The organism is Intrasporangium calvum, assembly GCF_028446585.1.
GTDB lineage: Bacteria > Actinomycetota > Actinomycetes > Actinomycetales > Dermatophilaceae > Intrasporangium > Intrasporangium calvum_A.
Genome location: NZ_JAPFQL010000057.1, coordinates 1 through 57,671, shown reverse-complemented (window position 1 = coordinate 57,671; position 57,671 = coordinate 1). Strand labels below are relative to the sequence as shown.

Genomic DNA, 57,671 nt, shown 5'->3' with positions numbered 1-57,671 from the left:
CGCCTGGAACGTGTCGTGGCCCGGGAGGGTGATGTGGACCGGCGCGGTGCCGTGGCCGTACATGACGGCGGGGATGTTGCCGGCGCGGCGGATCTTGCGGGCGGCGCCCTTGCCGAAGTCGGTGCGCTTCTCGGCGGCGAGCTTGGTGGCGTCAGACACGGGTACTCCTGAAGTCTCGGTGGTGAGCTGCGGTGTGGGCCTCGACGCGGGACGGTGCGCGGGTGGCTGGCGGTCAGCACGCAGGGGGCAGACCGGACCGGGGTCCAGCTTCCACCGCGTCGATCACGGACCCACGGCCGGGCAGCCGTGCAGCGTCCCTCGCCGAGGCAACCAGTCGATCTTACCGATGCCCGGCGGAGGCACGAAATCGGCGGTGCCGTATGCCGCTGAGCCGGCTCCCGCTGTCCGTTTCCTCCCGTTCTCGCGGCCTTGGGTGGGGACGGATGACGCGGCTCAGTGCTGGGCGAGGCGGGACGCGGGCTCAGGCGGGGGGTCGTGACGCCCGGTAGGTGCGTCATCCGTCCCGCGGCAGGCTCGGACCGCTGCGGCCCGTCAGGGCGTCGGTTCGCGGAGGGGATCGGGGGTGAGTGCGCCGGTCGGGAGCAGCTCGGCCGCATACGCCTCGTCCGCTGCGCTCCCGGCCGGGCCGGGGGCGATCTCGCGTGCCTCGTCCCAGCGGACCGCCACGAGGCCGGCCACGATGAGCACCCCGCCGACGAGCTGGACGGGTGTCGGCAGCTCCGCGAGCACGAGCCAGGCGACGACGACCGCGAAGAGCACCTCGGTGAGGGCCACGAAGGAGGCGACCTTGGCCCCGAGCAGACGCACCGCGGCCACCCCCGCCACATAGGCGAAGGCCGCCGCCACGATGGCGATGACGAGGACCGGCACCCACCACGGCACGGTCGAGCCGCCGAGGACCACGCTCGCGTCGCCCCTGGTGACGTCGAGCACCCCGACGAGGGCTCCGATCCACAGCACCACCGCGCCCACGATGAGTCCCGAGCCGGCGAGCGCGATGGGCGGCAGGTCCTCGTCGATGCCGGCCGTGATGAGGAAGTAGATGACGAGCATGACCGCAGCGGCAAGGCCCCACGCGACGCCCGCGACGCTGAGGCGCATCCCGCCGAGCACGTCGAGGACGAGGGCGAGTCCGGCGACGGCGAGGACCACGCCGATGACGGTGAGCCGGCGGGGCTCCTGGCGGTGGCGCAGCCAGAGCCAACCGACGATCAGGACCGGGGCGAGGTACTCGAGGAGCAGGGCGACGCCGACCGACAGGTGGCTCACGGCATAGAAGTAGGCGAGCTGGCAGCCCGCCACACCGGTCAGGCCGTAGCCGACGACGAGCCTGGCGTTGCGGCGGAGCACTCCCCATCGGCGGCGGAGCACCCAGATCGTGGGCAGCAGGAGGACTGCCGCAGCGATGCTGATGCGGAGTGTGACGACCGCACCGGGCGCCCAGCCGCCGATGAGGAGAGACTTGGCGAATGCCCCTGACGTCGCGAAGGCCGCGGACGACGCGAGTGCCGCGCCCAGCCCGAGCAGCGGGTGTCGGTCAGCCACGACAGCCTCCTGTCAGGAGCAAAACGGATTACACTAGTGACCATTGCACGAGGCCTGTCAGGAGTCAATACCGTGTTCACCCATGACGCCGAGGAGGCCCTCACCTGGGGCGCCGAGCTGGTCAACACCATGCCCGGCACCCTCCCGGGCGACGGCTCCCCCGACACCCTGACGTCGGTCGAGGACCTGGCCGCGTTCTTCGCCGGACGGCCGTGGACCGGGCGGTTCGACCGCGATGAGGCCGAGCTCGCGGCCGTGCGGGAGCTCCGCCCGCAGCTGCGGCGCTACTGGGAGTCGGACGAGTCGGAGGTGGTGGCCCTGGTCAACGCGATGCTGGCCGAAGCCGGCGCCGTTCCCCGGCTGGTGGACCACGACGGCATCGGCTGGCACATCCACGCCACGCCCCTCGAAGCGCCGCTGGCCGAGCGCATGGCCGTCGAGTTCGCCTTCGCCATGGTCGACGTCGTCCGCGCGGACGGGCTCGACCGGCTCCGGGTCTGCGAGGGGGAGGACTGCGACGACGTCATCGTCGACCTGTCCAAGAACCGGTCGCGCCGCTACTGCGACGGCGGGTGCGCGGCTCGGGCCCACACAGCCGCCTACCGGGCCCGCAAGGCCGCCCGGGCCTGAAGAACCCAGGCGGGTGCGCCCGGCGCCGAACGACCGTTGGTCTCACTCATCCGGCCCCGGGACCGTGCCGCCCGCACGACTGGGCGCGGAGCAGAGAGCCCCGAGCGACCAACGGTCGTCCGGGGCTCCCAGCGTGGCCGGCTGCGGTGTCAGGCCTTGCCGTCGAAGAGCTTGGTGACCGACCCGTCCTCGAAGACCTCACGGATCGCCTGGGAGACGAGCGGCGCGATGGACAGCACGGTGAGCTTGTCGAACCGCCGGTCGTCGGGGATCGGCAACGTGTTGGTCAGGACGACCTCGTCGACCTTGCACGCCTTGAGCCGGTCGACCGCCGGACCCGACAGGATCGCGTGGGTCGCGGCGATGATGACCGCCGTGGCGCCTTCCTCCATGAGGGCGTCGGCCGCCTTGGTGATGGTGCCGGCGGTGTCGATCATGTCGTCGACGAGCACGCAGACCCGGCCCTTGATCTCGCCGACGACGCGGTTGGCGACGACCTCGTTGGGACGGCTGATGTCGCGCGTCTTGTGGATGAACGCCAGGGGGCAGCCGCCCAGGCGCTCGGACCAGTCCTCGGCGACCTTGATCCGTCCGGCGTCGGGCGAGACGACGGCGAGGTCGAGGTGGCCGTACTTGTCCTTGACGTAGCGGGTCAGGATCGGCAGGGCCATGAGGTGGTCGACCGGGCCGTCGAAGAAGCCCTGGATCTGGGCGGTGTGCAGGTCGACCGCCATCAGCCGGTCCGCGCCGGCGACCTTGAACAGGTCGGCCATGAGCCGGGCCGAGATGGGCTCGCGCCCACGGTGCTTCTTGTCCTGCCGGGCGTAGCCGTAGAACGGCAGCACCACGGTGATCCGCTTGGCCGAGGCCCGCTTCAGCGCGTCGATCATGATGAGCTGCTCCATGATCCACTCGTTGATCGGCGACGTGTGGCTCTGGATGACGAAGGCGTCGCAGCCCCGCACCGACTCCTCGTAGCGGACGTAGATCTCGCCGTTGGCGAAGTCGTAGGCGCTGGTGGGCACGAGCTCGGTGCCGAGCTCCTTCGCCACCTCCTGGGCGAGCTGGGGGTGGGCTCGCCCGGAGAACACCATGAGGTGCTTCTCGGTCGTCTTGTTGATGGTGCTCATCGGGTGCCACCCTTCGTCTCGGTGGCCGCGCGCGCAGCCTCGTCGGTCTTCGTGCCGGCCCGGCGTCTCGCGACCCAGCCGTCGATGTTGCGCTGCTGGGCCCGGGTCACTGCGAGCTGCCCCGGCTCGACATCGCTGACCACGGCGGATCCCGCGGCCACGTAGGCGCCGTCCGCGATGGTGCGCGGCGCGACGATGACGGAGTTGCTGCCGACGAAGCTCCACGCACCGACGTTGGTGTGGCCCTTGGTGACACCGTCGTAGTTGGCGAAGATCGTGCCGGCCCCGATGTTGGCGCCCTCGCCGATCGTCGCGTCGCCGCAGTAGGTCAGGTGCGGCACCTTGGCGCCGGCGCCGATCGTGGCGTTCTTCGTCTCGACGAAGCCGCCGATCTTCCCCTTGGCGCCGAGGTTCGTCCCGGGCCGCAGGTAGGAGAAGGGGCCGACGGTCGCGTCCGGGCCGATCACGGCGAGCTCGGCCTGGGTCCGCACGACGCTGGCGCGGTCACCGACCTCGACGTCCTTGAGCGTGGTGTCGGGCCCGATGACGCACTCTGAGCCGATCGTCGTCGCGCCGTGGATCTGGGTGCCCGGGTGGATCACCGAGTCGGGCCCGATCGTCACGTCGGCGTCGACCCACGTGGTGGCCGGGTCGATGACGATCGCCCCGTCGCGCATCGCCTGCTCGACGGTCCGACGGTTGAGCTCGGCGCCGAGCCGGGCGAGCTGGACCTTGTCGTTGACACCCTCGGTCTGCCAGATGTCCTCGATGACGTGGGCGTGGACCGTGAGTCCGCGACGCCGTGCGACGGAGACGACGTCGGTGAGGTACTTCTCCCCCTGCGCGTTGTCGGTGCCGATCTCGGCGAGCGCCTCGCGGAGCAGGGCGGCGTCGAAGGCGTAGAGGCCGCTGTTGATCTCGCGGATCTCGCGCTGCTCGTCCGTGGCGTCCTTCTGCTCGACGATCGCCTCGACGGCGCCGTCGGCACCCCGCAGCACGCGGCCGTAGCCGGTCGGGTCGTCGAGCATCGCGGTGAGCACCGTGACGGCGTCGGAGGCTGCGTCGTGCACGGCGCAGAGCTGCTCGAGCGTCTCGGAGGTCAGCAGCGGCACGTCGCCGTAGGTGACGACGACGGTGCCGGTGAGGTCGGCCGGGAGGGCCTCGAGCGCGCACTCGACGGCGCGGCCGGTCCCCTTGACCTCGTCCTGGTCGACGATGATCGCTTCCTCGTCGTGCTCGACGATGTGGGCCGCGACGCGGTCGCGCTCGTGCCGGACGACGACCGCGAGGTGCAGCGGGTCGACGCCCCTGGCCGCCCGCATCGCGTGGCCGACGAGGGAACGCCCACCGATCGTGTGGAGGACCTTCGGGGTGGTGGACTTCATGCGCGTGCCCTCGCCGGCGGCGAGGACGATCACGGCGGTCGGCCGGCGATCGCTCACGGGTGGCAGCTCCTCCTGGTGGGGGTGGCGTCCTCCCCGGGTGTGCCGCCGGGGCGCCGCAGCCATGCTACTAGCGCAGCGGCCTCCTTCTCGCTGGCCCATCGGCGCCGGGGTGGCGCGCATCACAGTGCCGTATGCCGCTGGGCCCGCTCCGGCGGCTCGGTGCCCTCAGCGGGTGGCTGGGTGAGGCACCGGTCTGCACTACCCTGTGGTGGTCCCGGCCCAGCGGCCGGGGCGTTCCCCGGTTGGTCTGTCGGCAGGGCCCGCCTGACTTTGAATCAGGACAAGCGACGCAGGTTCGACTCCTGCCCGGGGAGCCCCGTGCGTCTGCGGTGAGCCGCCTCGGCGCCGCTCGCCGTCCATGGACCAGACTGGACCGGTGACCGCTGATCCCGCCGAAGCACCGAGGTCCGCTCGGACCCGCAACCGCATGACCGGCCCCGAGCGCCGGGAGCAGCTGATCGACGTGGGTCGCCGGGTCTTCGCGGACAAGGGTTTCGAGGCGGCCACGGTCGAGGAGATCGCCTCGCGGGCCAAGGTGTCCAAGCCGGTCGTCTACGAGCACTTCGGCGGCAAGGAGGGGCTCTACGCCGTCGTCGTCGACCGTGAGATCCAGCGCCTGCTCGGCGGCATCACCGCGGCGCTGGAGGGCGGCGCGGGTGCGCGCCACCTGCTCGAGCGGGCCACGCTGGCGCTGCTCGACTACATCGACAGCGACACGGAGGGCTTCCGGATCCTGGTCCGCGACTCCCCACCGGGGCAGTCGACGGGCTCGTTCGCCAGCGTCCTCGGCGACGTCGCGACGCGGGTCGAGCACCTGCTCGCCGTGGAGTTCAAGCAGCGGGGTCTCGATCCCAAGTCGGCGCCGATCCACGCCCAGATGCTCGTCGGGATGGTGGCCCTGACGGGGCAGTGGTGGCTCGACCGCCGCAAGTTCAAGAAGCAGGAGGTCGCCGCGCACCTCGTCAACCTCGCGTGGAACGGGCTCGCGGGCCTCGACCGCTCCCCGACCCTGGTGACGGACCGCCGCCGCTGACCCTGGGGGCTCACCCGCGGCGTCGCGACCGGTCAGCCCAGAGAGAGCGTCTGCGTCCGGGTCGCGCCGGTCGAGTCGGTGATGACCACGCGGATCGGTGCCGGCCCGTCGAGGCCGGACTGCTCGAGCATGGCCTGCCCGTCCTGACCAGTGCACCGGATCGAGGCCGGGCCGGGTGAGGTGCACGCCCACGAGCTGTTCTTCAGGGTGAGCTCTCCCCCGGCCGGCGTGGTGACGGAGATCGAGACCGGGCCCTCGACACCCCTGACGCGGAGCAGGAACCGCGTCGACTCGCGCTGCTGGACGACGTGGACGGACGCCTTCGACGGCGAGAGGCCGGGCGCCGGTTTGCTCGTGGGACGCGGGGCCGGTGGCGCGGGCGGTCGCGAGGTCGGTGCCGGTCTGGGCGCAGGCGCCGGACGCGGGGCGACGGTGCGGGCCGGCGCCTTCGGGGCGGTCGTCTCGACCGGGCTGGTCGTCGGGGTCGGGCTGGGCGCCGGAGGCGGCGGGGTCGGCGGCGGGGTCGGCGTCACGGTCGGAGTCACGGTCGGAGCCGGCATCGAGACGGCGGGTGCCGGGACGGCGACGACCGGCTCCACGGGTGCAGGAGTCGCGCTGGCGAGACCCACGCCGATCGCGACGCCGGCGACCAGTGCGCTGGCCCGGCCGGCCAGCTGGCCGAGGGAGTCGCCGATGCCGGAGGTCGGCGGGGCGCTCGGCGCCGCGGGCACCGCTCCCGCTGCGCTGCCGGCAGCGGCGGCGGTGCTCCCCGCCGACGCGGCCGCGGCACCGACGAACGCGGTGGCATTGACGAAGCCCGCGGTGCTGACGCCCGCGAGGAAGACGAACGGCACGATCAGGGCGGGGAACTCGGCGTGGATGGCCCGCAGGTCCGCCGCGACGGTCGCGGCGTGCTGGCACGTGCGCAGGTGCTCCTCGACGCGGGCGTTCTGCCGCTTGGGGAGGCGACCGCGGACGTGGGCGCCGAGGTGTGCGATCGCCCAGCGGCACTCGTCGCTGTCGGCGTCGGGCAGGCTCCGCTGTGCGCAGGCATCGAGATAGTTGGCGCGGAGGGCCTCGCGGGCCCGCATCGCCCGGGCGCTCACCGCATTGGCGGACATGCCGAGGGCCGGGGCCAGCGTGCGCGGCGCCTCCCCCTCGACCGTCGTGTGCCAGAGCACTCGCTGGTCGCGCTCGGACAGCGACCGGAAGGCGGTGCGGATCAGCTCGGCGTCGAACTCCTGCTCGAGACCGTCGACGGAGTCGATGACGGGAGCGCCGAGGTCCTCGAGGGTCTCGTCCTCGGCGGGCACCACCTTGAGCTCACGTCGCCCGTGGTCGACCGCGACGGACCGGACCGCCGAGAGGAAGTAGGCCCGGAAGTGCTCGTCGGGGCCCTTGCCGTCCTGGATCAGGGCGAAGACGCGGGCCGACGCCTCGGCGACGATGTCCTCGGCCGCTGTCCTGCCGCGGTGCCGGTTGGCGACGGCGTAGGCCGCGGGAAGGTGCCGGCGCCACAGCTCACCGAAGGCCTCTGCCGAGCCTTCGCGGCTGCGCGCGAGTAGGTACATGTCGGCCGCCGAGGACCACGCCTCGCTCGACCACATCGACATGTCAGCCGCCACGCACAGAACCTTCCGACGTCCCCCGTGTCAGACCAGTCTGCCAAGCATGCCCGGCTCCGTCGAGGCGAACGGCTCAGATCAGCGGGAGGGTGATTGTTGTGGCCTCGCCCTGTCGAGGAGTCCCCTCCACGAAACCCCTCGGCGGGGCGAGGCCTGACGGCGGCCGGCTTCCCGTCAGGGGCACTCCCTCCCCTGACGAACGGGAGTCCCGGAAACCGTCGTCTTGCTGTAGACGAGTCACGACTCGTTTCATGACGGGCTTTTTGCACGAATCGTCAGGCGGACTTCCGGGCGACCACGAAGAGCCGGGTGAACGGGAAGAGCACTCCGAACCCGCGGCGGGGGTAGGCCACCTCGAGCTCCCGCTCGTAGTCCGCGAGGAACGCCGCCCGCTCCGCCTCGTCGGTGAGCACGCCGAGGACGGGACGCAGGCCGGTGCCGCGGACCCATTCGAGCACTGGATGGGGCGCGCCCTCCTCGGCGGCAAGCACCTGCAGATACGTGGTCTGCCACGCGTCGACGTCCGCCCCGAGGTCGAGCAGCAGCGCCGCATACGTCTCGGGGAGGGCGACCGACCGGGTCCGGTCGAGCGGCTCCTCCAGGTCGTCTGCACGAGGATGCCGCGCTGCGACCTCCCGCATGAGCCGGTGCGACGGGGCGTCGAAGTTGGCGGGCACCTGCATCGCGAAGGTCCCACCGGCCGCCAGCGCCTCGAACCAGGCGGGACTGAGCCGCAGGTGAGTGGGCACCCACTGGAGCGTCGCGTTGCTGATGAGGACGTCGAAGGCCGCGTCGCCGGTGACGACGGGGTCCCAGTCCTCGGCCCGCGACCCCACCCACTCGACGCGACCCTCGGTGTCGCGGGCGCGCGCCTCGGCGAGCATCTCCGGTGAGCTGTCGACTCCCACGACCCTGGCCTCGGGCCAGCGCTCCGCGAGGCCGAGGGTCAGCTCGCCGGGCCCGCAGCCGAGGTCGACGACGCGTCGCGGGGACGGCGTCGGGATGCGGGCCACCAGCTCGTGGAAGGGACGGCTGCGATGGTCCGCGAAACGGCCGTACTGCTTCGGGTCCCAGGCCACGTCCCGCACCCCGGCCGCGAACGCTCCCTGCTCCTGCCCTGCCATGTGCGCGCTCCCCACTTTCGCTTGATGTCAAGAGTCTTGACGGTGCTTCTAGAGTTGGCCCATGAGCCCCGATCGCCAGCCCGTCGATGACGTCGACGTCATCGTCTCTGCATGGCGCCGTGAGCGTCCAGACCTCGACGTCACCCCGCTAGAGGTCCTCTCCCGCGTCTCCCGGCTCGCCCGCCGGCTCGACCTGGCTCGCGGTTCGGCGTTCTCCGTGCACCACCTCGATGGTTGGGCCTTCGATGTCCTGTCGGCCCTGCGGCGTGCCGGCGAGCCCTACGAGCTCTCGCCCGGGCAGCTGGTCCAGCAGACCCTCGTCACCTCCGGCACCATGACCAACCGGGTCGACCGGCTCGAGCGCACCGGCCTCGTCGAGCGCCGCCCCGACCCGAGCGACCGCCGCGGCGTGCTCGTCCACCTCACCCCGAGCGGCCGGGACGTCGTCGATGCGGCGATGGCGGACCTCATCGAGCAGGAGAAGTCGCTGCTGTCGGAGCTGTCCCCCACCGACCAGGCCACCCTCGCCGACCTGCTGCGCCGCATGCTCGCCCCCCTCGAGTCGCACGAGGCCTGAGCACCCGTAGCCCCGGGGCCCTGTCCCTCGTTGCTCTGCCATCGGGCCGACCCGGCCCGCTCCAGCTGGAGCTGCAAAGGAGCAACCTGTGGGCATCACCCCCAAGCACGTCCTCGCGGTGGGACTGTGCGCCATCACTGCCGCGGCGGGCGTCCCCCTCGCCGCCGCCGCGCCCCCGACGAGCGTCACCCCCGCGACGTCGAACACCCTGTCCGACGTCGCCGACGACCTCCTGAAGACGCTCGACACCCGAGCCGTCACCACGGCGGTCGCTCCGACGCAGGCAACCCGCACCGCCGTCACCGAGCTCGTCGCCGCGTCGGGCTCTGGCGCACGGGCCACGTGGGACCCCCGATTCGGCACGCTGCGGACCCTGCGCGCCGACGGCCACCTCACCGGTCCCGCTTCGGGCTCAGCCGTCGACATCGCCCGCTCGTGGCTGGCAGCGAGCCCAGCGGCATACGGCCTGACCTCCCGGCAGGTGAGCGCGCTGACCGTCGCGAGGGACCACACGCTCCCCGGCACGGGGACGCACGTCGTGACGTTCGTCCAGACGGTCGCCGGGGCGCCCGCCGCGCGTGGTGGACGCGCCACCGTCGCTGTCACCAAGGACGGGCGAATCCTCTCGTATGCCGCTGAGCTGGCTCCCGGAGAGACGCTGAGGTCGGGCTGGGTGCTGGGTGAGGCAGGGGCGCTGCTCAAGGTGGCGACGACGCTCGCCCCGGGAGCTGCGTTCGCGCCCAAGGCAACCGGGACGCAGGCGGGCTTCACGACGTTCGACCCCGGGCCGTTCGCAGGACCCGGCTACGCGCGCAAGGTCGTCTTCCCGACGAAGAGCGGGCCGGTCGCCGCCTACAAGGTCTTCTTCATCAAGGAGCAGACGCAGGCCTGGGAGGTCATCGTCGACGGGACGAGCGGGGCCGTCCTGCACCGGGCGAGCGTCGTCCAGTTCGAGGATGCGCACGGCACGGTCTACGACAACTACCCCGGCGCGGAGCACGGCGGTGAGCCGCGGGAGGCCCCGTTCGGCGTCACCGAGGAGTCGCCGAAGGGCTGGGTCGACCTGACCGGCGCGACCGGCACCGGCGTGACCACGATCGGCAACAACGCCGACTCCTACGCCAACTGGTCCAACTTCATCGGCCCGGTCGACAACGCGCCCCGGCCGGTCGCTGTCGACGGGCACTTCGACTACGACTACACGAACCAGTGGGCGGCGACGAAGGGCCAGACCGTGCCGCCGTCCTACGCCGAGGACCTCAACCCCGCGGCGACCAACCTCTTCTTCCACCACAACCGGATTCACGACCGCCTCTACGGTCTGGGATTCACGGAGAGCGGCGGCAACTTCCAGACCGACAACGGCGGCAACGGCGGCCTCGGCGGCGACGCGATCCGCGGCCTCGTCCAGGCCGGGGCCGCCTCCGGTGGGGCACCGACCTACACCGGGCGCGACAACGCCTACATGCTGACGCTCGACGACGGGATCCCGCCGTGGAGCGGGATGTTCCTCTGGGAGCCGATCGAGGATGCCTTCGAGGGTCCGCACCGCGACGGCTCGTTCGACATGTCGGTCATCGAGCACGAGTACAGCCACGGCCTGTCGAACCGCTACGTCGCCGGGGGCGGCGCCCTCGGGTCGCACCAGTCGGGATCGATGGGTGAGGGCTGGGGCGACTGGTACGCCCTCAACCACGCCCATGCGGCGGGGCTCGAGCCCTCGCGAGCCGTGGTCGGCGCCTATGCGACCGGCAACGAGACTCGCGGCATCCGCAACTACGAGTTCACCAAGAACCCGAACACCTTCGGCGACGTCGGCTACGACGTGACCGGGCCCGAGGTGCACGCCGACGGCGAGATCTGGACGGCGATCCTCTGGGACCTGCACCGGGCGCTCGTGGCCAGGTACGGCAAGGCTGCCGGTGCTGAGCGGGCCGCCCGGCTCGTGACGGACGCGATGCCGATCAGCGCACCCAACCCCTCCTTCCTCGACCAGCGCGACGCCATCCTCACGGCCGACCTCGACCGCTACCACGGGGACGACACCGACCTGATCTGGTCGGTCTTCGCCCGGCGTGGCGCCGGGGCGTCGGCCGTCTCGGCGACCGGTGACGAGACGGACCCGCAGCCCGGGTTCGACCACCCGGCCTCCGGGCGCAACGGGACGGTCGCGCTGACCTTCGTCAACGCGACGACCGGTGAGCCGATCAGCGGGGCCAAGGTCATCCTCGGCGTCTTCGAGGCCCGGGTCAGCCCGCTCACGCGGACCGGCTCCACCGGAGGCGCGACGGTGCGCGCCGTGGCCGGGACCTATCCGTTGACCGTGCAGGCCCCCGGTTTCGGCGCGCAGACGATCGAGGACTTCACGGTGACGGCCGGCAAGAACCGGGCCCGGACGATCCGCCTCGCCCCCAACCTGGTGTCCAGCGCGGCCGGCGCGTCCATCGTGTCGGTGTCGAACGAGGACGACGGGCAGCCCGCGAAGTTCGCCTTCGACGACACCGCGGCCTCGGTCTGGTCGACGCGCAAGGACGCGAGCGGCGCCTACAACGCCGGGCCCGACGAGCGGGTCACGGTCAAGCTCGCCGACACGGCCACCGTGTTCTCGGTGCGAGTCAGCGCCTTCAAGGCGACGAACGCCTCGCGGTTCTCGGCGTTGAAGGACTTCACGGTGCAGACCTCGCTCGACGGGGTGACGTGGCAGACGGTGCGGACCGGGGCCTTTGGCTACCAGGCGCCACGCCCGACCGCCGCGGACCTCAACTACACGACCTTCGCCCTCGAGAAGCCGACGAAGGCCGCCTACCTGCGGTTCTTCATCGACTCCGTGCAGGGCGACACGACGAAGTACGCGCAGGTCGCCGAGATCCAGGCGTTCGGCTCGGGCGCCGTCGTCGAGAACGGCACGGTGACGCCCGACCCGGACTACTCGGATGCGGGCACGATCTCGCTGCCCAACCCGGCCGCGGGTGACGTCACCGGCCTGCAGAACGTCTTCGGCGTGACCGGCACCGAGATGAACACCGCCTGCGTCTTCCCGCCGTCGTCCCAGGGCGTCGACGGCTGGGTGACCAAGCTGCCGGCCGGGTTCTCCGACGGTCTGCACTCGGTCGCGGTGACGGGCACGAGCGCGGCCGACTCGAGCGCCGGCCACGACCTCGACCTGTACTTCCTCGACAGCTCGTGCGGGCTCACCGGTTCGGTCGCGACCTCGGCTGCCGACGAGTCCGCGGTCATCCCGCCGGGGTCGGTCTACGTGCTCACGCACCTCTGGACCGGTGCCGACGTGGCGATCGAGGTCAAGGCGGTCGACAACCGCTGACCGCGGCCCCCTCCCCCCCCCGCTTTGATCGAAAGAGCAGTTCGCGACGGGTGTCGCGAACTGCTCTTTCGATTGAGAAGGGGGCTGCGGGCGCCCCGCCCGCGTGGTTACTCGACGAGCTCGGCCGCCTCCAGCCACTCGAGCTCGAGCGTCTCCTTCTCGGCGACGACCTCCTGCAGCCTCGCGTTGAGGTCCGCCAGGGCGGTCGGATCCGTCGCCGCCGTGACCATCTCGCCATGGAGCCGTTCCTCCCGGTCGGTCAACCGCGAGAGCTGCTTCTCGATCCGGGACATCGTCTTGCGCGCCTCCCGCACCTCCGCCGCGCTGGGGCCGGCACCCGCGGAGGGCGCCGACCCGGCCCCGCTCGAATCTGCACGTATGCCGCTGGGCTGGCTCAGCGGCATACGGCTGGGTCGGCGGGGGGTTGCGGCGCGGAGGCGGAGGTACTCGTCGACACCGCCGGGCAGGCCGCGCACCTTCCCGTCGCCGAGGAGGGCGAGCTGGTGGTCGCAGGCGCGCTCGAGGAGGTAGCGGTCGTGGCTGACGACGATGAGCGTCCCGGCCCACCCGTCGAGGACGTCCTCGAGGCTGGTCAGGGTCTCGATGTCGAGGTCGTTGGTCGGCTCGTCGAGGATCAGGACGTTGGGCTCGCCGAGGAGCAGCCGGGTCAGCTGGAGGCGGCGGCGCTCGCCACCGGAGAGGTCTCCGACCCGTGCCTGCTGGCGGCCGCCGGGGAAGCCGAGCCGGGTCGCGAGCTGGGAGGCGCTGATCTCCTTGCCGCCGAGCGTGGTGTACTGGCGGACGTCCTCGATGGCCTCGATGACCCGCCACGTCGCGAAGCGGTCGAGCTCGCGGACCTCCTGCGTCAGGTGCGCGATCGCCACGGTCTTGCCGATCTTGCGCCGGCCGCCCGTCAGCGGCTGCTCCCCGGTCAGGGCACGCAGCAGCGTCGACTTGCCGGCCCCGTTGACGCCGACGAGGCCCACGCGCTCGCCGGGCGCGAGACGCCAGGTGACCCTGTCGAGGATGGTCCGTTCGTGCGGCGGCCGGCCGAGGACGACGGTGGCGTCCTCGAGGTCGAGCACGTCCTTGCCGAGCCGCTTCGTCGCGAACGACGTCAGCTCGACCGCGTTGCGCGGCGGCGGCTCGTCGGCGATGAGGGCGTTGGCGGCGTCGATCCGGAACTTCGGCTTGCTGGTGCGGGCCGGGGCACCGCGCCGCAACCAGGCGAGCTCCTTGCGCATCAGGTTGGAGCGGCGGTCGGCGACGACGCCGGCGAGGCGGTCCCGCTCGGCCTTGGCCAGGACGTAGGCCGCGTAGCCGCCCTCGAACGAGCTGACGCCGCCGCCCTCGACCTCCCACGTCAGGGTCGCGTAGGCGTCGAGGAACCAGCGGTCGTGCGTGATGGCCACGGTCGCGTTGCCGGGCCGCGGTCGCTGGGTGGCGAGGTGCTCGGCGAGCCAGGCGACCCCCTCGACGTCGAGGTGGTTGGTCGGCTCGTCGAGCAGGAGCAGCTCGGGGTCGTCGACGAGCAGCTGGGCGAGGGCGAGGCGGCGCCGCTCGCCGCCCGACATCGGCCCGACGATCGCGTCGAGACCCCCGACGTTGGGGGCGTCGATGCCGCCGAGCAGGCCGGTGAGGACGTCGCGGATCCGGGCGTCGCCGGCCCACACGTGCTCGGGGCGGTCGCGCAGGACGGCCTCGCGCACCGTGTGGCCGGGGTCGAGCGTGTCGTCCTGCGAGAGCATCCCCACCCGGAGGCCGGCGGCGCCACCCTGGCGGGACACGCGGCCCTGATCCGGCTCCTGGCTGCCGGCGATGACCCGCAGCAGCGTCGACTTGCCGCCACCGTTGCGTCCGACGATGCCGATGCGGTCACCCGAGAGGACCCCGATGGACACGTCGTCGAGGACGTGGGTGGTCCCGAAGACGAGGGACACCCGCTCGAGGTTGATCAGGTTGGCGGCGGCAGGTGGCATGGCGTTCCCGACCCTACGGCCTGCTGCGCCCACCACCCAATCCGTCCCCTCCCCCGAACTCGAGTGGCCCCGGTATCCACACCCCCAAACTCGAGTGGCCCCGGTGTGCACACCCCCAAACTCGAGTGGCCCCGGTATGCAGAGGCTGAGCCGTGGATATCGGGGCCACTCGAGTGAGATGGGGCTGGGAGCGCGCCCAGCGGCATCCGGGAGCGTCAGTCCGCGCGTGGGCCGGTCACGACCTGGGCGCCGTGGACGGGTCCCTTGGCCCGGCGGATGTCGCGGCAGAGATCGGAGGCCGCGAGCGACACCGACAGGTCGAGCGAGGCCTCGTGGCTCTCGGTGAGGAAGGCGACCGTCGGGCCCGACCCGCTGACGATGCCACCGAGGGCGCCGAACTCGACGCCGGCGTCGCGCAGCACCCGCAGCTCCGGCCGCAGCGAGAAGGCGGCCTCGTCGAGGTCGTTGTGCAGGGCGGCCCCCAGCGCCCTGGCGTCGCCGCTGCGCAGGGCCGCCATGAGCTCCGCACTCACCTCCGCGGTGTGCGAGGGGTCGCCCGGATCGGAGCCGGCCGCCGCGCGCAGCCGGTCGAGCTCGCGGTAGACCTCGGGCGTCGAGAGGCCGGTGTCGCTGATGGCGAAGACCCAGTGGAACGTGCCGCGGGCCAGCACGGGCGCGAGCTGCTCCCCGCGACCGGATCCCATGGCGTTGCCGCCGGCCAGCGGGAACGGCACGTCGCTGCCGAGCACCGACGCAAGCTCGGCCAGCTCGTCCCGCTCGAGACCCAGGCCCCAGAGGTGGTCGCACGCCAGCAGGGCCGCGGCCGCATCAGCGGAGCCGCCAGCCATTCCCCCTGCGACGGGGATGTCCTTGTCGATGCGGATCGAGAGGACGTCGTCGATGTCCCACTGCTCCGCGACGAGCTTCGCCGCCCGGACCGCGAGGTTGCCGCCGTCCGTCGGGATCCGGTCGGCGTAGGCCCCTCCCGGGACCACCTGCCACTCGTTCCAACGGGCGACCGACACCTCGTCGTAGAGGGAGACGGCCTGGAAGACCGTGGCGAGATCGTGGTAACCGTCGGGCCGGAGGGCGCCGACCCGCAGCTCGAGGTTCACCTTGGCCGGGGCACGCACAGTCACGGACTGCGGAGGTGTCGGGGCGACGGTCATGCGGTCACCCTATGGTGCCCGGGTCGTCCGGCCGCTCCAGGTCCGCGTTCTTGTGCTCCGCGATGCGGGCAAAGGCAGCGATGTCGAGCTGCTCGCCGCGCGCCTTCGGGTCGACCCCCGCAGCGACGAGAGCCGCCTCGGCGCGGGCCGGCGACCCGGCCCAGGAGGCGAGCGCCCCACGCAGGGCCTTGCGCCGCTGGAGGAAGGCGGCGTCGATGCACCGGAAGACCTCCTCGCGCGTGGCCGTCGTGGCTGGCGGTTCGCGGCGGACGAGGGAGACCAGGCCCGAGTCGACGTTGGGGGCCGGCCAGAAGACGTTGCGACCGACGCGCCCGGCGAGCTCGACGTCGGCGTACCAGGCCGCCTTGAGGCTCGGGACGCCGTAGATCTTGCCGCCCGGGCTTGCCGCGAGGCGCTCGGCCACCTCGAGCTGGACCATGACGAGCACCCGCTGGATGGACGGGAACTGCTCGAGGAAGGACAGGACGACCGGCACCGAGATGTTGTAGGGCAGGTTCGCGACGAGTGCAGTCGGCTTGGGACCGGGCAGGCTCGTCACCGTGAGGGCGTCGGCAGGGACGAGGCGAAGCTTGTGAGCGTTGCCCGGCTGGAGGGAGCGGACCGTGTCCTCGAGGGCGCCGGCGAGCCGGGGGTCGACCTCGATGGCCGTGACCTGCCGGACGACGGGGAGCAGCGCCAGCGTGAGCGATCCGAGCCCTGGGCCGACCTCCACGACGACGTCCTCGGGGCCCACCCCCGCGACGCGGACGATCTTGCGGACCGTGTTGGCGTCGACGACGAAGTTCTGTCCCCACTGCTTGGTGGGACGCACCTCGAGGCGCTCGGCGAGCTCGCGGATCTGGGCCGGCCCGAGCAGGGCCGCGTCGACGGCGGGCCCAGGGTCCGCTGCCGCTGCCTTGGCCCGGGCGTCCTTGGTCATGAGCACACCCTAGGGGTACCCCGCCCAGCGACCCGCCACCACGCATCGGACCACGCAGGATCGGTGGTGGTGCCGCGGGCGGCAACGCGCAGGGCCCCCGACCGGACGTACCGGTCGAGGGCCCTGAGGCGGGGTGCAGGCAGTCAGGCGTCAGCCCTTGCAGCTCCACTGGGCCAGGCCGTTGTCGGCGTAGACCCGGTTGGCCACGGTGATCTGCTCCGCACGGGAAGCGAGGTCCGCGCGCTGCGCGAAGTCGTCGCCACCGTAGGCGAGCCACGTGGTGTAGGAGAACTGGAGACCGCCGTAGTAGCCGTTGCCGGTGTTGATGGACCAGTTGCCACCGGACTCACACTCGGCGACGCGGTCCCACATGTCGGCGCGGGCCAGGTTGATGCCGGTGCCCGAGGTGCTGCCGGAGCTCGTGCCCGTCGACGTGGTCGGTCGCGACTTGGTGCCGACGAGGACGACCTCGGCGATCGGCGCCTTGGTGACCATGGACGACACGCGCTCGGTCTTGGTGACCTTGCCGTCGACGATCGTGGTCCGGAGCGTGACCCGGCGCAGGCCGTCGACGCCCTCGGTCGCGACCTTCGTCGTGCCCTCGTAGAGGTCGGCGCTCTCCTTGCGGACCGTCTTGTGGGCGACGGTCTCGGTGCGGGTCGACTTCTTGGACCGGACGTCCTTGACGACGACCTTCATGCCGGCCTCGAGCGCGGTCGCACGCGCCGGGGAGACCTTGTCGTCCGAGTCGAAGTCGACCCCCAGCTGCGTGAGGGCCTCCTCGACGGTGGCGGCCGCGACCGTCTTCTTCGTCGTCTTGCCGTCGGCGACGATGGTCACGGCCTTGGGCGTGATCACCGTGAGGTCGAGGCCCTCACGACCGATGGACTGCGAGCGGGAGACCGAGATCCGGGCGCCGTCGGTGCGCAGGCCGAGCGCGAGGAGCGCGGCGTCGACCGTGGTCTCGGTGGTGCGGATCTGCTTCGTCTCACCGTCGACGGTGAGGTTGAGCATCCGGGCGTAGCGAACGGTGACGGTGTCGCCATCCGAGAGGGGAGCATCCACGGCCGGGTAGACGACGTCGCCGTCCTTGACCGAGATGCCTTCGCTCTCGAGGAGGTCACCGACCGTGCTGCCGAAGACGCGGGTCGCGGTGGACGTGCCGTCTACGGACAGGTTCACCGCCTTGTCGAGCTGGGCTGCCCCGACGCCACCGGCGGTGAGCAGCAAGGCGGCGCCGGCACCGGCGATGACCTTGAGATTGCGTGAAATCAAAATTCTCCGAACGTCGTACTCCCCGGCTGTCACGCGCTCTCGACACACCTCGGAGGACACCCTCCGGTTCATTCGGGAAGGGCCTCGATGAGGGTCCGATGCGGGGCGGCATCCGGCCAACAGCTACCCAGCGTGAACGAGCAAGACCCGTTAGGTCAAATTTCGGTAACAGTCTGTGGACAGCTGACCGTCCAGCCCCGGGGGTGGGGACAGCGCGCCACCTGGCCCCGGGACGGCCGGCGAGGAGCGCTCAGGACCAGGGGCCGTAGATGCGCTCGGAGTTGTCCGACACGGCCGTGCACAACGTGGGGACGTCGACGTTGAGAGCCGTCGCCATCGCCCGAATCGTATGCGGCACAAGGAAGGACGCGTTGGTGGCACCGCGGTGGGGGGACGGCGTCAGATAGGGGGCATCGGTCTCGACGAGGACCTGCGACAACGGCGTCACGGACAGGGCGTCACGCAGCGCCCGGGCGTTCTTGAAGGTCACGGTGCCGGCGAAGGACAGGTAGTAGCCGCGCTCGACACATTCGCGCGCCATCGGCAGGTCTCCGGAGAAGCAGTGGAGCACCGTGCGGTCCGGCGCACCCTCCTCCTCGAGGACCCGCAGGACGTCGTCGTGGGCGTCCCGGTCGTGGATCTGCAGAGCCTTGCCGAGCCGCTTCGCCAGGTCGATGTGCCAGCGGAAGGCCTCCTGCTGGACCGCCACGCCGTCCGGCCCGGTGCGGAAGTAGTCGAGCCCCGTCTCGCCGACCGCCCGCACCCGCTCGTGGCCGGCCGCCCGCTCCACGACGTCGTATGCCGCTGACAACGTCCCAGCGGACGCGAGCCTGGGCACCTCGTTGGGGTGGAGGGCGACCGCCCCCAGCACCTCGGGGAACCGGTCGACGGCCTCGACGGTGAACTCGATGGCGTCGAGGTCGCAGCCCACCTGCACGAGGCGGGTCACCCCCACGGCCCGGGCCCGGCGGATCGCCTCGCCGACAGCGAGGGGCTCAGCCCCGTCCCGGCCGATGTCGAGGTGGACGTGGTTGTCCACGACGTCGATCGGCAGCGGGTCGGGGGCCACCTCGGGCAGCCCCTGCCGGGACGAGGAGTGGGGGCTCATTCGCCAGCGCCCGCCTGGGGTGCGTCGTCGCCCGGAGCGGGCGCATCGTCCTCGCGCCGCATCCGCTCGATCTCCTCATCGACGACGGAGGGGTCGAACTTCGTGAAGACCGGCGTCGGCTTGGCGATCGAGGTCCCGACGACGACCGGCGCGTACTCCCACCGCGGCGTCGCGGAGTACTCGCCCGTGATGACGGGATAGGGACGCCCGTCGTCGAGGTCGGTGACCTCCTCGAGCACCGGCATCGGCACGAAGTCGCCCTGGCCGCCCATGACCCGGTGCACCCGGTTGGACCCGTGCGGCAGGAACGGCGCCATCAGCGTGTTGATGGAGACGACGGCCTGGGCGAGCACGTGGAGCACCGTGCCGAGCCGCTCGCGCTCGTCGTCGCCCTTGAGCTTGAACGGCTCCGTCTCTGCCACATAGCGGTTGGCCTCGCCGACGACCCGCATGACCTCGCCGATGCCCTGCTTGAACCGCTGCCGCCCGATCAGGCCTCCGACGACGTCGAAGGCTCCGCGCACCGTGTCGAGCAGCGCCTCGTCGACGGGCTCGAGCGGCCCGGCCGCCGGGATCTCACCGAAGCTCTTGGCGATCATCGAGGCGGTCCGGTTGACGAGGTTGCCCCAGCCGGCGACGAGCTCGCTGTTGTTGCGCTGGATGAACTCGGCCCAGGTGAAGTCGCTGTCCTGGTTCTCCGGCCCTGCGGCGCAGATGAAGTAGCGCAGCGGGTCGGGGCCGTAGCGTTCCAGCACGTCGCGGACGTAGATGACGTGGCCCCGCGAGGTGGAGAACTGCTTGCCCTCCATCGTCATGAACTCGGACGCGACGACCTCGGTGGGCAGGTTCAACGTCCCGTAGGACCCTGCGGACCCACCCTGCGCCCCGAGCCCGGCGTACCCGAGCAGCTCGGCGGGCCAGATCTGGGCGTGGAAGGTGATGTTGTCCTTGCCCTGGAAGTAGTAGGAGACGGCCTCGGGGTCGTTCCACCACTCGCGCCAGCGCTCGGGGTCGCCGATCCGCCGGGCCCACTCGATCGACGCGGACAGGTAGCCGACGACGGCGTCGAACCAGACGTAGAGCCGCTTGTGGGAGTTCTCCTCCCACCCCTCCAGGGGAATCGGGATGCCCCAGTCGATGTCGCGGGTCATGGCGCGGGGACGGACGTCGTCGAGCAGGTTGCGGGCGAACTTGATGACGTTGGGCCGCCAGGTCCCGGACGCCTCGCGGCCGTCGAGCCACTCGCCGAGCGCGGCGGCGAGCGCCGGCAGGTCGAGGAAGAAGTGCTGCGTCTCGATGAACTCGGGCGTCTCGCCGTTGATCTTGGACCGCGGGTTGATCAGCTCGTCGGCGTCGAGCTGGTTGCCGCAGTTGTCGCACTGGTCGCCGCGGGCCTCGCCGTAGCCGCAGATCGGGCAGGTGCCCTCGATGTAGCGGTCGGGCAGCGTGCGCCCGGTCGAGGGGCTGATGGCGCCCTTGGTCGTCTGCTCGATCATGTAGCCGTTGCGCCAGTTGCCGGTGAACAGCTCCTGGGACACGGCGTAGTGGTTGGCCGTGGTCGTCCGCGTGAAGAGGTCGTAGGACAGGCCGAGGTCGGTCAGGTCGGTCGCGATGACGCGGTTGTACTTGTCGGTGACCTCCTGCGGCGTCAGGCCTTCCTTCTCGGCGAGGACGAGGATCGGGGTGCCGTGCTCGTCGGTGCCGGAGACCATGAGCACGTCGTGTCCGGCCATCCGCATGTACCGACTGAAGACGTCGGAGGGCACGCCGAACCCGGCCACGTGGCCGATGTGGCGCGGGCCGTTGGTGTACGGCCAGGCGACAGCAGACAGGACTTTGCTCATGGGCTCGATCCTAGGGTGGCGCGGTCCGTGGTCGTGCTCGCGTTTCGCTGCGGCTGCGCCGACGATGCCGTATGCCGCTGGGCTCGCTCCCGCTCATCCGCGGCCCGGCTGCCCGGCCTCCTTGCCAGACCTGCGGCTTCGCGAAAAGGTGAGGAGGGAAGCACCACCTCGCGATTGAAGGAGTGTTCATGTCAGCCACGCGCACCGCCACGGCCCACTGGGAGGGCGACCTCTTCTCCGGCAGCGGCCAGGTCACGCTCGAGTCGTCGGGCAACGGGACGTTCGACGTCTCCTGGCCGGCCCGCACCGAGGAGCCGGGCGGCAAGACGAGCCCGGAGGAGCTCATCGCCGCGGCCCACTCGGCCTGCTACAACATGGCGTTCTCCAACATCCTCAACAAGGCGGGCACCCCGCCCACGACGCTGGACACGACGGCGGCCGTGACGTTCGTCCCCGGCACCGGGATCACGGAGATCAAGCTGAGCACGGTCGGGTCGGTCCCGGGCATCTCGGCCGAGGACTTCCAGGCCCGCGCCGAGGAGGCCAAGAACGGCTGCCCGGTCAGCCAGGCGCTCAAGGCGGTCCCGTCGATCACGATCGAGGCCCGCCTCGCCAACTGAGCGACCCCCTGACCAATCGAAAGAGCAGTTCGCGACACCCTCACGATCGAAAGAGCAGTTTGCGACGTGTCGCGAACTGCTCTTTCGATTTGGCGACGTGTCGCGAACTGCTCTTTCGATTGGTTTGAGGGGGGGTCGGGGAGGATGGGGGTGTGAACAGCGCACCCGCAGCCGGCACCCTCGTCCTCGCCGCCACCCCGATCGGCGACCCCCGGGACGCCGCACCGCGGCTGGCGCACGAGCTCGCGACCGCCGACGTCATCGCGGCCGAGGACACCCGCCGGCTGAAGCGGCTCCTCGCGGACCTGGCCGTCACCCCGACCGGCCAGGTCCTCAGCTACCACGACCACAACGAGGCGGCCCGCACACCGGAGCTCGTCGAGCGGCTCCTCGCCGGGGACCGGGTCCTCGTCGTCACCGACGCCGGCATGCCGTCGGTGTCGGATCCCGGCTACCGGCTCGTCGCCGCCGCCGTGGAGCGCGACGTGCCCGTGACCGCGGTCCCCGGGCCCAGCGCCGTCCTCATGGCCCTCGCCGTGTCCGGCCTGCCCGTGGACCGGTTCTGCTTCGAGGGCTTCCTCCCCCGCAAGGGCGGCGAGCGCGCCCGGGTCCTCGCCGACCTGGCCGAGGAGCGCCGCACCATGGTCTTCTTCGAGGCCCCGCACCGGCTGGCCGACACGCTGGCCGCGATGGCCGAGGCCTTCGGCCCATCGCGCCGAGCGGCTGTCTGTCGCGAGCTGACGAAGACCTACGAAGAGGTTCGCCGAGACACCCTCGATGACCTCGCCGCCTGGGCCGAGGCCGGCGTCAAGGGCGAGATCACCGTTGTCGTGAACGGCGCCGAGCGCAAGGTCAGCTCCGTCGAGAGCGAGCTCAGCGGCATACGGGATCGGGTTGAGCGTGGGGAGCGCCTCAAGGACGTCTGCGCCGACGTCTCGGCGCGAACGGGCCTGTCCAAGAAGGCGCTCTACGACGCCGCGGTCATGGCCGGCTGACTCTCGACGGGCGGCTGTGCGCTCGACCCGCTCTGCGCTCCGTGCTCGAAGACGACCATTTTGCATCTCTTTCGATCAACATCTTGCACACCCATCTCTCAGTCCCTAGCATTCGTGAATCGTTTAAGTGACCTCCACGCAACGACTCACGAAGGAGTGAGGCATGCCTGTGACGACCCGTCCGCCCTCCGGGCTCGCGGCGCCACCCGACGGCGCCCCGACCGTGCGCCCGGCTCAGGACGGGACATCCCGGCCCCCGGTCCCCTGGCGGACCCGGCTGCGCAACGACCGGCAGATGCTGCTGATGATGGTCCCGGGCGTGGCGTTCCTGCTGCTCTTCTTCTACGTCCCGATCCTGGGGAACGTCATCGCCTTCCAGGACTACCAGCCCTACCTCGGCATCCGGGAGTCCGAATGGGTCGGCCTCGACAACTTCATCGGGCTCTTCGACGACCCGGACTTCCTCAACGCCTTCAGCAACACGCTCTACCTGGCGGCGTGGCAGCTGGTCTTCTTCTTCCCCATCCCGCTGCTCCTCGCGGTGGCCGTCGACTCCTTGGTGAGTGGCCGCATGCGGCGCTGGTTCCAGAGCGTCGTCTACCTGCCGCACTTCCTCTCGTGGGTGCTCGTCATCGCGCTCTTCCAGCAGCTGCTCGGCGGTGCCGGACTGGTCAACAACGCGCTGCGGCACCTCGGAGCCGACGCCATCCCCTTCATGACCAACCCCGACACGTTCCCGCTCCTCGTGGTCGCCCAGCTCGTCTGGAAGGACGCCGGGTGGGCGATGATCATCTTCCTCGCCGCGCTCGCGAGCATCGACACCTCGCTCTACGAGGCTGCCGCCGCTGACGGCGCCGGGCGCTGGAGGCGGCTCTGGCACATCACCCTGCCGGCCCTGCGTCCCGTCATCGTGCTGCTCCTCATCCTCCGGATCGGCGACATCCTCTCGGTGGGGTTCGAGCAGTTCATCCTCCAGCGCGACGCCGTCGGAGCCCAGGCCGCCGAGGTGCTCGACACCTTCACCTACTACTCAGGCGTCGTCGGAGGCGGCTGGAGCGTCGGCACCGCAGCCGGCCTCTTCAAGGGCCTCATCGGCCTCGTCCTCATCCTCGGCGCCAACAAGCTCGCCCACACCTTCGGCGAGGCCGGCATCTACCAGAAGCGCGCCTCGTAGGCCCGGCCCAGGAGACCCCCATGACCGTCCCCTCCCCCACCCTCGAGCGCGCACTCCGGCGCCGGCGCTCCCGGCCCGCGTGGAAGGAACAGCCCTCGCTCGGGCTCTCCCTCGCCAAGCTGCTCCTCCTCGGTGGCTTCGCCGTCGCGATCGCCGTGCCGATCCTCGTCGTCGTCTCCACGTCACTGGCCGACAACGAGCAGCTGATCCGGTCCGGCGGCTACGTCCTCTGGCCGGAGCGACCCACCCTCGACGCCTACCGGGCCCTGCTCACCGGGCCGCTCATGTTCCGGGCCCTCGGCGTCAGCGTCTTCATCACCGTCGTCGGCACGCTCCTCGCGCTCTTCGTGACGATCACCATGGCCTACGCGACGAGCCGACCTGTCCTCTTCGGGCGACCGGTGCTCATGGCGGTGCTGTTCACGCTGCTCTTCGCGCCCGGGCTGATCCCGTCGTTCCTCATGGTCCGGCAGCTCGGGCTGCTCGACACCATCTGGTCGCTGATCCTCCCCGGCATCTTCGGTGCGTTCAACTTCGTCGTCATGCGGGCCTTCTTCATGAACATCCCGCGTGAGGTCATCGAGAGCGCCCAGATGGACGGCTGCTCCGACTGGCAGATCCTCTGGCGCATCGTGCTGCCCCTGTCCAAGGCCGTCGTCGCGGTGGTCGGCCTCTTCTATGCCGTCGGGTTCTGGAACTCCTTCTTCAACGCGATGCTCTACATCAACGACCAGGACCTGTGGCCGGTCCAGCTGATCCTGCGCAACTACGTCATCCAGGGCACCCAGGTCGCCGCTGACCAGCTCGGCGTAGCGGTGACGGCCCCGCCGCAGTCGCTGAAGATGGCCGTCGTCGTCATCGCCCTCGCTCCGATCTGCATGCTCTACCCCTTCCTGCAGCGCCACTTCACCAAGGGCGTCATCACGGGGGCGGTCAAGGGCTGACCGGCCCGTCGCGACCTCTCCCCGACCGCCTCGTCGGCTCACCGAGCCGACCGGCCCACCACTGCCCGTCCCGCATCACCTCGCCCGCACCCAACCCACCCGAGAGGCAACCGATGTCCAGTTCCACCAACCCGCACCTCAGCCGCCGCTCCCTGCTCGGAGCGTTCGGACTCATCACGGCAGGCGTGAGCCTCGCGTCCTGCGGCTCAGGCAGCAGCGGCACCGGCGCCGCAGTCGGTGCCGGTGAGGGCGCCGCCAAGTCGGCGGCGCTCAAGCTGCCGACCTACAAGGAGTTCGCGGGGGCGGCTCCCGACTTCCCCGGCAGCGCCGAAGGCCTGCAGGCCGGCTACCGCAAGATGCCGACGCCCGTCGCGTCGACCACCGCCCCGCCGCTCAAGGGCCGGGTGACGGCGCTGTCCCAGACCTTCGACACCGTCGCCCCGGGGATGAAGGACAACGCCTACTGGCAGCGGCTGAACGCTGCGCTCGGCGGCGAGCTCGACATGCAGATCGTCATCGACGACTACCCGGCCAAGCACGCGACGATCCTCGCCTCCGACGACCTGCCCGACCTCATGTGGCTCCCCCCGAACCAGGGCATCCCCAACGTCGCCCCGATGCTCGAGGCGAAGTTCCAGGACCTGACCCCGTACCTGAGCGGCGACGCCGTCCTCGAGTACCCCAACCTGGCCGCCCTCAAGCCGGAGTCGTGGAAGACCGCCATCGTCAACGGCAAGATCTGGGGCGCCCCGATCCCCTCAACGCCCTTCGGCCAGGTCATGCACGGCAACAAGACGATGTGGGACCAGGTCGGCGGGCTCCAGTGCTCCTCGGGCGCTGAGTTCATGGAGAAGGTCAAGGAGCTCAACGACCCGGCCCGCAACGTCTTCGCTCTCCAGCCCGCCTACATCAACGTGCTCCACATGGTGTCGCAGTGGTTCGGCGTCCTCGTCAACTGGATGGCCACGTCGGACGGCACCCTCGTGCACCGTTTCGAGACCGACCAGTTCAAGGCCGCCCTTGACTTCACCTCCCAGCTCTTCAGGGCCGGTGTGTTCTACCCCGACGCCAACGTGCCCGACATCTCCGCTCGCCTCGTCAACGGCACCGTGGCCGCCGAGGTCAACTCGGGCCCGCACGACTCCCGCAAGTACTGGGACCTCAAGCCGGACGCCCAGACCGAGATCCTCGTCCCCTTCGCCTTCGAGGCCGGGATCACCCCGATCTACAACATGGGCTACGGCACGGTGGGCTTCACGCCGTTCAAGAAGGCGGACGAAGGCAAGATCCGCGAGCTGCTCTCCCTCGTCAACTGGCTCTCTGCGCCGTTCGGGACGACTGAGTTCCTCCAGAAGAACTATGGGACCGAGGGTGAGGACTACACCCTCGACTCCGAGGGCAACCCGGTGCTCAACAAGTCCGGCCTCACCAACATCCCAGGCGTGCGTTCGGCCCTCAACATCATGACCTCACCCGAGAACGTGCTGTTCTTCCCGGGGCACGCCGACGACGTCGAGTACGTCCATCAGCAGGAGCAGAAGCTCATCGCCATGGGCTGGCGCAGCGCCACGGCCGGCACCTTCTCGGACGCGAACACCAAGTACGGCCCGACGGCGACGAGCGCGTTCTACGACAAGGTCGTCGACATCGTCACCGGCCGCGCCAAGCTGTCCGAGCTCGACGCGGCGGTGGCGCGGTGGAAGAAGGACGGTGGGGACCGGATCCGCAAGGAGTACGAGGCGGTGCTCCCCGAGGACGTCAGGATCTTCCCGATCTGAGCTGCCGGCGACGGCCGGCCGCGATGCCCTCGGCTCCCGCGGCCGGCCCAGCCCGTCAGTACACTCGCCGGACAGGGGCAGCCTTCGCCCTGCCCCACCCACCAGGAGGACCAGTGGCGCAGGCAGCCTCGCCGCGACGACCGACGATCCGCATGGTCGCGGAGCGCGCGGGCGTCTCGGTCGCCACGGTCTCCTACGTCCTCTCCGGACGGTCGAGCTCGCCGACGACGCGAGTGGGCGACGAGACGGCCGCCCGGGTCCGGGACGCGGCCGAGGCCCTCGGCTATGTCCCCAGCTCGGCGGCGAGAGCAGTGCGGACCGGTCGCACGGGCACCGTCCTGTTGTCCCTGACGATGCTCTCGGACCCGTGGAGCCTCGCCCTGGTGGAGGCGGTCAGGCGGGCGACACGCGGTACCGACCTCACGCCTCTGGTCGCGGCTGATGCCGACTGGCGCCCACTGGTGCGCAGCCTGCAGCCCGACGTCGTGTTCATCGACGACGCGGACCGACCGGGTGATGCGGCTCTGCTCCGGACGCTGGCAGCCAGTGGCGACCGCCTGGTGGTCATGGATCCGGACCTGGCTCCGGACGGGTTCGACGTCATCCGCAATGACGACCACGCCGGTTGCCGGCTCCTCGCCGAGACCCTCCTCGACCGCTACGAGACCGTTGGCCTGCTGTCCCCCAACGGGATCGCGCGTCTTCGCCCCGGGGGGCGACCGGCCGCCTATGTCGAGGCTCTCAAGGCGCGGGGGCTCCCTGTCAGGCCCGAGTGGTGTCCGGCTGCAGGCGACGACGAGTCCTCCGCCTTCCGCGCGGCGCTCGAGCTGCTGCGGCGCGCGGACCGTCCCCAGGCGCTGATGGCCACGTCCGAATACATCGGGCAGGCAGCACTGGGCGCCGCTGGGGCGCTCGGGTTGCGCCCCGGGACGGATATCGGGATCGCCAGTGTCGGCAACGCCTTCGCGACGACCTCGCGCGGGCTCGGCATGACGAGCGTGGGCCCGGAGCGCTTCTTCGAGGCGGTCGCGGAGCTGCTCGTCTCCCGCGCGGCCGGCGATGACGGGACTCCGCCGGGTGAGCACTTCTTCGAATGGCAGGTCTTCGAGCGGGAGTCGACGCTCGGGGCTTGACGGGCGGCTCGTTGGTTCCGGCCGGAGCCCCGGTCGCGGTTCGTACTATTGAAACGATTAAGCACTAGAGGCAGGTAGCAATTCACATGGATCTCAATGTTGGAATCGTCGGGTTCGGCCTGCGCGCCGGCCTCCATCGGCACGTCGAGCGACCCGGGCAGGGGTCCCGGGTCAGCATCGTCTGCGACACCAGCCCGCTGAGCCGTGAGGCCGCTGCCGCGCGCCTCCCCGAGGCCGTGGTCACCCACAGTCTTGACGAGCTCATAGCCAGTCGACCGGACGCCGTGCTCGTCCTCACCCCGGACAACGCGCATGCCGCGGTGGCGCTCCGCACCTTGCGCGCCGGCATCCCCACCTTCTGCGAGAAGCCCCTCGAGGTGACGTTGGAGGCGGCCGACGAGATGCTGCGGACCGCCTATGAGACCGGCACCCGGCTCTACGTCGGCCACAACATGCGGCACATGCCGGTGGTGCGTCAGATGCGGGAGATCATCGAGGCCGGAACGATCGGGCAGGTCAAGTCGATCTGGTGCCGCCACTTCGTCGGGCACGGTGGCGACTTCTACTTCAAGGACTGGCACGCGGAGCGGGCCAACACGACTGGCCTGCTCCTGCAGAAGGGCTCGCACGACATCGACGTCATCCACTGGCTGGCCGGCGGCTACACCCGGACCGTCTCGGCCATGGGTGACCTCATGGTCTACGGCGCCATCACCGACCGTCGCGACAACTCCGACCAGCGGATGGGCGACTGGTACTCGCTCGACCACTGGCCGCCGCTGCAGCAGCACGGCCTCAACGAGGTCATCGACGTCGAGGACCTCTCGATGGCGCACCTGCGTCTCGACAACGGCGTCCTCGCCTCCTACCAGCAGTGCCACTTCACCCCCGACTACTGGCGCAACTACACCATCATCGGGACCGAGGGTCGGCTGGAGAACCTCGGCGACGGGCCGGGCGACGAGATCCACGTCTGGACCCGGCGCGTCGAGGGGCGCGCCGCACCGGACCAGGTCCACGTGGTGGCTGACGGTGACGGGGGCCATGGCGGCGCCGACCCGAAGCTCATCGCCGAGTTCCTCCGCTTCGCCGTCCACGGCGGGTCGACGGAGACCAGCCCGGTGGCCGCGCGCGAGGCCGTGGCCGCCGGAATCGTCGCCACCCAGTCCCTTCGCGGCGGCGGCTCGGCCCTTCCGGTGCCGCCCCTGCCCGACGAGATCATCGACTACTTCGCCGCAGGGCAGCCGGGGCGGCCCCGGCCCGTGCCGGCTGAGGCGGGTTGAGTGGCCGCCCCACCCGCATCGTGGTTCCAGCTGGCCGCGACCCCACCCATGGGCTGGAACAGCTGGAACCAGGTCGGCGAAAACGTCACGGAGCGCGTCGTGCTCACCGCGGCCGAGGCCATGGTCGAGCGCGGGCTCAGGGACGCCAGCTACACCTACGTCGTCATCGACGACGGCTGGCAGGCCCCGGAACGCGATGGCCGGGGACGACTCCTGGCCGACCCGGTGCGGTTCCCGAGCGGCATGGCTGCCGTGGCCGAGGCAGTGCACGCCCTCGGGCTCAAGTTCGGCATCTACTCCGCTCCCGGCGCGCGCACGTGCGCCGGACGGGTTGGCAGCCGCGGCCACGAGCACGCAGACGCGGAGCTCTTCGCCTCGTGGGGCGTCGACTTCCTCAAGTACGACTGGTGTGGGGCCGGTCCGCAGACTCGTGAATACGAGCGAGAGACCTTCGAGGTCATGCGGGACGCGCTCATCGCGACCGGCCGCGACATCGTCTACTCGGTGGCCGACTACGGGGTCGGCCATCCGTGGGAATGGGGGCGTGGCACGGCCCATCTGTGGCGGACCACCTTCGACATCTGGCCGCACTGGGGGTCCGTCTTCAGCCTGCTCAACCAGCAGTGGGCCGCCCAGCGCGGGAGCGGCCCAGGGGGCTGGGCCGACCCCGACATGCTCCAAGTGGGCAACGGCGCGCTTCGAGCGTTGAGAACCTCAGCCACATGGCCCTCTGGAGCGTGCTCCCAGCGCCGCTGTTCGCCGGCAACGACCTCGCGTCGGCATCGCCAGAAACCATCGACGTGCTGACGCACCCAGGGCTCATCGCCATCAACCAGGACCCCTTGGGGCGGCCGGCTCGACTCACCTCCGTTGCGGCCCAGTCGATGACGTGGGTCCGGGAACTCTCGAGCGGCGGCCTTGCCGTCGCCGTCCTCAACCACTCCGACTCCGTGGCGACGGTGGACCTGTCCCCGGCGGCACTGCGCCTGCCCGGGTGCTACCAGGCGCTCGATGTCATCGCCGCCCGGGACCTCGGCGACCTCGAGGACGGCCTGAAGGTCCCCCTTGGGTCGCACGAGACGCTCGTGCTCCGCCTCTCGCCGAGCGGCGACTCGCGGATCGCTGACCCGCCTCGACCGTCGTCGTGAGCAAGGCCGAGCGCACGGCGGGCTGCGCTGGGAGCGAGCCCAGCGTCATACGGAATGGGATTGAGCACGGCGAGGCCGCAGCTGTCAGCCGACGAGGTTCCAGCGGCCCTCGATGAGCTCGAAGGTGGCGCGGTTCCCCATGAGCGGCACCAGCCCGGATGGGACCGTCCCCTGCCCGGGCCCGATCGTGGCCTGGGCCCTCCGGCCCTCGAGGACGACCACGCTGGCCCGGGCCCCGGTGAGCCACTCCACGTCGGACGGCTTCAGCTGCGCTGCATACGGCTGCACGGCCTCGACGCAGGACTTCGCTCCGGTGAGGCGCGTGAGCTCGTCCTGCGCAGCCCTCGCCATGAGCGAGCAGGAGCGCGGCCCGTCACCGCGGCCGAGCGCCGGGAGCAGGACGGCCACGGACTCGGCAACCCCCTCCGCGTCGGCGCGGGAGCCCGGGTCCTGGATGCCACCCGGGTCCTCGACGGGTCCGACGACGTGGGTCCCGTCAGCGGACGGTGACTGTGACGAGTCCGCCGAGCAGGCGGTCAGGAGCAGCGCTGCCGCGACCGGGACGACGATGGACGGGAGACAGTTCACTCGGGGCTCCTGAGCTGGACGAGGCGGTTGAGACGAGGGATCACGAGGGCAGTGGCGATGAGGGGCAACGCCGCTGCCGCGGCCAGCACCCCGAGGACGCTCGTGCTCGGTGGCGTGAGCGTCGAGGTGTCATTGAGCCGGAGGAACACCACGGAGGCGAGGAGGCCGCTCACCCACGCCACGACCAGCGTCGGGCCCACGGCCAGGGCGCACTGCCGCAACAGCGCCCCACCCAGGTCACGCCGCCCGACTCCCATGACATGGAGCATGCGAAGGGACCGCCGCTGCCGCTGCACGCTGTCCAGCACCCCGGCGGTGAGCGAGGCCAGCCCGACGAGCGCCGCGAGGACCAGGGCAACCAGCGTCGCCTCACGAAAGACCTTGGTCTCGAGCATGCGCACCTCACGGCGCTCGTTGGTGGTGAGCACCTCGCCGGTGCCACCTGCTCGGAGCACTGCCGTGCGCACGGCCTCGACGTCTACCGAGGGCCGGGGCAGGACGACGATCGAGTGCTGGGACACCGGCTCCGACCAGGTCGCGAGCGGCACGCTGGCGACCAGCTCCGGTGCGAGGTCGAAGTCGACCACCTGGTTGGCCCGCAGCGCAGCGACCACCGCTCGAGCGGCCGGGCCGGTGCAGTCACCCGCCACCTGCTCAATGCCGGGGCAGGTGAGCATCGTCGACCGCCCCGGGCCCTCTCCGGTGACGTGGGCCTCGATCACGGCGGCCACGCCTTCGTCGGCGGCGATCTCGCTCACCGTCGATGCCGAGGAGACCTGAGCGATGATGGCGCGGCCGCCGACGCGCTCGGCCAGGTCCCGAGCCGCCTCCGCATCCGACGAGGAGAGAAGCGGGAAGAAGGACAGGAGCAGCCCACTGACGAAGACCAGCAGCGACATGCCGATGGCGACCCGGGCGCTCTGGTCGGGCCGCCGGCCCACCTGAGCCGCCGCGACGAGGCCCGGCACGGCAGAGGTCCGGCGGTTGACGGCACGCGCGGACCAGCGCGCCAACGGACCGGCGGAGATGCACAGACCGATCATCGTCAGGAGGCAGCCGAGGCCGAGCACCGCGACAGCGGGGTCCAGGCCCAGCACCAGCCTCGTCGGCTCGGCAGCCACCATCAGGACGACCCCCGTGGCCAGCACGGCGAGTCGCCGGCCGGCCCGGAGCGACGTCCCCGCTGGGGCGTGGCCGGCCGTGGGCATGCTGCGCGCCCGTCGGCCGGCACGGTCGACCACGGTGGCCGACAGGAACGGGAGGACGAGGCCGGCCCCGACGATGCCGGTCCACGGGATCTCGACGTCGGTCGGCCAGACCCCTGGCCCAAGTGGCACGTGCGGCGCCAGGGTCCGGGCCGATGTGACGAAGGCGAGCCCGCCGAGAGCAGCAGCGACCACACCCATCAGTGCGGCCTCGACGGCCGCCAGCAATCGGACGTCACGCGCGGTCAGGCCCACCAGCCGGAGGGCACTCAGGCGACGATCACGCCGCTCCGAGCCGGCCAGCGCCACGATGACGAAGAGGGAGAACACCGGCAGGAAGAAGGTGATCGAGATGAACGGTCCGCCCATCCGGACCTCGCTCGGCACCGCGAGATCGGTGAACTCGGGGTCGGCGAAGGCCGTGGTCACCCGGACGCCGTCCGCCGACAGCTCGGCGGCGGTCACGCCGGCGTAGTAGGTCAGCTCCCTCGGACCGACCAGGCCCGGCCGGGCGATCACACCGACGACGGTCCCCGGAATCCGTTCCCGCAGAACCGGGTCGACGGCCAGCAGGTCGCGCAGTGCCGGCGACACGACGAGCTGGCCGGGTCGCGGGATCTCGCTCAGCCCCGGGGGCCGGAGCTCGGACCCTCCGACCACTGCCACCTCCCGCCCACGGATCGTCTCCCCGCGGTAGGCCGAGGTGGCGGTCTCCAGCAGGAGGCCGGAGTCGGACGCCGCCGAGGCTGGCTGGGGAGTCCGAGCCGCCTGCGTGTCGCGTTGGGCCGTGGCGATCGGCAGGACCGCCAGCCCGGCCAGCAGGACGATGACACCGAGTCCCCCGATGATGCACGAGGCGACGAACTGGCGAGCTCCGGACCGCAGGCCACGCGCGGCCAACCGCAGCAGCAGTCCGGGCGGCGCGCCCTGGCGCCCACCGCGACTCATGCCGCTGCCGCCGTCGCACCGTCCACGAGACGGATGACTCGGTCGACCGCGGCGAGCCGGCTGTGGTCATGAGTCACCACCACGACCGTGATCCCCCGCTCACGGGAACGTTCCGTGAGCAGGGACATGACGACGTCGCCGTTGGCCGTGTCGAGGGCACCGGTCGGCTCGTCCGCGAAGACCACCTCCGGTCCCGCCACCAGGGCTCGGGCGACTGCGGCGCGCTGCTGCTGGCCCCCGGACACCTCCCCGGGGCAGCGAGCGGCCGACTCTGCGACACCGAGCTCGTCCAGCAGTGCGTGGGCCTCCCGCAGGGCGCGGACGCGGGATCGCCCGCGCAGCAGCAACGGAAGGGAGACGTTCTCGGCCAAGGTGAGATCCGGCACGAGATGCCCGAACTGGAGCACGAAGCCGAACCGGTCCCGGCGCAGCCTCGTGCGGTCGTCGTCGCTGAGCCGCGAGACCTCCGTGCCGTCGAGGAAGACGTTCCCGGAGTCGGGCACGACGAGGCCCGCGAGACAATGCAGCAGGCTCGACTTGCCGGAACCGCTCGGCCCCACCAGAGCCACGATCTCGCCTCGTGCCACCCCGAGGGAGACACCGCGCAGCGCCACCGTGGGGCCGTAGCTGAGGGCAAGGTCCCGCGCCTCGAGGAGCAGTGGTCCTGACGCGTCGGCGCTGCCACTCATGAGTTGCCGTTCTCTCGCCCGGACAGCGCCCGGTGAAGTCCATCGGTGCGTGTCGCGAAGCGGCACGGCTTCCGGGCGATGCGAGTGCCGGTCATGGACGCTTCCTCCGTGGGATCGGGAAGCAGCGAAGCCCATGGGCATCGTCCCCCGACGAAGCGGCGCGATCGCGCCGCAGAAGGCACACAACCACAGGGGGAACGCCTCCGCAACCGGAGCAAGGCGGGTTCCCGACCTCCATGCAGCCGGTTCTCATCAGCTCTCTCGAAGGCCCCGCCAAGAGGATGGGCGAAGGCCCCGCCAAGACGATGGGAAAAGGTGAAGGGCCCTTGGGAGTATGAGTCTCAAGGGCCCTTCGGAGTGATCGGTCGATGTGACGCTCCCGATCGACGTCTCGGATGCTCCGGTCCGGCCACTTCGTCACCAAGTGGCCTCGGCTTGCGCCGGGTGGATCTTCGTCTCCGAGCTGTCCCGCTCTCCCCGAGGGGATCGCGTAAGAGAGTTCTACGCCTCGATTCGCCGGGCGCGCAAGGGTTTCCGAAAAGATTTCTGCCGTCCACAGGACTCCGGCGTGTCGTCCACCGATCCACGAGAGTTCTCCACCGGATGCCGGCCCTTGTCCCCAGGTTGTCCCCAGCCACCTGTGGACAGCGCTGGGACGGCAACCGCCGTCACTCGACGAGGAGCCGCTCGCGGAAGAAGTCGACGACGCGCACCACCGCGGTGGGGTGCTTGTGGTCGGTGAGGGTCGCGTGGCCGGCTCCGTCGAGCTCGACGGAGATGAAGCCGTCACCGAGCTCGCGGCGCAGCGTCTCGAACCGGGTCCCCGTGATCCAGTCGCTCCGGTAGCGGACCCCGAGCACCGGGCAGCCCCGCTCGACCCGCTCCCGCACCGCTGCGAGGTCATCGGCGGACAGGTTGACGTCCGCCGCCCGGCGCGACCCGATCGGCAGCGGCGTGGCCGGCTGCGCGACGACGGGCGCGACGACGACGGGGTCGACCATCATGGCGAGCGCGAAGCCACCGGTGACGCACATGCCGATCGCACCGACGCCGGGTCCGCCCGCTGAGGCGTGGAGCTCGCGCGCCAGGCTGCGCAGCCACTCCGCCAGCGGCGCGGTGACGCCCGTGGCGAACATCGTGAACTCCCTTGTCACACAGAGCCTTGGGACGACTCGAGCCGCCTCCCACGTCCGGGGCGGCGCGTGTGCCGATCCGAAGAGGTGCGGCAGCACGACGGTGAAACCGGAGTCCACCAGCTCGTCCCCGAAGTCGATCACCTCAGGCGTGAGGCCGGGGCTCTCGTGGATGACGACGATGCCCGGGCCGCTCCCCCGCCGGTACGTGTCGTACACGGAGCCCGCCGCCTCGTGGCGGCCGCGCGTCCAGTCGGCGAGCAGGGACATGCTCCGAAAGTACAGTGAGCGCCATGTCCCGCCGCCTCTTTCCGTATGCCGCTGAGCTCGGTCCCAGCGACCGTGACCCGATCGTCGTGGCCGGGTCCGCGGAGCGGCACGCCCTGGGGCGGGAGACGGTGCTGCTGTTGGGGGTCAGCCTCGGGGCGTCGGCGATCTGGTCGGTCCTGTCCATCATCGAGAAGCTGACCCGCAACGTGCCGCTGCGGTCGCAGACGACGGCGATGAACCAGTCGGCGACTCCGGACCGGCCCTGGCTCGACCTCGCCTACCAGCTCGCGGGCATCCTCATCCAGGTCGTTCCGGTCGCGCTGGCGATCTACCTCATGGCGACGGTGCTGCGGCCGTCCGTGACGGTCGGGGCGTCACGGTTCATCGGGTTCGACCGGACGCAGCCGCTGCGTGACCTCGTCCGCGGAGTCGGGCTGGCAGCGCTCATCGGGCTGCCGGGGCTCGCCTTCTACTTCGCGGCCAAGGCGATCGGCATCAACACCAACGTCTCGGCGGCCAACCTCACCGACATCTGGTGGTCGGCCCCGGTCCTCACGCTCGCGGCCATCGGCAATGCCCTGGTCGAGGAGGTCGTCATGGTCGGCTACCTCTTCACCCGGTGGCGGCAGCTGGCCTGGTCCTGGCCGGTCGTCATCGGGGTGTCGGCGCTCATCCGCGGGACGTACCACCTCTATCAGGGTTTCGGCGGCTTCGCCGGCAACATCGTGATGGGCCTCGTCCTCGGCTACGTCTATGCCCGGACGCGTCGGGTCATGCCCCTCGTGATCTGTCACGCGCTGCTCGACATCGTCGCCTTCGTCGGCTACTCGATCCTGACCGCGCGGGGCATCACCCTCTGACCGATCTCATCCTCGGGGATGAGCGCTCGACGACCTCCGGCCGAGGCGCGGAGGCGGTGGGCTGACTCACCGTGGAGGCATGCACGCACCTGTCGCCCTCCTGGTCTCCGCCCTGTGGGCGTTCCTCCACCTCGGGCTGGCCGTCGGGCACCTCCTGGGACTCGGTGTCGCGCCGTGGGTCGACGCCGAGTCCTCAGCGCTCCATGGCCTGGCTCCCGCTGCGGTGGCCCGGCTCGTCGGGGTCCTGGCCGTGCTGGTGCTCGCCGCGCTCGGGGTGGCACTCCCGGGCTCGCCGACCCGGGCTCGCACGGCGAGCTGGGTGCTGCTCGCTGTCGGGGCCCTGACCACCTTGGTGGTCGCGGACGTGCGGTCGTTGACGCTGCTCGGCTATTTGCCCATGGTGGTGCTCGCCCTGCTGGGGGTGGAGCCGTTCGCCAGCCAGGCCGTCGGCATCCCCGGTCCCTCGTTGCTCTCCCTCTCCCACAGTGTCGGGGGCCTCGGCCTGCTCCTGACCGGGCTCGCCATGCACGCCCGGCTCCGGCCCCTGCTTCCCGCTGCCACCCGACGGCTTGGCCGCTGGAGTGTCGGCGTCGCCGTCGCCGTTCCACTCGCCTACGCATCGACCCGCGTCGCGTGGGCCCTGGGCATCCCGTTGGGGATCCGGCGCGAGTTCCTCATCGAGCTCGGCGATGCGAAGTACGCCGGTCTCGGCCTCGGTCTCTTTGCCATCCTCGGGGCCCTGCTCACGCTCGGCCTCGTCCAACGTTGGGGCGAGCGGTTCTGGTCGTGGCTACCTCTGATCGGTGGAAGACCCGTGCCGGTGTCACTCGCCGTGGTGCCCGCGCTCTTCGTCGCCATGAGCGTCGTGTCGGCCGGGATCAGCTTCGCCCGGATCATCCTCGGCGGGAGCCTCGAGCGCCTCCCCGGGGAGCCGGCGGACTGGGGCGCGTGGGCACCGGAGCTGCTGTGGATCCCGTGGGGCATCGCGCTCGGCGTCGCAGCCCTCGCCTATCGGGCCCGTCGGCAGGGCTGGGAGGAACCGCGCATGCGGGACTGAGCTCAGCGGCATACGGCATCGTTGGGCGGAGCCCGGGAGTGCATACGATGGCGCCCATGAACTCCGCCCCGGCAGTGCGCGCACGCCTGCTCGGGACTCCGGAGGACGACCTCCGGCGCGTGCCCCGCAAGAAGCGCCTCGGCACCCTGCTGACGCTCGGCTGGCTCGGTCCCCTGTTCTTCACCGCGGTCGGCGGCTTCATGCGGTTCTGGCACGTCGGCGCGCCGCACCAGCTCATCTTCGACGAGACCTACTACGTCAAGCAGGGCTGGTCCATGGTCCTGTTCGGCTACGAGATGAAGGTCGACCCCGTCCTCGAGCAGGCCAAGCAGGTCGACCAGCACTTCACGGCCAACGACCCGTTCGTGTGGGGCACCGAGGGGGACTTCGTCGTCCACCCGCCCGTCGGCAAGTGGCTCATCGGGCTCGGCGAGATCCCGTTCGGCATCCTCAACTCGCTCGGCTGGCGCTTCGCCGTGGCGCTCGCCGGGACGCTGTCGATCCTGATGCTCGGCCTCATCGCGCGGCGCCTCTTCCGCTCCGACCTGCTCGGGACCGTCGCGGCGGCACTGCTCGCCTTCGAGGGACACCACTTCGTCCACTCCCGCACCGGGCTGCTCGACATCTTCGTCATGTTCTTCGGGCTCGCGGCCTTCGGCGCCCTGCTCATCGACCGCGACCGGGCCCGGGCAGTGCTGGCCGCCCGCGTGGCCGGCGTGCCGCGTGCGTCGCTGTCCCGACTCGGGCCGTGGCTCGGCTGGCGGCCGTGGCGCTGGGTCGCCGGCGTGATGCTGGGGCTCGGGGCCGGCGTCAAGTGGTCCGGGCTGTACTTCATCGTCTTCTTCGGCCTGCTCACCGTCTTCTGGGACCTCGGCGCCCGGCGCGCGGCCGGAGTGCGCGGCTGGGTCGTCGGTGGGCTGCTCAAGGATGGGCCATTCGCGTTCGTGCAGCTCGTCGGCACCGCCCTGGTCACCTACGTCGCGAGCTGGACCGGGTGGATCCTCACCCGCGGCGGCTCGTTCCGCGACTGGGCCGAGACCCGGCCGTCCGGCGGGCTCGGCGGCCTGCTGCCCGACTGGTGGCGGTCGCTGTGGGCCTATCACCAGCAGATGTTCGAGTCGAGTGCGTCGATCAACTCGCCCCACCCCTACCAGACGAGCCCGTGGTCCTGGCTCGTGCAGGGCCGGCCGACGTCCTTCTTCTACGAGGGGCCGGTCAAGGGCTACGACGGCTGCCTCGTCGACCAGTGCAGCAAAGCCATCACCTCGATCGGCACCGTGTCCGTGTGGTGGGGCGGCACCATCGCCATCTTCGTCCTGCTCTTCCGGTGGGCGCTGCGCCGCGACTGGCGGGCCGGGGCGATCCTCTCCGGGATCGCTGCCGGATATCTCCCGTGGTTCCTCCTCGCGGACCGCACGATCTACTCGTTCTACGAGGTGGCGTTCGTGCCGTGGATCGTGCTCGCCTGCGTCTACGTCCTCGGGTTGCTCATGGGTGGTCCCGGCGCGTCCGTGGGGCGGCGGCGGTTCGGGCTGGCTGCGACCGGCCTCTTCGTGCTCGTGACCATCGGCATCTTCGCGTTCTTCCACCCGATCTACGTCGGCGACGTCATCCCGCAGTCCGAGTGGTCACAACGGATGTGGTTCCCCAGCTGGGTGTAGCCAACGCCCGCCCGGATCATGCCAGTTCGGCAACCCCGGGGGTCCCGCTCTGGCCTCAACCCGCGGATGGGCCCGCCGCTGGCCGGCCGGTTTCATGTGGCGGCTCTCGTGGTGTTAGTCTTCCTGTCGCATCAAGGGGCTGTGGCGCAGTTGGTAGCGCGTCTCGTTCGCAATGAGAAGGTCAGGGGTTCGAATCCCCTCAGCTCCACTCTTACGAAACCCCGTCCGACCAGCGCAGACGCGCGACGTCGGGCGGGGTTTCATCGTTCTGACTTCCGACGACGGGGCCGATGTTTGCCCCCTGTTTGCCCCCGACGCGCAGAACCCCTGTTCAGACGGTCCAAACCGGCCTCGTGGGCGGTCGTGCCGAGGTGGTGCAGGTAGACCGTCGTGGCGATCGAGGCATGCCCCATCCACGCCTGGACGGTCACCGGGTCGACTCCCCGAGCCAGCCAGAGACAGGCCGGAGGAAAGCGTCCCGGGGCGTGGTGGGCTTTGAGGTTGGATCCTCGGTGCTCACGCGCCGCTGGTGATTGCGGCGGTGTCAGTATCGCTGGTCTTGTACAGCAGCGCCATGGATGCCTCGGACAGGTAGCGGCGGTCGGCGACCTGCCATTCGTCGTGCGCGTCGGCCAGGACTGCTCCGACGAGGCGGATCACGGCGGCGGCGTTCGGGAAGATCCCCACGACCCGGGCCCTTCTCTTGATCTCTCGGTTCAAGCGTTCAATCGGGTGGTTGGACCAGATCTTGGTCCAGTGGCTACGGGGGAACGCGGTGAACGCGAGGACCTCGGTCTTCACGTCGTCCATCAGCGGCCCGATCTTCGGGAACCGGACGGTCAGCTCGTCACGGACGTGGTCCCACGGGGCCGCGACCGCGTCGGCGTCGGGTTGGGCGAAGATGGTGCGGAACAGTCGGGAAAGATGCAGGTCCGCAGTTGGCTCTCGTACGCCGCCATTCCCATCATCCGACACCCCGCACGCCAAGCCACGGCTCAACGCACGTTCTAGGGTCGGGTGCGCCGCTCATGAGGGAGAGTCTGACCATGCAGCGCCTTCCGGACACTGAGATAGCCAGCCCCGAGGTGTAACTCCGGCCGCGGGCCGCGGCTCCACCTCCGGGGAGGCTCGGAGGTGGAGCATGAACACGTGGACCGTCGACGAGGCGAGCGTGATCCACTCGTGGCGCGGGTTCGAGCTGGATGTTCAGCGCATCGGCATCCTCACCGCGACACGAAGCCCCGCCCGAAGCCGTGCTCAGCCCCCAACGCGACTAGCATGACGACCACGAGGCGCGGCATAGGGCCTGCGCGCGAGAACTTGGGAGCTACAGCATGGCTGAAGACTGGGCAGACGACGTCAAGAAGTACGCAGCCAACGCCGACGACGCTGCAATTGCGGGCCTGCTCAAGAGCTACCAGCTCGTCATGAGCAACGCGGACTCCCGTTACGTGGCGCTCTCCGATCCTGACGAGCGTGCGACCGTCAAGGCCAACTTCCTCAAGAAGAAGCTCGGGCTGACCGAGGGCGACGACGTCCTCGACGCGGCGCTCGATGAAGTTGCCCAGGCTATGCAGGCTGACCGGACCAAGAGCCGTCTCACCGTTTACTACCTGCTCGCCGAGAAGTTCGGGAAGCTCGACGCCCTGAAGTGACCTGCTGAACTGCAAGACACCGGCCCTGGTCTGTACCCAGATCAAGGCGGGCACCCGCCAGCTCGCATCGGCATGCACCTCCGTTGATCTTGATCGGCAGACGACCATCGACACGGTGTGGACGTTCACGAGCACGACGACAAGGCGGCCAAGCACCCCAAGGCCTTCGCAGTGAAAAGGTCAGGGGTTCGAATCCCCTCAGCTCCACCAGCGACGAAAGCCGCCCGGAACGCACCATCGGTCGGGGCGGCTTTCTGCTTGTGCCCCGCTGATCTCGGTCGGTGCGCCTCTCGGGCTACCCCATCACAACGCGACCGGCATAGCAGTCTGGTGGAGCCCACCTTCCCCGAGGAGGGGGACTTCCCGCGAAATCGACATCATCCACACTCCAACGGTGGGCGGCGATGAGGGTGCCGGAGTGTCGCCGTTGGTGGCTGGGCCCGGGGTCATCGAGCTGGGGGCGAGCTCGGGCTGCGACCTGATGAGGGTCAGGTCTGCGTCAGTCCACGTGCCGTCAGCGATCCGGGACAGTGTGACCCGGGTCTAATCTCGAAGCGTCTCGGCGGACGCGCCTGGCGCCGCCAAGCGGTGCGGTGAAGGCGATGATTCCCAGCATCGCCAGGAGGATTCTCTTGCGCAGGTTTCCCCTTCACATGTCCCTTGCGGGGCTGGGTTCCCTGTTGGCCCAGCCCGCCCACCTTCACCGAGCATCCCCTCGGCCGCCACTTGGAACTTCCGGCCTCCTAGGTCTACTGATAAACGTGCACAGGAGGCGGACGCCACAACCCGCCCTTAGAAAGCCCGAGCGGACGCCGCGCCCCCACGCGGGCCTCCTGAGTTTCATGGGACTCTCAGTCATGGTCGGGCTGGCCCAAGCCTTGAACCTCGTGCGAACCCCCGATGACGGGGGACGACTCCTCCTCGTGGTCCTCGCAGGCGTCGGCTTCGTTGTCGCGCTCACGCAGCTGCCGGCGGAGCGAAGGTTGCTCGACCGCCACTGGAGCCGCTCACCCGAGGGGGTCGATCATCGTCATCCCGGTGGGTGTCGCGCGGTCCATGACGGGCAGCAGCCGAGCGGCCTCCTCCAGCCCGACGACCCGCTCGACGAGCGACTCGGGCCGCAGCTCCCCAGAAGCGATGAGAGCCAGCATCGCCGGGTAGTCCACCGCAGCCATCCCGTGCGAGCCGAGCAGGTCGAGCTCCCAGGCGATGACCCGTCCCATCGGCACACGCGGATGACCGTCGACTGCGGGCAGCAGGCCGACCTGGACGTGGCGACCCCGACGCCGCAGCGACAGGATCGCGTTGGCGCACGTCGCCTCGCTGCCGACGGCGTCGACCGCCACATGGCTGCCGCCGGAGGTCACCTCGTGAACCGCAGCCGGCACGTCCGACACGCCGGCCACGACCACCGCGTCCGCGCCCAGCTCTTCAGCTGCAGCCAGCGCCCCTGCGTTGCGGTCCACGGCGACGACCCGCGCGCCCAGGGCCTTGGCGATCATCACCGTGGAGAGGCCGACGCCGCCGGCGCCGACCACGGTCACCCACTCACCTGCCTGCACGGCCGCCCGCCCGGTCAGCGCCCGCCACGCCGTGGCAAACCGGCACCCCAGAGCCGCGGCCGCCTCAAAGGAGACCCCGTCCGGCACCGCGACCAGGTTGGTGTCCGCGGCGTGCAGAGCGACATACTCCGCGAACGACCCCCAGTGCGTGAAACCGGGCTGCTCCTGCGCGGGACAGACCTGCGCCTGTCCGGAGAGGCACCACTCGCACCGGCCGCAGCCCTCGACGAACGGCACGGTCACCCGGTCGCCGACCGACCAGTTCCGCACCCCGCCCCCGACCGCGGACACGACACCGGCCAGCTCGTGCCCCGGCACGTGCGGCAGCGCAATGTCGTCGTGCCCGGCCCAGGCGTGCCAGTCGCTGCGGCACAGCCCGGTGGCGCGGAGCTCGACCACGACCCCGCCCGCCGGCGCCTCAGGCGGGGACACCTCCCGGACCTCGGGGGTCGCACCGATCTCGTCATAGACCACGGCTCGCACGGCTTGCTCCTCTCGTTGCCGACGTCGCTGACGATACGCAGCCGCGTCGGCGCACTAGCCTCGGGATCATGAGGCGGGCCTTCGTCGGTGTGTCGGGGTGGCGCTACCCGCGCTGGCGCGGCGACTTCTACCCCAAGGGTCTGCGCCAGAAGGACGAGCTCACCTACGCGGCCGACCGGATGACCTCGGTCGAGATCAACGGCTCGTTCTACTCGCTGCAACGACCCAGCTCCTACGCGGCGTGGCGCGAGGCCACGCCGGAGGACTTCGTCTTCGCCGTCAAGGGCGGCCGCTACATCACGCATCTCAAGCAGCTGCACGACGTCGAGACCCCGCTCGCCAACTTCTTCGCGTCGGGTGTCCTCGCGCTCGGCGCCAAGCTCGGTCCCGTCCTCTGGCAGCTCCCAGCCCGTATGCCGCTGAGCCCGGACCGCCTCGAACGCTTCCTCGCGTTCCTCCCGCGCTCCCACGCCGACGCGGCCAAGCTCGCAGCGCAGCACGACGACAAGTTGGCCGAGGACCGGGTCGCCACCGAGGCCCTCGTCGACGCCCCGATCCGGCACGCCCTGGAGCCGCGGCACGAGAGCTTCGACACTCCGCAGGCCCGCGCCCTGCTCGCCGAGCACGACATCTGCACCGTCGTGGCCGACAGCGCCGGCACGTGGCCGCGGATGCACGACGCGACGAGCGACTTCCGCTACGTGCGCCTCCACGGTGAGACAGAGCTCTACGCGAGCGGCTATACCGACGACTCCCTCGACCGCTGGGCCGCGCAGGTGCGGCGCTGGCTCGACGGCGGGCACGACACCTACGTCTACTTCGACAACGACGCCAAGGGGCACGCCCCGCACGACGCCGAGCGGCTGCTGGACCGGCTGCTCGACACCGGGCACGACTGACTCGGCCAAGACACCCACCGAGCTTGGCCGCGAGAGCGAGCCCAGCGGCATACCGTGTCCTCGTGACCGACAACGCGATCCCGCCTCGCCCCGCTGACCCGGCCCCAACCTCCCCGGTCCCACCCGCGGTCCGCGCGGCCAGCGAGTGGTCGCTGCGCCTGCTCGTCATCGGGGTGGGGCTCTACGTCGCCACGCTGCTGCTGCGGGAGTTCTCGCAGATCGTCGTCCCGCTCCTCGTGGCGCTGCTGCTCGCGGCGATGCTCGTCCCGATCAGCCGGCGACTCAAGCGGGTCATGCCGGTCGGGCTCGCCGCCGGCAGCACCGTCGTCGGGGTCATCGTCCTCGTCAGCGCACTGTTCACCCTCATCGGGCAGCAGTTCAGCAGCGGGTTCTCCGAGCTGACCGCTCAGCTCGCCGTCGGTCTCGAGCAGATCCGCGACTGGGTGCGCACGACCTTCAGCATCAGCGACTCGGAGTTCGACACGTACTTCGAGAGCTTCCGCGACAGCGTCAGCAGCTCCGGCAACCTCGGCAAGACGGCCGCCGACGTCGGCCTGACCGCGACGCACTTCATCGCCGGCATCTTCATCGCCCTCTTCGCGCTCTTCTTCTTCCTCTACGACGGCCCGCGCATCTGGTCCTGGCTCGTCCGGCTCTTCCCCCGCGTGGCGCGGTCCCGGGTCGACTCGTCCGGGCGGATCGCCTGGGACCAGCTGTCGGCCTTCGTCCGGGCGACGATCATCGTGGCGCTCGTCGACGCGGTCGGCATCGCCCTCGGCGCGACGATCCTCCAGGTGCCGTTCGCCTTCGCCATCGGCGTGCTCGTCTTCCTCTTCGCCTTCATCCCGATCGTCGGCGCCCTCCTGTCGGGCGCGGTCGCGGTCATCCTCGCGCTCGTCGCGCACGGCTTCGGCGTGGCGCTCATCATGCTGGCCGTCGTCATCGGCGTGCAGCAGCTGGAGTCGCACGTCCTGCAGCCGCTGCTGCTCGGCCATGCGGTCAGCGTCCACCCCCTCGCCGTCATCCTGGCGATCGCCGCCGGGTCCACCGTCGCCGGCATCGTCGGGGCGCTCGCGGCGGTGCCGCTGGCCGCCGTCGTCAACGCCGTCGGCAAGCACCTCCTGCTCAAGGAAAGCGAAGCGGAGCTCGAGGAGGAGCTGGAGGAGTCAGCCGAGGAAGGGTCGGCTCCGGCCAAGCCCTAGGCGGCCCTACTGGCTGACGGCGCGCCGGGCGAAGAGCGCCCGGTCGTCCAGCTCGTCCGCCTCGTCGGCGAACTCCGGGGTGTCGAAGACGTCCGCGGGCACGCCGTCCGCGGTGAACCGCGGCTCCGCCTTGGCCTTCATCGCATACGTCGGCGTCGGCACGGGGACGGGACTCCACGTGCCGGGCGCGGGCGGCTCGGTCGCGACGGGCGCTGCCGGCTCGCTCGCCTGCACGTCGAACACCACGTCGTATGCCGCTGAGCCGGCTTCCGCTGCCACCACGCCGCCCATTGCGGCGGGCTCGGCGACGACCTCGCTGACGGTCACTGCCGCTGCGGCCACGACGGCCCTGGCTGCAGCCGACTGCGCGGCGACGGGCTCGGCCGGGGTGGCCGCCGGCTCCACCGCATAGCGGTGCGGCTCACGGATGACCTGAGTCATGTCGCTCGACAGGACCGGCTCCGGAGCCGGCCGACGCCGGCGGCGCTCCTGACGACTGGCGGCGCGGGCGTGCTCGGCCTGCTCGACGCGCGCCTCGCTGCGCAGCCAGACGAGCACGGCCACGAACGTGAGGATGGCGACGGGCACGGGCAGCCAGCTGAGCACGCCGAGGACGGCGAGCGTCACCGAGACGGGGATCCACAGCAGGGAGACGAGGAGCACGGCGGCACGCACTCGACGCTGGACATGGCTGGCCGGGCGGGCTGCGCTCATGGGTTCCACCTCGTGGTCGGTGCGGGGGTGCCGGGTCGGCTGGCTCTGGAGCCGTGCGGGCTCAGGCTGCGCCGGTGCTGGGGCCTCGAGATCGGAAGGGCGCCGGGCGACGAGCGGAGAGCGACGTCGCGAGACCGCGGCCGGCACCGCGCGCTTCACGTCGACCGTCGTGCGCACGACCCGGGCCGGCGTCACGGACCAGGAGCGCGGGCGGGGCTCGGACAGGTCAGGACCGGGCAGGACGGACCGCTTCTCCAGGACTCGCATCGCCTCGGTGAAGTCGTCGACCGAGCGGGTCGCTGCGGCGTCCTCGCGGCGACGGGACCAGAGCTGGAGCAGCACGGCAGCCCAGATCGCCACGATGACGACGAAGATGAGACTGCTCGCGGGCACGAACCCCACGGTAGGTGTCAGCGTGAGCGAGGGCATGCACATTCAGTGCGTGTCGCGCAAGTGGCGGAAGTTACAAGTGTGACAACCGGGAGAGCAGCGTCTCCCCCTGCAGGTCCTCGACGGTGACGGCGAAACTGAGGTGGTCCCGCCATGCTCCATCGATGTGCAGGTAGCGCTCACGCACCCCCTCCTCGCGCAGCCGAAGCCGCCGCACCAACGCGAGGGAGCGGGCGTTGTCGAGCCGGATGTTGACCTCCACCCGGTGCAGACCTGCTGGCCCGAGCGCGTGGTCGAGGGCGAGGGCCAGCGCTCTGGTGGCGATGCCCTGGCCTGACGCCGACTCCGCCAGCCAGTAGCCGGCCGCCGCGGACTGCTGGGCTGCCCGCGCCACGCCGAAAAGGTGCACCTGGCCGACGATCCGACCGTCGACCTCGATGCACCAGGGCATGGCGCGGTCCGCCGCCGCCTCGCGGTCGAGGTCCGCCACGAACTGCCGATAGGACGTAGGTGGCCTGGTGCGGGCCCCCGGCGGCAGCGTCGGCTCCCAGGGGCGGACGTGGTCGGCGTTCTCACGCCGGAGGTGGTGCCACTCCTCCTCATCGTCGACCCGCAGCGGGCGCAGGACCACGGCAGGCTCCGCCGAGCGGTCCCGCAGCACGACCGGCCACGGCGCGAGCTGGGGCGTGCGGCGCCACGGTGCCCTCATTGGTCGCTCCCCTCAGTGGTCTCCGCCGGGCAGCTGCTGGAGCACGTGCCCCATGATCCCCTCGAGCACGTCGAGCCCGTCGTTGACGCCACCCCGCGAGCCTGGCAGGTTGACGACCAGGGTTGGCCCGGCGATGCCGACGAGCCCTCTCGACAGCATGGCGGTGGGCACGCCCTTGGCCACCCCCGCGGCCCGCATCCCCTCGGCGATGCCGGGAACGAGCCGGTCGAGCAGGGGCCGCGTCTGCTCCGGAGTGACGTCAGTGGGCGTCAGTCCCGTGCCACCGGTCGTGATGACGACGTCCGGCTCCGACGCGAGGACGTCACGCAGCGCGAGACCGAACTCGTCACCGTCCGGGACGACGATCGGCTCGCCGGCGCTGAAGCCCCACGTGCGGACCCGCTCGACGATGACTGGCCCGGACCGGTCCGGATAGACCCCCGCGGCGGCGCGCGTCGATGACGTGATCACGACGGCCCTCCTGCCGGCCCCCACCAGCTCACCCTCGGTGGCCTCACTCATGCCAGTCACCCGATCGTCCTCCTGACTTTGCTGTGACCCGGACGTCCGTGATGCGTCCGTGCTTGTCGACGGCCTTGACCATGTCGATGAGCGCGAGCGCCGCAACGCTCACGGCGGTCAGGGCCTCCATCTCGATGCCGGTCCGGTCGGCCGTGCGGACCGTCGCGACGAGGTCGACCCCGTCGTCGGCGACGGTGAGGTCGACCTCGACGCCGTGCACCGCGATGGGGTGCGCGAGCGGGATGAGCTCGGGCGTGCGCTTGACCGCCTGAATGCCGGCGATGCGCGCCACGGCGAGGGCGTCTCCCTTGGGCACGGCACCGGAGCGCAGGGCGTCGATGGCGGCCGCGCTGAGCAGGACTCGGCCCCTGGCCGTCGCCTCCCGTGCCGTGACGGCCTTGGCCGAGACGTCGACCATGTGCGCGGTGCCGTCAGCTCGCACGTGGGTCAGTGCGGCAGCCGGGGTGCCGGGGCGGTCGTCGGCGTCAGGGGTCTCGTCAGGCACCCGGTCATCATGTCACCGCGCGCGGGCTCGGTCCGACGTCCCCCGTGCTGCCGGACCCGCCCGCCGCTCCCCCCGCCGCTCCAGTGCGGCTCCCGTGCGGCTCCCGCCGAGGAGTGCGCACTTCTTGCTCCGGTGCACTCGCCCCGCAGCGGTGCGCCGTGCACCACGCACCCCTGCGGCTCTCCGTGCCTGAGACCAGAAGTGCGCACTTCTGGATCGCCGCGTGACAGGGGCGGGAGGGCTGGGAGGCACGTCCGAGCGGGTGGAGCTCAGCGGCATACGGGAAGGAGTGTTCAGTCGTCGAGGACGATGACGTCGACGGCCTCGCCAGCCACGAGGTCGACGGTGTCCTCCGGGACGACGAAGAGGGCGTTGGCGCGAGACAGGTCGGCGACGAAGTGCGAGCCCTGCCCGGCGACGGGCGTGCACATGAGCGCCCCCTCCGAGTTGCGCCTGACGACGGCGCGACCGAACTGACGTCGCCCCTCGAAGGACCGCAGCCCTGCCGTGAGCGTCGCCGAGCGGATCCGGCGCTTCTCCGGGGTGCGGCGCATCAGCCGGCGCAGCGCGGGCCGCACGAAGACCTCGAAGGAGACGAACGACGACACGGGGTTGCCTGGCAGCGCGAAGAGCGGGACCCGGCGTCCGTCCGGGGCAGCGAGGTAGCCGAAGCCCTGCGGCTTGCCCGGCTGCATGGCGACCCTGACGAAGTCGACGCCCTGGTCGGCGAGTGCGCTCTTGACGACGTCGTAGGCCCCCATCGACACGCCGCCGCTCGTCACGACGACGTCGGCGGTGGCGAGGACCTCGTCCAGCGCGGAGAGCAGCTCGGCGTCGGTGTCCCCCACGGCCGCGCGGATCTCGGCCGACGCGCCCGCCGAGACGGCAGCCGCCCACAGCATCGGCGAGTTGGAGTCGTGGATCTGGCCCGGGCCCAGGGGCTCCCCCGGCGGGACGAGCTCGGCGCCCGTGGACAGGACGACGACGTGCGGACGACGGTGCACCTCCACCGACGCGTGACCGCAGGCGGCGAGCAGGGCGATGGTGCGCGGCCCGATGACGTCACCGGCCGACACGATCACCGCGCCCTCGGAGACGTCCTCCCCGCTGGGCCGGATGTAGCGACCCTGCGGGACAGCCGCGCGGCAGAGGACCTCACCCTCGGCTGCACCGTCCGTGTCCTCGACGGCGATCACCGCATCGGCCCCCGACGGGATCGGGGCACCGGTCATGATGCGGGCCGCCTCGCCTGGCCCGACGGTGCAGGTGGGCGCGGTGCCGGCGGCGACCTCGCCGACGAGCCGCAGCCGCACGGGCGTCGTGTCGGCGCCCTGGAGGGAGGCGGCCTGGACGGCATAACCGTCCATCGACGAGTTGTCGAAGGACGGCAGGCTGACCCGCGACCGCACCCCCTTGGCGACGACGAGCCCGAGGGCCTCGGTGAGCGGCACGCTCGCGGAGGGCGCCGGCTCGAGGGTCGAGAGGATCGCTCGGAGGTGCTCGTCGACGGTCCGGAGGCCGTCCCCCTTGGCGCGGGACGGACGCGTGTCCGCCGTCGCCTCGACCGGCCCCTCGAGCACCGCGTTGTCGTGCACGCGGCGCAGGCCGTCGACAAGGACGTCGCCGACGCAGCGGACGTTGCGGCCGAAGACGGGGTCACCGATGACCCGCAGGCTGGTGCACTCGAGCATCGACGGGACGCCGTGGGGGAACCGCTGCTCGAAGCCCTGGACGAGCCGGTAGGCGGAGTCGAGGTCGACGAACGGCTCGGGCCCCTCGCCGACCGCGACGAGGTGGTGCCGCTCGTCCAGGACGAAGTAGTCGGAGCGGACCACGAGCAGGTCGTTGGTCGTCTTCACGGGCCGGAACCGCGTGCGCGGCACGAGCAGGGCCTCGGACCCCTCGAACACCTCGATCGCGGCACCCATCGCCGACTCGAGCTGCACCACCTCGGGCGAGGTCGGGTCCGCCGGGTCGACGGTCTTGCGGTTGATGATGATGGGCAGGCCGAGGACGCCGTTGCGCTCAGCCATCCGGTCGCGCAGGACGGCCAGGTCGACCCAGATGTTGTTGGCGTTGAAGGTGTGGTGCCGACGGATGTCGGCGAAGAACCGCTCCTCCCCCTCGGCGACCATGGCCGTGTCCCGCAGGATCAGCCGGCCGTCGGACTTGCGGCGCGCGAGGTGGCCGCCCTTGCGGTCGCTCTTGGTCCGGTCGCAGACCTCCGCGACGAACGGCAGGCCGTGCTCGACCATCCAGGCCGCGACCTCAGGGTCACAGGTAGCCCCGAGGTTGTCGGAGTTGGAGATGAACGCATAGCGGATCCCCTTGTCCAGCAGGCTGTCCAGCACCCCGGACGTGACGAGGGAGACATAGATGTCGCCGTGGCCGGGCGGGCACCACTCGAGCTCGGGGTCCTGTGGCCAGTCGACCGGGGTGAGCGAGTCGGCGAGGAGCTTCGGCTCGGCGCTCTGGATGAAGTCGAGCGGGAGCCCGTCGACCGGGAGCGTGGGGTACTTCGCGAGGATCTCGAGGGACTGCTCCGAGGTCCGGAACGAGTTCATCAGGATGAGCGGCAGCTCGACGTCCCACTCCTCGCGGAGCGCGAGCACCTGCCGGGCGATGATGTCGAGGAAGGTCAGGCCGTCCTTGACCTCCAGCGCCGACTTGGCACCGCTCATCCCCATGCTCGTCCCGAGCCCGCCGTTGAGCTTGATGACCGCCGTCTGGCTCAGGGCCAGCCTGGCGTCCTCGTCGGAGAAGCGGACCTCACCCAGCGCCTGGATGTCGCGCAGCGGCTCGATCGTGTCCTCGGGGACGGTGCCCTGGGCGCCCTCCTCGAGCTGTCGGTAGTAGTGCTCGAAGACCGTGATGGCCTCAGGTCCGATGCCTCGGTCCCGCATCCGCTCGACGGCTCGCGCCATCCCCTGGTGACTCATGGGGTCACCTTACGATGGACCGCATGCGCGCCCGGGAGCAGCACGAGAGGAGCGGCAATGGCCGTTGAGCAGACACCCGACGAGCCGGTCGCCACGAAACGCGAGATCCGGCAGGCCGCCCGACGCCGGAGGTCGACGCTGGCCCGGGACACCGACGCAGAAGCAGCCGGTGAGGCGATCGCTGACGCGGTGCTGCGCTTCGTGCCCGAAAGCGCCGACGATCCCCTGCGGATCGCCGTCTACGAGTCGCTCCCCGACGAGCCGCCGACCGGACCGCTGATCGCCGCCCTCCTGGCGGCCGGTCACGAGGTCATCGTGCCCATCGTCCTCGACGACTTCTCGCTCCAGTGGACGTATGCCGCTGAGGGCACCGTCGGCGACCACGCGACGGTCGCGCGCCTCCCGAAGGATGCGCCTCCTTCCGCGGACGGCCGGCCCTGGCTGGGGGTGGACGCGCTCGCCACGTGCGATCTCGTGGTGACGCCGGGGCTGTCCGTCGACCGGCACGGTGCTCGGTTGGGCCAGGGCGGCGGCTGCTACGACCGGGCCCTGCGGCACCGCGACCCGGCGGCGCCCGTGATCACGCTGCTGCACGAGGGCGAGCAGAGTGAGGCGGACCTGCCCCGCGAGTCGCACGATGCGCTCGTCGACGGGTATGTCACGACGAGCGGCCGGGTCGTGCGGACCGCGGCTGCCGGAGGGCCGGGGGCGGGTCAGCCGGTCGGCTGACCCGGCGGCACGAGGGTCAGGTCGTTCTCTGCTGCCGAGGCAGCCGCCTCGAGCGTGAAGGGCCACGGGAACTGCTCGTTGGCGGCCCAGGCGTCGATCTGGTCGGCGTAGTGCGGGTTGTAGGCGTGGCCGGACTGGCCCGTCGCGTTGACCCAGAGGGACCGGTCGAGGTCGGCGAGGTCGACCACCATCCGCATCGACGGCCCTGCCGTCACCTCGTAGCCGGAGCTCGAGGCGTCCCAGCTCGTGGCGTTGACGATGCCGTTGCCGCCGCCGAGCTCGATCCCGCCGCGGTTGAAGATGTCGCGGACGAACTCCGGGGCCGACTCGGTGCCAAGCACCCGGTGCTCGAGGTTGAGCTGGTGCAGCCGCCCCCAGCGCCAGGTCGCGGGCACCTTGCCGAGCTTGCGGGCGAGGTCGAGGCGCGCGTCGACGAGCGCCCGCTTGAGGATCTCGCCCGAGCCCTCGGTGACACCCGGGGTGGTCTTGTCGTCCCACCAGGCGTTCTTGGGGTCCTTGAGCAACTGCTCGAGGACGAGCATCCACCGGCTGCCCCCGGAGGCCGCCATGTCCGGCGGGAGCTCGTCGAAGGTGTATTCGAGGAGGTGCTTCCACACGGCGTTGTAGTAGGCGGCCGACGCCGAGTCGCGGGTCTTGTCCGCCGGCTGGCTCCCGTCCCAGTCGCGCAGGAGCAGCTGGGCCTGGGCGGTGAAGTCGTCCACCTCGACGCCGAGCAGGTGCTCGACCAGCACCGGGGCGAAGGTGTTGCGGCTGTCGCCCTGGATCTGGCTCATCCGCTCCGGTGACACCTTCGCGGACCCGGCGAGCAGGGTGCGGATCCGCTCGGCGCGGAAGCCGTAGTCCCACACGGCCGTGAGGAACGGCCGCTGGCTCGACGTCACGGCCTGGTTCGCCGTGACGATGAAGCCCTCCGTGGGGTCGAGGACGTAGGGCAGGTCGTCGAACTCCACGAAGCCGCGCCAGTCCCACTGGCTGTCCCAGCCCGGGGCCGGCCACGAGCCGGGCACCGCACCCGGGGTGGCCGAGCGCCGGATCGGGAAGAGGCCGGGGGTCTGGTAGCCGATGTGCCCGTCGGTGTCGGCATAGACGAGGTTCTGGGCGGGGACCGCGAAGAGCGATGCGGCATCCCGGAAGTCGTCCCATCCGGTGGCCGTGTTGAGCGCGAAGATCGCGTCGGCGGTCCGGGTCGGCGTCAGGGCCGTCCACGCGAGGGAGACGGCGTAGCGGTTGGACTGGGCCACGCCGCGCACCGCGGTCTGGTCCCCGCTCTCGGCGATGGCCGGCACTGCGTCCGACAGGACCGGGCCGTGCACGGTGCTGCGCACCACGATCTCGACATCGGTGCCCCCGGCGACCTTGATCGTCTCGCGGCGGGTCTCGAGCGGCACCTGGCTGCCGTCGCGCAGGTAGGTCTCACCGCTGACCTGCTCGAGGTAGAAGTCGGTCACGTCGGCACCGAGGTTGGTGAAGCCCCAGGCCACCTTGGCGTTGTGGCCGATGACGACGCCCGGCAGGCCGGAGAAGGAGAACCCCGAGACCTGGAAGGGGCACTCCGCCGAGACAGTGCGGCACTGGAGGTTGACCTGGGTCCAGACGCTCGGGATGCCGAGGGCCAGATGCGGGTCGTTGGCCAGCAACGGCTTGCCCGTCGTCGTGCGGTCACCCGCGACGACCCAGGAGTTCGACCCGACACCGTCGCCCTCGCCGATGAGCGTGGGGATCGCCGCGACGGCTGCCGCGGCGGCCTCGAAGGCGCTCTGGCCCTCCTTGAGGAGGGACGTGGGGACGGCGGAGGCGGCCTGCTGCGCGTCCGCCGCACGCGGGCGCCAGTCCTCCTCGGAGAGGATCGGCTGGTTGCGGTCGAACGGATAGGGCGGGTAGAGCAGCTCGATCTGCTTCTGCGACGTGCGCCCGCCGCGGGAGAGCCGCGCGCGGGCCAGCTCGTCCTCGTAGTCCGCCTTGAGGTCCCAGGCCATGGCCTTGAGCCACGCGAGCGAGTCGACCGGCGTCCACGGCTCGACCCGGTAGCCGGGGACGCTCCAGTCGAGCACCTGGTACTCGAGCGCGAGGTCGGCGGGTGACTCCGCCTGCCTGATGTAGGCGTTGACGCCATCTGCGTACGCCTGGAGGTACTGACGCGTCTCCGGGGCCAGGCGCGGCAGCTCCTGCTCGGCGACGCGCCGCCAGCCCATCGTCCGGATGACGCGGTCGGTCTCGATGCCCCCCTCGCCGACGAGCTCGGACAGCCGGCCCGCCGTGATGTGGCGACGAAGGTCCATCTCGAAGAAACGGTCCTGGGCGCTGACGTAGCCCTGCGCCCGGAAGAGGTCGTTGGCCGTGTCCGCGACGATGGTCGGCACGCCCCGCGCGTCGCGCGAGACCGTCACCCGCCCCGTCAGTCCCTCGACCTCCAGCTCCCCCGTCGTCTCGGGAAAGGGCCGACGCACGGTGGAGACAGCGAGAATCGTGAGCGCCACCAGCGCGACGACGACCAGGACGACGACCGACAGGACGATTCGGCGGGCGAGGTGAGCTCGGGGCACGCCAAGAGCCTAGGCCACCCGGCGGAGAGCTGTGGGACGCGTGGAGGGCCACGCCCGGACGCGAGCGAGCCCAGCGGCATACGAATGGTTTGATGGGGGTCACCGCCACCCTGAGGAGCCGCCGTGGTCGCGCTCACGTCCGTCACCTCGTCGGGGATGACCCTCGACGACCTGACGCGCGTGCTGCTCATCGGCTCCGTCGTCCTGCTCGTCGCCGTCGCCGCCGTGCGACTCTCCGTGGCATCGGGGATGCCGTCGCTGCTCATCTATCTCGGCATCGGTCTCGCGCTCGGCAATGCCGGAGCCGGCATCGAGTTCTCCGACGCGTCCACGACCCGGGTCCTCGGCTACGCCGCCCTCGTCCTCATCCTCGCCGAGGGTGGGCTGACGACGAAGTGGAGCAACATCCGCCGCTCGGTCGCGCCCGCTGCGCTCCTGTCGACCGTCGGCGTCGTCGTGTCCGTGCTCGTCGTCGCCGCGGTCGCGCACACCCTGCTCGACCTGTCGTGGACGATCTCCCTGCTCCTCGGCGCCGTCCTGGCGTCCACCGATGCGGCTGCCGTCTTCGCCGTGCTGCGCAACGTGCCGATCCCCCGCCGGCTGAGCGGCATGCTCGAGGCCGAGGCCGGCTTCAACGACGCACCGGTCGTGCTTCTCGTCGTGGCCCTCTCCGCGCAGGGCCTGCCCGGCGCCGAGCCGCGGCCGTGGTGGGAGCTGCTCGGCGCCGTGCTCGCCGAGCTGGCCGGAGGCGCCGTGGTCGGCCTGGCCGTCGGCTACCTCGGCGGGGTGGCCCTGCGACGCGTCGCCGGCGGGTCGTCCGCGCTGTTCTCGATCGGGGTCGTCACCCTCACCGTGCTCGCATACGCCGCGGGGGCCGCCGTTCACGTGTCCGGCTTCCTCGCGACCTACTTGGCTGCGCTCGTCCTCGGCAACATGGGGCTGCCCAACCGCACCTCGTTCCAGAGCTTCGCGACCGCCCTCGGCTGGATCGCCCAGATCGGCCTGTTCGTCCTGCTCGGGCTGCTCGCCGACCCGTTGCGCCTCGACGAACAGCTCGGCAACGCCGTCGTCATCGGCCTCGTCCTGCTCGTGCTCGCCCGACCGCTGTCGGTGCTCGCGTCGACCGTGTGGTTCCGGATGCCGTGGCGGGACATGGCGTTCCTGTCCTGGGCCGGGCTGCGCGGCGCCGTGCCCGTTGTCCTCGCCACCGTTCCCCTCGTCGCGGGCACGCCGAACACCGGCTGGATGTTCGACCTCGTCTTCGTCCTCGTTGTCGTCTTCACCATCGTGCAGGCGCCGCCCCTGCCCTGGGTCGCGCGGCGCCTCGGCCTCACCGAGCCGGTGCACTCGATCGACGTCGCCCTGGAGAGCACCCCCCTCGTCGAGATCGGCGCCGACGTGCTCACCGTCAATGTCGGCGACGAGTCCAGGCTGCACGGCGTCGCCATCTTCGAGCTGCGGCTGCCCAAGGGGGCCATGGTCACCCTCGTCGTGCGGGGCGGCGAGAGCTTCGTGCCCGAGCAGCACACGACGGTCCGGCACGGCGACCAGCTCCTCGTCGTCACCCCGTCGAGCGCCCGCCAGGCAACGGAGCAGCGGATCAGGGCTCTGAGCCGCGAAGGGCGCCTCGCCGGTTGGGGAAACAGTGCCTCCGAACGCGCCCGTAGACTTGGTGGGAACCCCCGACGTCTGACCTGAGGTATCCCGTGCCCACCTACACATACGCCTGCACCGAGTGCGGGCACGCCTTCGACATCCGGCAGTCGTTCACCGACGACCCGCTCACCGACTGCCCAGAGTGCGCCGAGGGCCGGCTCCGCAAGGTGATCCACCCGGTCGGCATCGCATTCAAGGGGTCCGGCTTCTACAAGACCGACTCACGTGCGAGTGGCAGCGGGTCGAGTGCGTCCGCGGCGAAGAGCACGGACGCCAAGAGCGGGGACACGAAGCCGGCCCAGGCCACGACCACCGAAGGCACGAGCACCGCCGCGAAGCCGGCCGCCTCAGGGGGGTCCGCGGGGTCCGCGGGGTCCGGTGCGGCGGCCGCCTCCACCCCCTCCTGACGGGAGTCGATGTGATCGATCGAGGTGTGCCTCGATCGATCACATCGAATCGGCGAAGGGGTCACTGTCGTCCACATCCCCTTGCCGGATGCTGTCGTCGTCCCCAACCTCTGGGTCGGGCCCGGTGGTGACCCGCTGCGGACCTAGGCTGCGGACATGACCTCGCAGACCGCCCTCACGCCGTCAGACGTCGCCGCCGAGATCGGAGTCATCGGCGGCTCCGGGCTCTACGACTTCCTCGACGACTACGAAACGGTGACCGTCACCACCCCGTTCGGCCCGCCCAGCGACCCCCTCGTCGTCGGCGAGGTCGAGGGTCGCACTGTCGCGTTCCTCGCGCGGCACGGCACCGACCATCGCTACCAGCCCCACCGCGTCAACTACCGCGCCAACCTCTGGGCGCTACGAGCCGTCGGCGTGCGCCAGATCCTCTCGCCCTGCGCGGTCGGGTCGCTGCGGCCGGAGTACGGCCCGGGCACCATCGTCGTCCCGGACCAGGTCGTCGACCGGACGTGGGGACGGCAGCACACCATCTATGAGGGGGAGGGCGAGGTCGTGCACGTCGGGTTCGCCGACCCCTACTGCCCCAACGGGCGACAGGTCGCCGTCGACGCCGCGCGCGTGTCCGCGCTCGAGGTGGTCGCCGGCGGGACCCTCGTCGTCATCAACGGGCCGCGATTCTCCTCGCGCGCCGAGTCCCTCATGCACCAGCAGCTGGGCTGGGACATCGTCGGCATGACGACGATGCCGGAGGCCGCGATCGCCCGTGAGCTCGCGCTCTGCTTCACGACCGTGGCCATGGTCACCGACCTCGACGCCGGCGTGGATGGTGGCGAGTCGGTCACCCACGAGGAGGTGATGCGCGTGTTCGCCAAGAACGTCGAGAGCCTCAAGAGCGTGCTGCGGGACGCCATCGGGCAGCTGCCCGCCCATGAGGACGACGCGACGGCCACCTGCGACTGCCGGCGCGCCCTCGACGGCATCGCGCTCCCCTTCCCCCTCCCCTGATGCGGCTGCTTCCCGTTCTCGGTCGAGCCCGGCCGAGTGCGCTGCGGGCTGCCCCGAGCGGTGCTGCGCTCAGGCGGGCGCGCCCCGGATCTCGGCTGCAACGCACCCGGCGCGCCCGGTTGCGCCGGTGGGTCGCCGCCGGTCTCGTCGGCCTCGCCGTCGCCGTCGGTCTCTCCGCTGTGCGGCCGAGAGGCCCTGTCGAGCCGGGCCTGGCCACGGTCGTGGCGTCCCGGGCCATCGCGGCGGGCGCGGTCATCACGCCTGCCGATGTCCGGGTCGAGATCCGGCGCTCGGACCAACGCCCCGAGTCCGCTGCCGCCGACCTCGGGGCAGTCGTGGGGCGCCGGACCGCGGCCCCGATCGAGTCCAGAGGAGTGATCACCGACGAGCGCCTCTCCGGCGCTGGACTGCTTGCCGGCCGGGCAGACGGCCGCGTCGCCATGACGGTGCCGGTCATGGCGATCGCGCTGTCCGGAGTCATGGCTGGTGGTCGGGTCGACCTGTATGCCACCGGCACCGGTGAGCAGGTCGTGTCCGGCGCCCCGGTGCTGGCGGTCCTGGGCGGGCCGGCCGGCAGTTCGGCTGCCTCCGGTTCAGGGGTGGCGACCGGAGGTGGCGGCGAGGCGACAGCAGATGGGCCGGTCGGCGCCCCGCTCGACTGGGACCAGAACGGCGAGCCGGGCGTCACCGTCGCCGTCTCAGCGGCCGAGGCGAGGTTGATCGCGACCCACCTCAGCGCCCTCAGTGCCGGGGAGAGCTTCGTCCTCGCCCTACAGCCGAACTCCTGATCCCACCGTCCGGACGCCAATCGAATGAAGATTGGACAAACGGACGAATCCGAGGACGCGCCTGCCCCAGTTCCCGAGCAGTCCTCGCTAGGTTGGCGAGTCGACAGGCCTCCAGCCGGAGGTCCCGAACAACTGAAGGGACTGCCCATGGTCAAGGGCTTCAAGGACTTCCTCATGCGGGGCAACGTCGTCGACCTCGCGGTCGCGGTCGTCATCGGCACCGCCTTCGCCGCGGTCGTGACGGCGTTCGTGACGATCATCATGGATCTCATCGGCTGGTTCGGCGGCACCCCGGACTTCTCGGCCTGGAAGCCCGGCGGCGTCAGCGTTGGTGCTTTCCTCACGGCACTGATCAGCTTCGTCATCGTGGCGTTCGCCGTCTACGTCATGGTCGTCGTGCCGATGAACAAGCTGGCCGAGCGCCGCAAGCGCGGCGAGGAGCCGGAGCCCGAGGCGCCGTCGGAGGAGGTCATCCTCCTCACCGAGATCCGCGACGCCCTGCGCGTCCGCTGATCCCAGGCTGCTGAGCGAGCGCTGCAGCACAGCGCCCTGAGCGCAGCACCATCGAGAGCAGCTCGTCCGCCCGGGCCGGTGTCCGGAGCGGACGAGCTGCTCTTTCGGTGTGGAAGCCGAGACCAGCGGGCCCCGGAGGGTCCGCGGTATCGGCGGCGCGACTTTCCCGCCTG

Annotated in this window: 48 protein-coding genes, 2 tRNA genes and 1 pseudogene (1 of these 51 running past the window's edge); 27 read left to right on the top strand and 24 right to left on the bottom strand. The window is 71.0% G+C overall.

The features are described from left to right. Both OO014_RS13315 and OO014_RS13310 read right to left on the bottom strand, forming a co-directional pair. Window positions 1-159: the 5' portion of a 50S ribosomal protein L25/general stress protein Ctc gene (locus tag OO014_RS13315; protein WP_272462808.1), read on the bottom strand. Its footprint begins 522 nt before the window's first position; the window shows 159 of its 681 coding nt (coding positions 1-159); its start codon is at window positions 157-159; its stop codon lies beyond the left edge, outside the window. Between the two features lie 393 nt (window positions 160-552). Beyond that, a complete protein-coding gene (locus tag OO014_RS13310; protein ID WP_272462807.1) occupies window positions 553-1,566 on the bottom strand; it encodes an EamA family transporter in 1,014 nt (337 codons plus the stop codon). 72 nt (window positions 1,567-1,638) lie between these two features. Here OO014_RS13310 and OO014_RS13305 point away from each other — a divergent pair, with 72 nt between their 5' ends. Beyond that, window positions 1,639-2,196, top strand: a complete 558-nt coding sequence (locus tag OO014_RS13305) for a CGNR zinc finger domain-containing protein (RefSeq protein WP_272462806.1) — start codon at window positions 1,639-1,641, stop codon at window positions 2,194-2,196. A gap of 149 nt (window positions 2,197-2,345) precedes the next feature. Here OO014_RS13305 and OO014_RS13300 read toward each other — a convergent pair whose 3' ends face one another. After that, window positions 2,346-3,326 (bottom strand): ribose-phosphate diphosphokinase, encoded by a 981-nt coding sequence (locus OO014_RS13300; RefSeq protein ID WP_272462805.1) that lies wholly within the window; start codon window positions 3,324-3,326, stop codon window positions 2,346-2,348. Further along, the gene (gene glmU, locus OO014_RS13295; protein WP_272462804.1) at window positions 3,323-4,768 is read right to left on the bottom strand and encodes a bifunctional UDP-N-acetylglucosamine diphosphorylase/glucosamine-1-phosphate N-acetyltransferase GlmU; all 1,446 of its coding nucleotides are present in this window, start codon (window positions 4,766-4,768) and stop codon (window positions 3,323-3,325) included. The genes OO014_RS13300 and glmU overlap by 4 nt, the downstream gene beginning before the upstream one ends. Window positions 4,769-5,006: 238 nt before the next feature. Here glmU and OO014_RS13290 point away from each other — a divergent pair. Together OO014_RS13290 and OO014_RS13285 are read left to right on the top strand one after the other, a co-directional pair. After that, window positions 5,007-5,085: transfer RNA gene (locus tag OO014_RS13290), tRNA-Gln, on the top strand. 113 nt (window positions 5,086-5,198) lie between these two features. Next, window positions 5,199-5,804, top strand: coding sequence for a TetR/AcrR family transcriptional regulator (locus tag OO014_RS13285; protein ID WP_272462811.1), 606 nt, complete (start codon window positions 5,199-5,201; stop codon window positions 5,802-5,804). Between the two features lie 32 nt (window positions 5,805-5,836). Here OO014_RS13285 and OO014_RS13280 read toward each other — a convergent pair whose 3' ends face one another. Beyond that, window positions 5,837-7,429 carry a sigma-70 family RNA polymerase sigma factor gene (locus OO014_RS13280; RefSeq protein WP_272462803.1) on the bottom strand — a complete coding sequence of 531 codons (1,593 nt, stop codon included), beginning with the start codon at window positions 7,427-7,429 and terminating at the stop codon, window positions 5,837-5,839. A gap of 275 nt (window positions 7,430-7,704) precedes the next feature. Beyond that, the gene (locus OO014_RS13275) at window positions 7,705-8,553 is read right to left on the bottom strand and encodes a methyltransferase domain-containing protein (RefSeq protein WP_272462802.1); all 849 of its coding nucleotides are present in this window, start codon (window positions 8,551-8,553) and stop codon (window positions 7,705-7,707) included. 61 nt (window positions 8,554-8,614) lie between these two features. Between OO014_RS13275 and OO014_RS13270 the strand changes: the two genes are divergently transcribed. Together OO014_RS13270 and OO014_RS13265 are read left to right on the top strand one after the other, a co-directional pair. Then, window positions 8,615-9,130, top strand: coding sequence for a MarR family winged helix-turn-helix transcriptional regulator (locus tag OO014_RS13270; protein ID WP_272462801.1), 516 nt, complete (start codon window positions 8,615-8,617; stop codon window positions 9,128-9,130). An 88-nt stretch (window positions 9,131-9,218) separates the two neighbouring features. Then, window positions 9,219-12,452 carry a M36 family metallopeptidase gene (locus tag OO014_RS13265; protein WP_272462800.1) on the top strand — a complete coding sequence of 1,078 codons (3,234 nt, stop codon included), beginning with the start codon at window positions 9,219-9,221 and terminating at the stop codon, window positions 12,450-12,452. A gap of 107 nt (window positions 12,453-12,559) precedes the next feature. On the opposite strand, the gene OO014_RS13260 is transcribed toward OO014_RS13265, so the two are convergent. The 6 genes from OO014_RS13260 to metG form a co-directional block, all read right to left on the bottom strand. Then, the gene (locus OO014_RS13260) at window positions 12,560-14,431 is read right to left on the bottom strand and encodes an ABC-F family ATP-binding cassette domain-containing protein (protein ID WP_272462799.1); all 1,872 of its coding nucleotides are present in this window, start codon (window positions 14,429-14,431) and stop codon (window positions 12,560-12,562) included. 215 nt (window positions 14,432-14,646) lie between these two features. Beyond that, window positions 14,647-15,600, bottom strand: a complete 954-nt coding sequence (locus tag OO014_RS13255) for a 4-(cytidine 5'-diphospho)-2-C-methyl-D-erythritol kinase (RefSeq protein WP_272462798.1) — start codon at window positions 15,598-15,600, stop codon at window positions 14,647-14,649. Window positions 15,601-15,604: 4 nt separating this feature from the next. After that, window positions 15,605-16,540 (bottom strand): 16S rRNA (adenine(1518)-N(6)/adenine(1519)-N(6))-dimethyltransferase RsmA, encoded by a 936-nt coding sequence (gene rsmA / locus OO014_RS13250; RefSeq protein ID WP_272462797.1) that lies wholly within the window; start codon window positions 16,538-16,540, stop codon window positions 15,605-15,607. Window positions 16,541-16,690: 150 nt separating this feature from the next. After that, window positions 16,691-17,815, bottom strand: coding sequence for a resuscitation-promoting factor (locus OO014_RS13245; protein WP_272462796.1), 1,125 nt, complete (start codon window positions 17,813-17,815; stop codon window positions 16,691-16,693). Window positions 17,816-18,065: 250 nt separating this feature from the next. Next, complete coding sequence (locus tag OO014_RS13240; protein ID WP_272462795.1) at window positions 18,066-18,923, bottom strand: TatD family hydrolase; 858 nt, start codon at window positions 18,921-18,923, stop codon at window positions 18,066-18,068. Further along, the gene (gene metG / locus OO014_RS13235; protein WP_272462794.1) at window positions 18,920-20,767 is read right to left on the bottom strand and encodes a methionine--tRNA ligase; all 1,848 of its coding nucleotides are present in this window, start codon (window positions 20,765-20,767) and stop codon (window positions 18,920-18,922) included. Before metG ends, OO014_RS13240 begins: the two co-directional genes overlap by 4 nt. Window positions 20,768-20,955: 188 nt before the next feature. Between metG and OO014_RS13230 the strand changes: the two genes are divergently transcribed. The 9 genes from OO014_RS13230 to OO014_RS13190 all read left to right on the top strand — a co-directional run bounded on the left by OO014_RS13230 (window position 20,956) and on the right by OO014_RS13190 (window position 29,842). Beyond that, entirely contained in the window at window positions 20,956-21,387 is a 432-nt protein-coding gene (locus tag OO014_RS13230; RefSeq protein WP_272462793.1) for an OsmC family peroxiredoxin, read from the top strand. Window positions 21,388-21,539: 152 nt separating this feature from the next. Then, window positions 21,540-22,382, top strand: coding sequence for a 16S rRNA (cytidine(1402)-2'-O)-methyltransferase (gene rsmI, locus OO014_RS13225; RefSeq protein WP_272462792.1), 843 nt, complete (start codon window positions 21,540-21,542; stop codon window positions 22,380-22,382). 163 nt (window positions 22,383-22,545) lie between these two features. Further along, complete coding sequence (locus OO014_RS13220; protein WP_420485514.1) at window positions 22,546-23,556, top strand: ABC transporter permease; 1,011 nt, start codon at window positions 22,546-22,548, stop codon at window positions 23,554-23,556. Window positions 23,557-23,576: 20 nt separating this feature from the next. Then, complete coding sequence (locus tag OO014_RS13215) at window positions 23,577-24,500, top strand: carbohydrate ABC transporter permease (protein WP_272462791.1); 924 nt, start codon at window positions 23,577-23,579, stop codon at window positions 24,498-24,500. 113 nt (window positions 24,501-24,613) lie between these two features. Continuing rightward, window positions 24,614-26,278 (top strand): sugar ABC transporter substrate-binding protein, encoded by a 1,665-nt coding sequence (locus OO014_RS13210; RefSeq protein ID WP_272462790.1) that lies wholly within the window; start codon window positions 24,614-24,616, stop codon window positions 26,276-26,278. Between the two features lie 113 nt (window positions 26,279-26,391). Further along, window positions 26,392-27,411: a LacI family DNA-binding transcriptional regulator gene (locus OO014_RS13205; protein WP_272462789.1), complete on the top strand. Its 1,020-nt coding sequence runs from the start codon at window positions 26,392-26,394 to the stop codon at window positions 27,409-27,411. Window positions 27,412-27,497: 86 nt separating this feature from the next. Further along, the gene (locus tag OO014_RS13200; protein ID WP_272462788.1) at window positions 27,498-28,694 is read left to right on the top strand and encodes a Gfo/Idh/MocA family protein; all 1,197 of its coding nucleotides are present in this window, start codon (window positions 27,498-27,500) and stop codon (window positions 28,692-28,694) included. Further along, complete coding sequence (locus OO014_RS13195) at window positions 28,695-29,501, top strand: glycoside hydrolase family 27 protein (protein ID WP_272462787.1); 807 nt, start codon at window positions 28,695-28,697, stop codon at window positions 29,499-29,501. It abuts the gene before it with no gap. Further along, window positions 29,417-29,842, top strand: a complete 426-nt coding sequence (locus OO014_RS13190) for a hypothetical protein (protein ID WP_420485513.1) — start codon at window positions 29,417-29,419, stop codon at window positions 29,840-29,842. Before OO014_RS13195 ends, OO014_RS13190 begins: the two co-directional genes overlap by 85 nt. 84 nt (window positions 29,843-29,926) lie before the next feature. On the opposite strand, the gene OO014_RS13185 is transcribed toward OO014_RS13190, so the two are convergent. The 4 genes from OO014_RS13185 to OO014_RS13170 all read right to left on the bottom strand — a co-directional run bounded on the left by OO014_RS13185 (window position 29,927) and on the right by OO014_RS13170 (window position 34,675). Next, a complete protein-coding gene (locus OO014_RS13185; protein ID WP_272462785.1) occupies window positions 29,927-30,430 on the bottom strand; it encodes a hypothetical protein in 504 nt (167 codons plus the stop codon). Further along, the gene (locus tag OO014_RS13180) at window positions 30,427-32,583 is read right to left on the bottom strand and encodes an FtsX-like permease family protein (protein ID WP_272462784.1); all 2,157 of its coding nucleotides are present in this window, start codon (window positions 32,581-32,583) and stop codon (window positions 30,427-30,429) included. The genes OO014_RS13185 and OO014_RS13180 overlap by 4 nt, the downstream gene beginning before the upstream one ends. Beyond that, window positions 32,580-33,272: an ABC transporter ATP-binding protein gene (locus OO014_RS13175; protein ID WP_272462783.1), complete on the bottom strand. Its 693-nt coding sequence runs from the start codon at window positions 33,270-33,272 to the stop codon at window positions 32,580-32,582. Before OO014_RS13175 ends, OO014_RS13180 begins: the two co-directional genes overlap by 4 nt. Window positions 33,273-33,940: 668 nt before the next feature. Beyond that, window positions 33,941-34,675, bottom strand: coding sequence for a dienelactone hydrolase family protein (locus OO014_RS13170; protein ID WP_272462782.1), 735 nt, complete (start codon window positions 34,673-34,675; stop codon window positions 33,941-33,943). 23 nt (window positions 34,676-34,698) lie between these two features. Here OO014_RS13170 and OO014_RS13165 point away from each other — a divergent pair, with 23 nt between their 5' ends. The 4 genes from OO014_RS13165 to OO014_RS13150 all read left to right on the top strand — a co-directional run bounded on the left by OO014_RS13165 (window position 34,699) and on the right by OO014_RS13150 (window position 38,461). Next, window positions 34,699-35,535 carry a CPBP family intramembrane glutamic endopeptidase gene (locus OO014_RS13165; protein WP_272462781.1) on the top strand — a complete coding sequence of 279 codons (837 nt, stop codon included), beginning with the start codon at window positions 34,699-34,701 and terminating at the stop codon, window positions 35,533-35,535. Between the two features lie 79 nt (window positions 35,536-35,614). Continuing rightward, window positions 35,615-36,592: a hypothetical protein gene (locus OO014_RS13160; RefSeq protein WP_272462780.1), complete on the top strand. Its 978-nt coding sequence runs from the start codon at window positions 35,615-35,617 to the stop codon at window positions 36,590-36,592. A gap of 56 nt (window positions 36,593-36,648) precedes the next feature. Then, on the top strand, window positions 36,649-38,253 hold the full coding sequence (locus tag OO014_RS13155) for a dolichyl-phosphate-mannose--protein mannosyltransferase (protein ID WP_272462779.1): 1,605 nt from the start codon (window positions 36,649-36,651) through the stop codon (window positions 38,251-38,253). Window positions 38,254-38,388: 135 nt separating this feature from the next. Then, a tRNA-Ala gene (locus OO014_RS13150) sits at window positions 38,389-38,461 on the top strand. 308 nt (window positions 38,462-38,769) lie between these two features. Here OO014_RS13150 and OO014_RS13145 read toward each other — a convergent pair. Further along, a pseudogene (locus OO014_RS13145) lies at window positions 38,770-39,162 on the bottom strand (transposase); the annotation flags it as partial. A 425-nt stretch (window positions 39,163-39,587) separates the two neighbouring features. On the opposite strand from OO014_RS13145, the gene OO014_RS13140 reads away from it, so the two are divergent. Further along, a complete protein-coding gene (locus OO014_RS13140; RefSeq protein WP_272462778.1) occupies window positions 39,588-39,908 on the top strand; it encodes a DUF2853 family protein in 321 nt (106 codons plus the stop codon). A 1,007-nt stretch (window positions 39,909-40,915) separates the two neighbouring features. Here the strand turns inward: OO014_RS13140 and OO014_RS13135 are convergent. Further along, window positions 40,916-41,953, bottom strand: coding sequence for an alcohol dehydrogenase catalytic domain-containing protein (locus OO014_RS13135; protein ID WP_272462777.1), 1,038 nt, complete (start codon window positions 41,951-41,953; stop codon window positions 40,916-40,918). Between the two features lie 68 nt (window positions 41,954-42,021). Between OO014_RS13135 and OO014_RS13130 the strand changes: the two genes are divergently transcribed. Continuing rightward, window positions 42,022-42,852, top strand: coding sequence for a DUF72 domain-containing protein (locus OO014_RS13130; RefSeq protein WP_272462776.1), 831 nt, complete (start codon window positions 42,022-42,024; stop codon window positions 42,850-42,852). Window positions 42,853-42,914: 62 nt separating this feature from the next. Continuing rightward, a complete protein-coding gene (locus OO014_RS13125) occupies window positions 42,915-44,054 on the top strand; it encodes an AI-2E family transporter (RefSeq protein ID WP_272462775.1) in 1,140 nt (379 codons plus the stop codon). Between the two features lie 6 nt (window positions 44,055-44,060). Here the strand turns inward: OO014_RS13125 and OO014_RS13120 are convergent, their stop codons facing one another. From OO014_RS13120 to glp, 5 genes are all read right to left on the bottom strand, one after another. Next, window positions 44,061-45,161, bottom strand: coding sequence for a hypothetical protein (locus OO014_RS13120; RefSeq protein WP_272462774.1), 1,101 nt, complete (start codon window positions 45,159-45,161; stop codon window positions 44,061-44,063). Between the two features lie 70 nt (window positions 45,162-45,231). Then, entirely contained in the window at window positions 45,232-45,867 is a 636-nt protein-coding gene (locus tag OO014_RS13115; protein WP_272462773.1) for a GNAT family N-acetyltransferase, read from the bottom strand. Window positions 45,868-45,879: 12 nt separating this feature from the next. After that, window positions 45,880-46,389 (bottom strand): MogA/MoaB family molybdenum cofactor biosynthesis protein, encoded by a 510-nt coding sequence (locus tag OO014_RS13110; protein WP_272462772.1) that lies wholly within the window; start codon window positions 46,387-46,389, stop codon window positions 45,880-45,882. Further along, window positions 46,382-46,807 (bottom strand): cyclic pyranopterin monophosphate synthase MoaC, encoded by a 426-nt coding sequence (moaC, locus tag OO014_RS13105; RefSeq protein ID WP_272462809.1) that lies wholly within the window; start codon window positions 46,805-46,807, stop codon window positions 46,382-46,384. The genes OO014_RS13110 and moaC overlap by 8 nt, the downstream gene beginning before the upstream one ends. A gap of 380 nt (window positions 46,808-47,187) precedes the next feature. Further along, window positions 47,188-49,833, bottom strand: a complete 2,646-nt coding sequence (glp, locus tag OO014_RS13100) for a gephyrin-like molybdotransferase Glp (RefSeq protein WP_272462771.1) — start codon at window positions 49,831-49,833, stop codon at window positions 47,188-47,190. A 57-nt stretch (window positions 49,834-49,890) separates the two neighbouring features. Here glp and OO014_RS13095 point away from each other — a divergent pair, with 57 nt between their 5' ends. Further along, entirely contained in the window at window positions 49,891-50,562 is a 672-nt protein-coding gene (locus OO014_RS13095; RefSeq protein ID WP_272462770.1) for a 5-formyltetrahydrofolate cyclo-ligase, read from the top strand. Here OO014_RS13095 and OO014_RS13090 read toward each other — a convergent pair. Next, window positions 50,547-53,126: a penicillin acylase family protein gene (locus tag OO014_RS13090; protein WP_272462769.1), complete on the bottom strand. Its 2,580-nt coding sequence runs from the start codon at window positions 53,124-53,126 to the stop codon at window positions 50,547-50,549. The two genes, OO014_RS13095 and OO014_RS13090, sit on opposite strands and share 16 nt — an antisense overlap. Before the next feature lie 123 nt (window positions 53,127-53,249). Here OO014_RS13090 and OO014_RS13085 point away from each other — a divergent pair, with 123 nt between their 5' ends. The 5 genes from OO014_RS13085 to mscL all read left to right on the top strand — a co-directional run bounded on the left by OO014_RS13085 (window position 53,250) and on the right by mscL (window position 57,498). Next, window positions 53,250-54,824, top strand: a complete 1,575-nt coding sequence (locus OO014_RS13085; RefSeq protein ID WP_272462768.1) for a potassium/proton antiporter — start codon at window positions 53,250-53,252, stop codon at window positions 54,822-54,824. An 8-nt stretch (window positions 54,825-54,832) separates the two neighbouring features. Continuing rightward, window positions 54,833-55,189 carry an FmdB family zinc ribbon protein gene (locus OO014_RS13080; RefSeq protein WP_272462767.1) on the top strand — a complete coding sequence of 119 codons (357 nt, stop codon included), beginning with the start codon at window positions 54,833-54,835 and terminating at the stop codon, window positions 55,187-55,189. A 156-nt stretch (window positions 55,190-55,345) separates the two neighbouring features. Beyond that, window positions 55,346-56,197 (top strand): S-methyl-5'-thioadenosine phosphorylase, encoded by an 852-nt coding sequence (locus OO014_RS13075; protein WP_272462766.1) that lies wholly within the window; start codon window positions 55,346-55,348, stop codon window positions 56,195-56,197. Continuing rightward, window positions 56,197-56,985: an SAF domain-containing protein gene (locus OO014_RS13070; RefSeq protein ID WP_272462765.1), complete on the top strand. Its 789-nt coding sequence runs from the start codon at window positions 56,197-56,199 to the stop codon at window positions 56,983-56,985. The genes OO014_RS13075 and OO014_RS13070 overlap by 1 nt, the downstream gene beginning before the upstream one ends. A 147-nt stretch (window positions 56,986-57,132) precedes the next feature. After that, complete coding sequence (gene mscL / locus OO014_RS13065; RefSeq protein WP_272462764.1) at window positions 57,133-57,498, top strand: large conductance mechanosensitive channel protein MscL; 366 nt, start codon at window positions 57,133-57,135, stop codon at window positions 57,496-57,498. Window positions 57,499-57,671 lie beyond the last annotated feature (173 nt).

Coding starts and splice junctions, on each gene's coding strand:
- OO014_RS13300 (WP_272462805.1), bottom strand. CDS start 3,326: ATGAGCACCATCAACAAGACGACCGAGAAGCACCTCATGGTGTTCTCC.
- OO014_RS13285 (WP_272462811.1), top strand. CDS start 5,199: ATGACCGGCCCCGAGCGCCGGGAGCAGCTGATCGACGTGGGTCGCCGG.
- OO014_RS13275 (WP_272462802.1), bottom strand. CDS start 8,553: ATGGCAGGGCAGGAGCAGGGAGCGTTCGCGGCCGGGGTGCGGGACGTG.
- OO014_RS13270 (WP_272462801.1), top strand. CDS start 8,615: ATGAGCCCCGATCGCCAGCCCGTCGATGACGTCGACGTCATCGTCTCT.
- OO014_RS13260 (WP_272462799.1), bottom strand. CDS start 14,431: ATGCCACCTGCCGCCGCCAACCTGATCAACCTCGAGCGGGTGTCCCTC.
- OO014_RS13255 (WP_272462798.1), bottom strand. CDS start 15,600: ATGACCGTCGCCCCGACACCTCCGCAGTCCGTGACTGTGCGTGCCCCG.
- rsmA (WP_272462797.1), bottom strand. CDS start 16,540: ATGACCAAGGACGCCCGGGCCAAGGCAGCGGCAGCGGACCCTGGGCCC.
- OO014_RS13240 (WP_272462795.1), bottom strand. CDS start 18,923: ATGAGCCCCCACTCCTCGTCCCGGCAGGGGCTGCCCGAGGTGGCCCCC.
- metG (WP_272462794.1), bottom strand. CDS start 20,767: ATGAGCAAAGTCCTGTCTGCTGTCGCCTGGCCGTACACCAACGGCCCG.
- OO014_RS13230 (WP_272462793.1), top strand. CDS start 20,956: ATGTCAGCCACGCGCACCGCCACGGCCCACTGGGAGGGCGACCTCTTC.
- OO014_RS13220 (WP_420485514.1), top strand. CDS start 22,546: ATGCCTGTGACGACCCGTCCGCCCTCCGGGCTCGCGGCGCCACCCGAC.
- OO014_RS13215 (WP_272462791.1), top strand. CDS start 23,577: ATGACCGTCCCCTCCCCCACCCTCGAGCGCGCACTCCGGCGCCGGCGC.
- OO014_RS13210 (WP_272462790.1), top strand. CDS start 24,614: ATGTCCAGTTCCACCAACCCGCACCTCAGCCGCCGCTCCCTGCTCGGA.
- OO014_RS13200 (WP_272462788.1), top strand. CDS start 27,498: ATGGATCTCAATGTTGGAATCGTCGGGTTCGGCCTGCGCGCCGGCCTC.
- OO014_RS13190 (WP_420485513.1), top strand. CDS start 29,417: ATGGCCCTCTGGAGCGTGCTCCCAGCGCCGCTGTTCGCCGGCAACGAC.
- OO014_RS13180 (WP_272462784.1), bottom strand. CDS start 32,583: ATGAGTCGCGGTGGGCGCCAGGGCGCGCCGCCCGGACTGCTGCTGCGG.
- OO014_RS13175 (WP_272462783.1), bottom strand. CDS start 33,272: ATGAGTGGCAGCGCCGACGCGTCAGGACCACTGCTCCTCGAGGCGCGG.
- OO014_RS13170 (WP_272462782.1), bottom strand. CDS start 34,675: ATGTCCCTGCTCGCCGACTGGACGCGCGGCCGCCACGAGGCGGCGGGC.
- OO014_RS13165 (WP_272462781.1), top strand. CDS start 34,699: ATGTCCCGCCGCCTCTTTCCGTATGCCGCTGAGCTCGGTCCCAGCGAC.
- OO014_RS13160 (WP_272462780.1), top strand. CDS start 35,615: ATGCACGCACCTGTCGCCCTCCTGGTCTCCGCCCTGTGGGCGTTCCTC.
- OO014_RS13155 (WP_272462779.1), top strand. CDS start 36,649: ATGAACTCCGCCCCGGCAGTGCGCGCACGCCTGCTCGGGACTCCGGAG.
- OO014_RS13140 (WP_272462778.1), top strand. CDS start 39,588: ATGGCTGAAGACTGGGCAGACGACGTCAAGAAGTACGCAGCCAACGCC.
- OO014_RS13130 (WP_272462776.1), top strand. CDS start 42,022: ATGAGGCGGGCCTTCGTCGGTGTGTCGGGGTGGCGCTACCCGCGCTGG.
- OO014_RS13115 (WP_272462773.1), bottom strand. CDS start 45,867: ATGAGGGCACCGTGGCGCCGCACGCCCCAGCTCGCGCCGTGGCCGGTC.
- OO014_RS13110 (WP_272462772.1), bottom strand. CDS start 46,389: ATGAGTGAGGCCACCGAGGGTGAGCTGGTGGGGGCCGGCAGGAGGGCC.
- moaC (WP_272462809.1), bottom strand. CDS start 46,807: ATGGTCGACGTCTCGGCCAAGGCCGTCACGGCACGGGAGGCGACGGCC.
- glp (WP_272462771.1), bottom strand. CDS start 49,833: ATGAGTCACCAGGGGATGGCGCGAGCCGTCGAGCGGATGCGGGACCGA.
- OO014_RS13095 (WP_272462770.1), top strand. CDS start 49,891: ATGGCCGTTGAGCAGACACCCGACGAGCCGGTCGCCACGAAACGCGAG.
- OO014_RS13075 (WP_272462766.1), top strand. CDS start 55,346: ATGACCTCGCAGACCGCCCTCACGCCGTCAGACGTCGCCGCCGAGATC.
- OO014_RS13070 (WP_272462765.1), top strand. CDS start 56,197: ATGCGGCTGCTTCCCGTTCTCGGTCGAGCCCGGCCGAGTGCGCTGCGG.
- mscL (WP_272462764.1), top strand. CDS start 57,133: ATGGTCAAGGGCTTCAAGGACTTCCTCATGCGGGGCAACGTCGTCGAC.